Consider the following 57,671-nt stretch of genomic DNA (forward strand, 5'->3'; position numbering starts at 1 on the left):
CCGATCGCCCAGACCGGCTCGTACGCGACGACGACCTGGGTGACCTGCTCGGCGGTGAGCCCCTTCAGGGCGCCGTCGAGCTGGTCGCAGCAGTGCGGCACGTGCCGCAGCTGCTCGCGGATCTCCAGGCCCTCACCGATGCAGAGGATCGGGGTCAGCCCGTTGGCCAGCGCGGCGGCCACCTTCGCGTTGACGATCGCGTCGTCCTCGTAGTGGTACTGCCGCCGCTCCGAGTGCCCGACCGTGACGTAGGTGCAGCCCAGCTTGGCCAGCATCGCCCCGGAGATGTCCCCGGTGTACGCGCCGGACTGGTACGGCGAGAGGTCCTGCCCGCCGTAGCCGATGAGCAGCTTGTCGCCGTCCACCGCGGTCTGCACGGTGCGCAGGTCGGTGAAGGGCGGCAGGACCACCGTCTCGACGGCGGTGAGCTGCTGCTCGGTGAGGCTCGCGGCCAGCTTCTGCACCAGCAGGTTGGCCTCGAGGTGGTTGAGGTTCATCTTCCAGTTGCCGGCCATCAGCGGCCGGCGGGTCACGCTCGCCATCAGTTCTCCAGGGCCGCGATGCCGGGGAGGGTCTTGCCCTCCAGGTACTCCAGGGAGGCGCCGCCACCGGTGGAGATGTGCCCGAACGACGACTCGTCCAGCCCGAGGGCCCGGACGGCCGCCGCCGAGTCACCGCCACCGACCACGGTGAACGCGTCGGTCTTGGTGATCGCCTCGGCCACACCCCGGGTGCCGTTCGCGAAGGCCGGCATCTCGAACACGCCCATCGGGCCGTTCCAGAAGACCGTCTTCGCCTGCGACAGCGCGGCGGTGAAGCCGGCCACCGTCTCCGGGCCGATGTCCAGGCCGAGCCGGTGGCTGGGGATGCCGTCGGCGGGCACCGTGTCGTGCGCGGCGTCCGGGGCGAAGGCGTCCGCGGCCACCACGTCGACCGGGAGCAGGATCTTGCCGTCGGCGCGGGCCAGGAGGTTGCCGCAGGTCTCGACCATCTCCTCCTCCAGCAGCGAGGTGCCCACCTCGTGGCCCTGGGCCTTGAGGAAGGTGAAGCACATCCCGCCGCCGATGAGCAGCCGGTCGACCTTCGGCAGCAGCGCCTCGATGACCGCCAGCTTGTCGGAGACCTTGGAACCGCCGAGCACCACCACGTACGGGCGCTCCGGCTCCCCGGTCAGCCGGGACAGCACCTCCACCTCGCGCAGCACCAGCCGGCCCGCGACGTGCGGCAGCCGGGCCGGTACGTCGTGGACACTGGCGTGCTTGCGGTGCACCGCGCCGAACGCGTCGTCCACGTACGCCTCGCCGAACGCGGCGAGCTGGTCGGCGAAGGCCCCCCGCTCGGTGTCGTCCTTGCTGGTCTCCCCCTTGTTGAAGCGGAGGTTCTCCAGCAGGGCGACCTGACCGTCGGCCAGCGCGTCCACCGTGGCGCGGGCGGACTCGCCGACGGTGTCGGTGGCGAAGTGCACCGGCGCGTCCAGCAGCTCACCGAGCCGCCCGGCGACCGGGCGGAGGCTGTACTGCGGATCCGGGGCGCCCTTCGGGCGGCCCAGGTGCGAACAGACCACGACCTTCGCCCCGGCCTGCACGAGCGCGCCCAGGGTGGGCAGGACGGCCCGGATCCGGCCGTCGTCGGTGATCTCCCCGGTCTGCTTGTCGAGCGGGACGTTCAGGTCGGCGCGCACCAGCACGCGCCGACCCGACACCCCCTCGGCGAGCAGGTCGTCGAGGTTGCGGATGCTCACAGCGAGGAACCCACCAGCTTGACCAGGTCGACGAGCCGGTTGGAGTAACCCCACTCGTTGTCGTACCAGCCGACGACCTTGACCTGGTTGCCGATGACCTTGGTCAGCGGCGCGTCGAAGATGCACGACGCCGGGTCGGTGACGATGTCCGACGAGACGATCGGGTCCTCGTTGTAGACCAGGATGCCCTTGAGCGGACCGTCCGCGGCGGCCTTGATCGCGGCGTTGACCTCGTCCACGCTGGTCTCCCGGCCGACCTCGACGGTCAGGTCGGTGGCCGAGCCGGTCGGGATCGGCACCCGCAGCGCGTAACCGTCCAGCTTGCCCTTGAGCACCGGCAGCACCAGCCCGATCGCCTTGGCGGCGCCGGTCGAGGTGGGGACGATGTTCAGCGCGGCGGCGCGGGCCCGACGCAGGTCCTTGTGCGGCGCGTCCTGGAGGTTCTGGTCCTGGGTGTACGCGTGGATCGTGGTCATCAGGCCCTTCTCGATGCCGAAGGTGTCCTGCAGGACCTTCGCCATCGGAGCCAGGCAGTTCGTGGTGCACGAGGCGTTCGAGATGATCGTGTGCTTGGCCGGGTCGTACTGGTCGTGGTTGACGCCCATGACGACCGTGACGTCCTCGTTCTTCGCCGGGGCGGAGATGATGACCTTCTTGGCCCCGCCGTCGACGTGCGCCTTGGCCTTGGTGCCGTCGGTGAAGAAACCGGTGGACTCGATGACGACGTCCGCGCCGACCTCGCCCCACGCCAGCTTCGCCGGGTCCTTTTCGGCGAACGCCTTGATGGTCTTGCCACCGACGGTGATCTCGTCGGCGGTGGCCTTGACCTCGTGCGGCAGACGACCGAGGATGCTGTCGTACTTGAGCAGGTGGGCGAGCGTCGCGTTGTCGGTCAGGTCGTTCACGGCGACGACCTCGATGTCGGCGCCGGACGCCAGCACGGCCCGGAAGAAGTTACGGCCGATGCGGCCGAAGCCGTTGATGCCAACCCGGATGGTCACAGGTCCCATCTCCTCGCGTTCTGGTCCGCCGACGTCAGAACGGGCCGGCGGAGGTGTGTGCGCCGGCCGGTGAGCCGGCCGTTGACGATTCGTCTCGGCCACCCCGCCACGGTCTGGGAGGACCTGACCGCCCGAGGCGGCGTGCACGGCGAGGAGTGCCTGTGCCGGCCCCCTTGCCGTACTTCACGACCCTATCCGAGCGTGCCCCACCATCATGCGGCGGGTGGTGACCCCGTCGGGTCGACGGCACGGCACGCCCCACCCACCCGACCCGTGGCACGTCTCCCCCGCCGGCCCGTGCCCCGCACGCGCCCGCGGGATGGCGACCCACCGTCCTATCAGACCACGAGCATGTCCGGCGTGACGGCCGCTTCGGTATCCGGGATGCCCAGGTCACGGGCGCGTTTGTCGGCGAGCGCCAGCAGCCGGCGGATCCGACCGGCGATCGCGTCCTTGGTCAACGGCGGGTCGGCCAACGCGCCCAACTCCTCCAGCGACGCCTGCCGGTGCTCCAGCCGCAGCTGACCGGCCGAGGTGAGGTGGTTCGGGGCGTCGTCGGCGAGGATCTCCAGCGCCCGGGTGACCCGGGCGGCGGCGGCCACCGCGGCCCGCGCCGAGCGACGCAGGTTGGCGTCGTCGAAGTTCGCCAGCCGGTTGGCGGTGGCCCGCACCTCGCGCCGTACCCGACGCTCCTCCCAGGCCAGCACGCTGGAGTGCGCGCCGATCCGGGTGAGCAGCGCGGCGATCGCGTCACCGTCCTTGACCACCACCCGGTCCACCCCGCGCACCTCCCGGTTCTTGGCGGTGATGCCGATCCGACGGGCCGCGCCGACCAGGGCCAACGCCGACTCGGGGCCGGGGCAGGTGATCTCCAGCGCGCTGGAGCGGCCCGGTTCGGTCAGCGAGCCGTGCGCCATGAACGCGCCCCGCCAGGCCGACACCGCGCAGCAGACGTTCGCCGCGACCACGTGCGGCGGCAGGCCGCGCACCGGTCGGCCCCGGACGTCGAGCAGGCCGGTCTGCCGGGCCAACGCCTCACCGTCCTTGACCACCCGGACGATGAAGTGGCTGCCCTTGCGCAGCCCGCCCGAGGCGAGCACGTGGATCTCGCTGGGGTAGCCGTACACCTCGGCGATCTCCCGGCGCAGCCGGCGGGCCACCGCCCCGGTATCCAGTTCCGCCTCCACCACCACCCGACCGGAGACGATGTGCAGCCCACCGGCGAAGCGCAGCAGGGCGGCCATCTCCGCCCGCCGGCAGCAGGGCTTGGGCACGTCGACCCGGCTCAGCTCGTCCTTGACCGCAGCCGTCATCGCCATTGTGCGCCCCCTCACGGACCGGTACCGGCGTGTCGCCGGTGATTACGTACGTGCTTAACGATCGGCGCCCAGGACAGGCACCAGTGCGGCAGCCAGGGCGGCCGGATCGTGACGGGGCGTACCGTCGTCGACGGCGACCGGGGCGAGGACCAACCGGGCACCCAGCGATTCTGCCGCACGCCCGACGGGTTCCGGGTCACCCACCGCCTTGGAGTCGGCCACCACGTAGTCCACGGTGAGTTGCGGAAGGTACCACCGCAGTGCGGCCAGATGGTCGGCCACCGAGAGACCCAGGGTCTCCTGCTCGGCGGCCAGGTTGAGGGTGACCAGCCGACGGGCCGGGCTGGTCACGATCGCCTCGGCCAGCCCCGGCACCAGCAGGTGCGGCAGCACGCTGGTGTACCAGCTGCCCGGCCCGAAGATCAGCCAGTCCGCCCCGTCGACGGCGGCCACCGCCTCCGGGCAGGCCACCGGGGTGTCCGGGGTGAGCCGCAGCGCCTCCACCGTGCCGGTGGTCACCGCCACCTGGTGCTGACCACGCACGGTGCGCAGCTCGTCGGGGTGGGCCGGGTCGACCCCGCGTACCTGCGCCTCGATGTCCACCGGCTGGGCGGACATCGGCAGCACCCGGCCGACCGCGCCGAGCATCGCCCCGGCGTGCGCCAGCGCGGCGACCGGATCGCCGAGCTGCTCCATCAGGCCGCAGAGCACCAGGTTGCCCACCGCGTGCCCGGCCAGCCCGTCCCGGGGTCCGCCGCTGAACCGGTGCTGGAACAGCCCGGCGCTGCGCCGGGTCGCCGGATGGTCGCCGGCCAGCGCGACCAGCGCCTGCCGCAGGTCACCCGGGGGCAGGCCGCCGCGTTCGGCCCGCAGCCGGCCGCTGGAACCGCCGTCGTCGCCGACGGTGACCACGGCGGTGATGTCCAGGTCCAGTTCCCCGGCGCAGTGCCGCAGTGCCCGCAGCGAGGCGGACAGGCCGTGCCCGCCGCCGAAGGCGACCACCGACGTGGCCGTCATTCCCGCCCCAGGTCCCGGTGCTGCGCGTTGGCGGCCAGCCCCGACTGGCGCAGCCGCTCGGCCAACTCCTCGGCGATCGCCACGCTGCGGTGCTTGCCGCCGGTGCAGCCGACGGCCACCGTCAGGTAGCGCTTGCCCTCCCGCTCGAACCCGGCGGTGGTGGCGTTGACCAGATCGGCGTACGAGGCGACGAAGGTGTCCGCGCCCTCCTGCCCCAGCACGTACGCGCTGACCGCCGGCTCCCGGCCGGTGTGCTCCCGCAGCTCCGGCACCCAGTACGGATTCGGCAGGAACCGGGCGTCGAGCACGAAATCGGCGTCCGGCGGCAGGCCGTACTTGAAGCCGAAGGAGAGCACGGTGAGCCGCAGCCGCCGGGCATCCTCGCCGCCGAACAGCTCCTCGACCCGGCGGCGGAGCTGGTTGACGTTGAGGTGGCTGGTGTCGATGATCACATCGGCCTGGTCCCGCGCCTCCTCCAGCAGGGCGCGCTCGACGGCGATACCGTCGGCCAGTCGCCCCTCGCCCTGCAACGGATGCGACCGGCGGACACTCTCGAACCGCCTGATCAGCACCTCGTCGTCGGCGTCGACGAAGACCACCCGGGGCGAGAAGCCGCGGTCCTTCAGCTCCCGGATCGCCCCGGCCAGGTCGGTGGAGAAGGCCCGCGACCGCACGTCCAGCACCATCGCGGTACGCCGGGCCGCGCCGCCGGCCTTCATCGCCAGCTCGGCCATGTCCAGCATCAGCGCCTGCGGCAGGTTGTCCACCACGTAGTAGCCGACGTTCTCCAGCGCGCGGGCCACCGTGCTGCGGCCACCGCCGGACAGGCCGGTCACCACCACCAGCGTGGTGTCCGACTCCGCCGTGCCGCCCTCGACGTACCCGCCGGCTGTCCGCGCCTCGCTCACCGCTGTTACCCCCGAGTACGTCGCGCCGCGCCCCGGTGGACCGGCCGCGTATGGTCAGTCGACGACTCTATCCCGGCGGGCGGCGTCGATCCCCGCACGGCCGGTGGCGGGTCGCCCGGCGGCGTGTTCCGGCAGGCGGGTCCTGCCGGACGACGGGACCGTGCCCCGCGACGGACCGGATGCCCCACGTCGGACCGGATGCCCGGCGACGGCATCGGGCACCCGCCGACGGAACGTGCCAGGCACGGGACCGGTGCCCGGCGGACCGCACCGGGCGCCGACGGGTCCGCGCCCCGCGACGGGGGTCGGGTGCTGACGGACGGCACCGACCGCCCGCCCACGGGACCGGGTCCGGCGACGGGACCGGGACCGGCGCTCGCCACCCGACTCCCCCGATCGCCGCAGGTCTACGGGGGCGGGCCGCGCCAGGAATCCGAACAGCATCCAGAGCATCGTTCGACACTGAGTGGTATGCCTACCTGTCATATTCATGACGCACAGGCATACGACTCCATGGGGAGATGGTCCCCGCCCGACGCCGATGACGGCGGCCGGCACGGGCCCGGCACGACGAGGCGGCCGGCACGGCACAAGGCCGGCACGACACAAAGCCGGCACGACCCAAGGCCGGCACGACACAAAGCCGGCACGGCACAAAGCCGGCACGACGAGGCGGTCGAGACAGCGGGAGCTGCCCGGACGGGTGCCACCGCCCGACGACACCGAGGATGGCAGCCGGTAGCGACGGCACGACGGCACGACGGCACGACGGAGAAGCGTCACCGTCCGGCCACGAGGAGGCAACCGGTACGCCCGGTGGCGGCACGGTCGTTCTAGCTGCCGTCCATGTCGGCGGTGGTGTGGGGGGCGGCCTGGCTGGCCTGTGCCCGCAGCCTGCTCTCCCACGCCGGATCCGTGGCCGCCCACTCGGCGACCAGCGCCGCCAGCCTGCGGGCCGGCAGCGCACGCGCCAGGTCGGCCAGCTCGGCGATCCGGGGATCGACCTCCGCCCACGACGGCGGGGTGGCCGCCGAGGACCACGGGAAGCCGTCGGCCAGGGCGGCGGCGGTGAGGGCCACCGCGTGCGGACACAGGTCGGCACCGGCGGCGCAGTCACACTCGACGGTGAAGCCGTCCGCGGTGACCCCCACCCAGACCTCGTACGGGGGTTGTCCCACCTCGCGGACCAGCCCGCACGCCCCGCCGCCGAGCGGGTGGACCTCCGCCGGCTCGCCGGCGACCGTCAGCCTGTCCGCCGCTACGCAGACGTCGGCTCCGGCCGCCTCCCGGAGCGCCTCGATGTCGATGCTCACCGCCATCGGGACATCCAACCGCACCGGATCGATCCCGGTAACGTCAGGGGCGGTGCGCCGTCCCCACCACGTCAGCCGCCGGACCGCGCGGCCCACGACGGGCGACGCGACAGCCCCGGGTGAGGGCGGCCGGACGAGCGCCACGAATGCGGGAAGCTCGACCGGCGGCAGGGACAGAACAGCGGCGGGGCACCACAGCAGCGGAGGCCGGGGCAGAGCGGACCGGCAGCAGGGGGCGTCGTGGAGGGCGTTGTCGGGGCGGGCCCGTAGACTCCCCGGATGGCCTCCCTCACCGAGCTGCGCGCCTCCGACGCCCTCGACGTGCTCCGCCGGGTCTTCGGCTACGACGCCTTCCGGGGCTTCCAGCAGGAGGTCATCGACCACGTGGTGGCCGGCGGGGACGCCCTGGTGCTGATGCCCACCGGTGGTGGCAAGTCGCTGTGCTACCAGGTCCCCGCCCTGGTCCGCGACGGCGTCGCGGTGGTGGTCTCCCCGCTGATCGCCCTCATGCAGGATCAGGTCGACGCGCTGACGGCGGTCGGCGTCCGCGCCGGCTTCCTCAACTCCACCCAGGACTACGCCGCCCGGCGCGCTGTCGAGCAGGCGTTCGTCGCCGGTGAGCTGGATCTGCTCTACCTGGCCCCCGAAGCGTTGGGCACCCGGGGCGTGCAGCAGTTGCTCGACCGGGGCCGGATCGGTCTGTTCGCCATCGACGAGGCGCACTGCGTGTCCCAGTGGGGGCACGACTTCCGCCCCGACTACCTCGCCCTGTCGATGCTGCACGAGCGGTGGCCGGCGGTGCCCCGGATCGCGTTGACCGCGACCGCCACCAGCGCCACCCGGGCCGAGATCGCCACCCGGCTCCAGCTCACCGGGGCGAAGCACTTCGTGGCGAGCTTCGACCGGCCCAACATCCAGTACCGGATCGTGCCCAAGAAGGAGCCGCGCAAGCAGTTGCTGACCCTGCTGCGCGACGAGCACCCGGGCGACGCCGGTATCGTCTACTGCCTGTCCCGGGCCTCGGTGGACAAGACGGCCGAGTTCCTGGTCGTCAACGGGATCGCCGCGCTGCCGTACCACGCCGGCCTGGACGCGGGCACCCGCGCCGCCAACCAGCAGCGGTTCCTGCGCGAGGACGGCCTGGTCATGGTGGCCACGATCGCCTTCGGGATGGGCATCGACAAGCCGGACGTCCGGTTCGTGGCCCACCTCGACCTGCCCAAGTCGGTGGAGGGCTACTACCAGGAGACCGGCCGGGCCGGCCGGGACGGGCTGCCGTCGACCGCCTGGCTCGCCTACGGCCTCCAGGACGTGGTGCAGCAACGCAAGATGATCGAGACGTCGGACGGCGACCTGGCCCACCGGCGTAACCTCGCCACCCACCTGGACGCCATGCTGGCGCTCTGCGAGACGGTCCGCTGCCGCCGGGTGCAGCTGCTCGAGTACTTCGGCCAGTCCGGCACCACCGACTGTGGCAACTGCGACACCTGCCTGACCCCGCCGGAGACCTGGGACGGCACGGTGGCCGCGCAGAAGCTGCTCTCCACCGTCTACCGGCTCGACCGGGAACGCAACCAGCGCTTCGGCGCCGGGCACTGCGTCGACATCCTGCTCGGCAAGCAGAACGACAAGATCAGCCAGTACGGCCACGACGCGTTGAGCACCTTCGGCATCGGCACCGAGCTGCGCGAGGCGGAGTGGCGCGGGGTGGTCCGCCAGCTGCTCGCCGAGGGGCTGTTGGCGGTCGAGGGCGACTACGGCACGCTGGCGCTCACCGAGGCCAGCACGGAGGTGCTGGCCCGCCGCCGCACGGTGACCATGCGCCGGGAGCCGGAGAAGGTCGCCCCGACCCGGTCGGCGAAGCCACGCGGCGCGGCCACCGTGGTCGCCGAGCTGTCCCCGGCGGCCGGGTCGCTGTTCGAGCGGTTGCGGGCGTGGCGGGGGACCACCGCCAAGGAACAGGGCGTGCCGGCGTACGTGATCTTCCACGACGCGACGTTGCGGCAGATCGCCACCGACGCCCCCGCCTCGCTGGCCGAGCTGTCGAGGATCAGCGGTGTCGGTGAGAACAAGCTGGCCAAGTACGGCGAGTCCATCCTCGCCGTCCTCGCCGACCAGCCCTGACCAAACCCCACCCTGCGACCCCGCTTCCCGCCCAGCCCAAGCCCCGCCTCGCCCCGCCCCGCCTCGCGTCGCCCAGCCCCGCCTCGCCCAGCCCCGCCCCGCCTCGCCCCGCCCAGTCCCGCCTCGCGTCGCCCCGCCTCGCGTCGCCCAGCCCCGCCCTGCCCAGTCCCGCCTCGCCCCGCCTAGTCCCGCCCCGCCCAGTCCCGCCTCGCCCCGCCCAGCCCCGCCTCGCCGGCCCTACGTCTCACCTCGGCACGATGATCCTCTACGTCTGAGCGACTCGACGCGCCGGGAATCGTGCCGCCCAGACGTAGAGGATCATGGCGGCTCCGGGATCTCGAACCCGACGCCGCCTGAGTGTGGTCAGGCCACCGTCGCGCCCCATGCTCGTTGCTTCACTCAGCGGGCCGGGCCAATCCAGGCCGAACAGAAGCCAGGCCGAACAGAAGCCCGGCAGGGCAGCAGCCAGGCCGAACAGAAGCCAGGCAGGGCAGAAGCCAGGCAGGGCGGAGGGTCAGTCAGCAGGGGCCGGGGCGGGGGCGGTGTCGCCGTCGAGGGCGGCGAGGATCGCCTCGGCGGTACGGCGGCCCACCCCGGGCACCTCGACGATCTCCTCCACGGTGGCCGCGGAAAGCCGCTTGAGCGAGCCGAAGTGTTGCAGCAGCGCCTTGCGGCGCACCTCGCCCAGCCCGGGGACGGCGTCCAGGGCCGATTCGGTCATCCGCTTGGAGCGGCGCTGCCGGTGGAAGGTGATGGCGAACCGGTGCGCCTCGTCGCGGACCCGTTGCAGCAGGTAGAGCCCTTCGGAGGTGCGCGGCAGGATGACCGGGTACTCGTCGTCGGGGAGCCAGACCTCCTCCAGCCGCTTGGCCAGCCCGCACAGCGCCACGTCGTCGATGCCCAGCTCGGCCAGCGCCTGGGCGGCCGCCGCCACCTGCGGGGCCCCGCCGTCGACCACCACCAGCTGCGGTGGGTACGCGAACCTGCGCGGCCGACCGGTGGTGGGGTCGATGCCAGGGCGGTCCGGGTCGGCGGCGGTCTCCTCGCCCAGCTCGCCGGTCTCGGCGCGGGCGTCGAGGTAGCGGGCGAAGCGGCGACGCAGCACCTCGGACATCGCCGACAGGTCGTCGGTGGCGCCCCGGACGATGAACCGGCGGTACTCGCTCTTGCGGGGCAGCCCGTCCTCGAAGACGACCATGCTGGCCACCACGTCGGTGCCCTGGATCTGGGAGACGTCGAAGCACTCGATGCGCAGCGGCGAGGTGCGCATGCCGAGCGCCTCGCTGATCTCGTCGAGCGCCTTGCCCCGGGTGGTGAGGTCGCCGGCCCGCTTGAGCTTGTGCCGGGCCAGCGCGTCCTTCGCGTTACGCCCCACCGTCTCCAGCAGGGTCTTCTTGTCGCCGCGCTGGGGCACCCGCAGCGACACCCGGCTGCCCCGGCGGGCGCTGAGCCAGTCGGCGAGCGCCTCGGCGTCGCCCGGCAGCTCGGGCACCAGCAGCTCCCGGGGGACGTCCGCCTCGCCCTGCTCACCGCCGTAGACCTGGGTGCAGAAGTGGTGCACCAGGTCGCCGGTGGTCAGCTCCTCGGTCTTCTCCACCACCCAGCCGCGCTGGCCGCGTACCCGGCCGTCGCGGACGTGGAAGACCTGCACGGCGGCTTCGAGGGGGTCGTCGGCGAAGGCGACCACGTCGGCGTCGGTGCCGTCGCCGAGCACCACCGTCTGCTTCTCCATGGCCCGCCGCAGGGCGGCCACGTCGTCGCGGAGCCGGGCCGCCCGCTCGAACTCCAACTGCTCGCTGGCCTCGGTCATCTCGCGTTCGAGCCGACGCACCATGGTGTCGGTGCGGCCGGCCATGAACTCGCAGAAGTTGTCGACGATCGCCCGGTGCGCGTCGGCGGAGACGGTGCCCACGCAGGGTGCGGAGCACTTGCCGATGTAGCCGAGCAGGCAGGGTCGGCCGACCTGCCCGGCCCGCTTGAACACCCCGGCGGAACAGGTGCGGGCGGGGAAGACCCGCAGCAGCAGGTCGAGCGTCTCGCGGATCGCCCAGGCGTGCGAGTACGGTCCGAAGTACCGCACGCCCTTACGCTTCGCGCCCCGCATGACCTGCAGCCGCGGGTATTCCTCGTCGAGGGTGACCGCGAGGTACGGGTACGACTTGTCGTCGCGGTACCGGACGTTGAACCGGGGGTCGTACTGCTTGATCCAGGTGAACTCCTGCTGGAGGGCGTCGACCTCGGTGGCGACGGTCATCCAGTCGACCGACTCGGCGGTGGTGACCATCTGCCGGGTCCGCTCGTGCAGACCCAGCAGATCGCCGAAGTAGGAGTTGAGTCGGGCGCGCAGGTTCTTGGCCTTGCCGACGTAGATCACCCGCCCGGTGCCGTCTCGGAACCGGTAGACCCCGGGGGACTCGGGGATCGTGCCGGACGCGGGGCGGTAGGTCGAGGGATCAGCCACGGCACCGAGACTAACCGTTACCGCTGACACTCCAGATCACGCCGAGCTGGTCGACCTCGCTACCGCTGCGGCCGAAGAATCCGGCCAGCCGACCGCCCTCGGGCGCGGTGAGGGTGACCGCCGCCGCGGTGGGCGTACCGGCGGTCAGGCTGCGGCCCTGGTCGGTGGTGAGCCGGGCCGAGAAGATCCGGGTCCGGCCGTCCTTCTGGCCCTGGGTGAGGGTGACCTGGGTGATCCGTTCGCCGGGAGCCAGGGTGAGGCTGCTCTCCGTCCCGCCGGTGCCGCCGTGGCGCAGTTGGCCGCCGTCGGCGAGGTCCACCCCGACGGCGTCGAGGCGGGAGCCGCCGCGCAGGGTGACCCGGGTGACCGCCGGGCCGACCCGGTCGGCGTCGGTGAACGGCGTGCCGTGCGGGCCGCCCCAAGTGTCGCTGGCCCGCAGGTCGGGGGCGAGGGTCCAGTCGAACCAGGCGGCGTGCGGGTAGTGGTCGGACAGCGGACCGCCGGTCGGGGTGAGGAACCGGGCGTGCTCGTTGTGGTAGCGGTCCAGGTTGAGCCGGACCAGCCGGTTGCCCCGGTAGAGGATCTTGTCGACCACCTCGCAGGCGTCCGTCACGTTGGCCTCGTCGCAGACCAGCGCCGGGTCGCCGGCGGCCGGCGGCTGGCCGGCCCGTTCCTGCTGCACCCAGACGTCGGTGAGGCCGTTGGCCGCCACCAGGTCACGGATGTTGTCGCCGGTACGGGTGTAGCGGACGTTCAGGTCACCCATCAGCACCACCGCGTTGCCGGCCGAGTTGGCGGTGACGTACGCGGAGAGCTGGCTGATGTTGGAGCGCCGGGCGGCCAGGTCGGCGTCGGTGCTGCCGGCGTTGGGGTGGGCGTTGTAGAAATCGACGTAGACGCCCTCGGCCAGCCGGATGCGGCTGGCGGTGAAGCCCTTCGGGGTGAGGCAGTCGGTGCCGTTGCAGGAGTTCCACTTCACCCGGGCGAAGTCGCTGTACGGGTAGTTCGACAGCGTGTTGAGGCCGCTGCCGAACGGCACGCCCCCGCTGGTCGGGGTCCGGTACGGGTGCCGGTCGGTGGCGTACAGGTCGGCGTGGTAGTTGAAGTCCTCCTGGACGTGCACGATGTCGTACCCGCCGAGCCGTTCGCCGATCGGCCGGGTGTTGGTCGCCGGGTCGCCGCCGGAGATGATGTCCGGCAGGCCGGCGACGTTGTAGGTGAGCACGGAGAAGGCGCCCGAGGTGGGGGCGGCAACGGTCCCGGCGGGGGCGGGGGCGGCCGACGCGGCGGCCGGCCCGGACGGGGTGAGCGCGACCGCGAGCAGCGTCGCGGACGCGAGCAGACGGACGACCTTCATCGACGATCCAATCTGAGCGGGGGATCGAAGGCTATCCACGCGCACCGACCGGCTCGGTAGCACCCGGCGAAGATCCGGCAGCCGCGCGATGGACGTCTTCCGATATCGACCAACGGAGATTACCATCCGGTAACCGAATGTTATTCATATAAAGATCCCCATCCTCATCGGAGGATCACCATGCCCCGTCCCCCCACCGTCCGCCGTCTGCTCGCCGGTCTGACCGCCGGCATCAGCGTCGCCGCCCTGCTCACCGCGACGCCCACCACCCCGGCCGAGGCCGCCGCGCCGCGCACCGCGTTCGCCCCCGAGGACTACTGCCTCGGCGAGTGCGGCGACATCCTGCCGCCCGGCCAGAACGGCAACGCCACCCTGGTCGAGGTGCTCGGCAACCAGACCCTCGGCACCCTGCCCCGGCACTCCGCCGACCAGCTCGGCCGCTACGCCGACCTGGTCTACGGCTACGCCGGGCTGCGCGAGGAACAGATCGGCTCGTTCTTCAACGACGCCTCCTTCGGCGTCCCGCAGGGGCAGGTCGAACGCGACTACTCGCCCCGCGCCGACGTCCGCATCCTGCGGGACCGGGCGACCGGCGTCCCGCACGTCACCGGCACCACCCGGGGCGGCACCATGTACGGCGCGGGGTACGCCGGGGCCGAGGACCGGCTGTTCACCATGGACCTGCTGCGGCACGTCGGCCGGGGCACCCTCACCTCGTTCGCCGGCGGCGCCCCCGGCAACCGGGCGCTGGAGCAGAGCGTCTGGCGCAACTCGCCGTACACCGAGGCGGACCTCCAGGCCCAGGTCGAGGCGCTGCGCACCAAGGGTCCGCGCGGCCAGCAGCTCTACGCCGACGTGCAGGAGTACATCGCCGGCATCAACGCCTACATCGGCGTCTGCATGGGCGCCCGCAACTGCCCCGGCGAGTACGTGCTCACCGGCCGCCTGGACGCGGTCACCAACGCCGGTGGCCCGGAGCCGTTCCAGCTCACCGACCTGATCGCCATCGCCGGCGTGGTGGGCGGGCTGTTCGGCGGCGGGGGTGGCACCGAGATGCAGTCCGCGCTGGTCCGCATCGCCGCCCGCGCGAAGTACGGCACCACCGAGGGCGACAAGGTGTGGACGGCGTTCCGCAACCAGAACGACCCGGAGACCGTGCTGACCCTGCACGACGGGCAGAGCTTCCCGTACGGCGACGCCTCCCCGGACGCGGCGAGCGTGGTGCTGCCCGACGCCGGCTCGGCCCGGGTCGAGCCGATCTTCACCGACCCGACCGGCTCCGCCGGCAGCACCGCCGCCCCGGCCCGTACCACCGGCACCAGCGCGTCCGGTGAGCTGGCCGCCGCGCTGTCCGGGCTGACCATCAGCCCGGCACACCGGGGGATGTCCAACGCGGCGGTGGTCTCGGCCGAGAACTCCGCCACCGGGCACCCGGTCGCGGTCTTCGGCCCGCAGACCGGCTACTTCTCCCCGCAACTGCTGATGGTGCAGGAGTTGCAGGGCCCGGGGATCAGCGCCCGGGGGGCCGCGTTCGCCGGTCTCAACCTCTACGTGCTGCTCGGCCGGGGCCAGGACTACGCGTGGAGCGCCACCTCGTCGATCCACGACATCACCGACAGCTACGCGGTGCCGCTGTGCACCACCGACGGCAGCACCCCGACCCTGGCCGCCGACCACTACCTCTACCGGGGACAGTGCCTGGCGATGGAGCAGCTCGCCCACGTCAACAAGTGGACGCCGACCCTCGCCGACGGCACCGCCAAGGGGTCGTACAAGCTGGTGGCCTGGCGGACGAAGCTCGGCCTGGTCGCCTGGCGGGGCACGGTGGGCGGCAGACCGCACGCGTTCACCCAGCTCCGCTCCACCTACCGGCACGAGGCCGACTCGGCGATCGGCTTCCAGATGTTCAACGATCCGGAGCAGATGGGCTCGGCCGACGCCTTCGTCGCCTCGGCCAACAACGTCGAGTACGCCTTCAACTGGTTCTACGTCAACTCCACCGAGTCGGCGTACTTCAACTCCGGGCTGAACCCGGTGCGGGCCGCCGGGTCAAACCCGAACCTGCCGATGAAGGCCGAGCCCGCCTACGAGTGGCAGGGCTTCGACCCGGCGACGAACACCGCCAGCTACGCCCCGCTGGCCGCCCACCCCCGGTCGGTCGACCAGGACTACTACGTCAGCTGGAACAACAAGCAGGCCAAGGACTTCGGCGGCGCGGACGGCAACTACAGCTTCGGCGCGGTGCACCGGGCCGACCTGCTGGACCGCCCGCTCAAGGCGGGCCTGGCGGCTGGCCGGAAGTTCGACCGGGGCTCGCTGACCGCGCTGGTCGAGCAGGCTGGCGTGACCGACCTGCGCGGGGCCGAGGTGCTCGACGAGCTGATCCGGGTGCTGGAGAGCCAGCCCGTCACCGACGCCACGCTGGCCACCGAGATCAGCCGGCTCAGGGCGTGGCGGCAGGACGGCGCGCTGCGGGTGGAGACGGCGAAGGGGTCGAAGGTCTACCGGCACGCCGACGCGATCCGCACCTTCGACGCCTGGTGGCCGCTGCTGGTCCGGGGGATGTTCCGCGACCAGCTCGGCCCGGACCTCTACCAGTCGCTGATCAACGCGATCCAGATCAACGAATCCCCCTCCGGGCACCAGCAGGGCGACAGGTCCAACCTGCCGACCTCGGCCAACGAGGCCCAGGCGCACAAGGGCTCGTCCTTCCAGTACGGCTGGTGGGGCTACGTCGACAAGGACCTGCGCGCGGTGCTCGGCGACCCGGTGCGCGGCGGGTTGGGCCGGGGCTACTGCGGGGCCGGGAACCTGGCCGGTTGCCGGCAGGTGCTGCTGGACACGTTGCGCACGGCGGCCGCCACCCCGGCGGCGCAGGTGTACCCCGGCGACGCGAGCTGTGCCGCCGGTGACCAGTGGTGCGCGGACGCGATCATCCAGTCGCCGCTGGGCGGGATCAAGCACGCCACCATCGCCTGGCAGAACCGGCCCACCTTCCAGCAGGTGGTCTCGTTCCCGTCCCGGCGGGGCGACGACCTGACCAACCTGGCCGCCGGTCGGCCGGTCAGCGCGTCCGGCAGCGAGCTGTTCTTCGGGGCGGCCAAGGCCGTCGACTCCGACCTGGGCACCCGCTGGGCGAGCAGCTGGGCGGACGACCAGTGGCTCACCGTCGACCTCGGGTCGGCCCGTCAGGTGGGCCGGGTGACCCTGGCCTGGGAGTCGGCGTACGCCCGGTCGTACCGGATCGAGGTGTCGAACGACGGGTCGACGTGGCGGACGGTCTGGTCGACCACGGCCGGCGACGGCGGCACCGACGTGGCGGCCTTCCCCACCACGACCGCCCGGTACGTCCGGATGCACGGGGTGACCCGGGCCACCTCGTACGGCTATTCCCTCTGGGAGATGGCGGTGTACGCGCACTGAGCCCGACGGTGCGGTCGGCGCGGCGGGTCACCCCCGCCGCGCCGGCCGGCACCGGTCAGGCCAGCACGATCTGGTCGCCCTCGACCTTGATCTGCTTGGCGGCCAGCGGGGTGGTCGCCGGGCCGCTCTTCGCCGCGCCGTCGGTGATGGCGAACGTGCTGTTGTGGCAGGTGCAGTTGATCGTCCCGCCGTCGACGTTCGACACCGGGCAGCCCTGGTGGGTGCAGATCGGGTCGAACGCCTTGAACTGCCCCGCCGTCGGCTGGGTGATCACCACTCCCTGCGCGGCGTAGACCTGGCCGCCACCGACCGGGATGTCCGCGGTCTTGGCGACGACCGTGCCCGGCCCACCACCGGCGTTGCTCGCGGCCGGCGCACCGCTGCTGGCCGTGCTGGTCGGTTCGTCACCGGAATCGTCGCCGCAGGCGGTCAGGAGCACCGACGCCCCCACCGCACCCGCCCCGGCCAGCAGGGCGCGTCGGGTCTGCTTCCCGACCCCGGTCAGCGCCTGATCGTCGTTCATCTCCGGCCCTTCTCTCCACTGCCGTTATGAAAATCGTCGGCCCTCGCGGCCGCACCTGAGCACACGCACCGGTGTCCCGGCGGTTCACCCCCGCCCGCCGGCACCCGTCGGACGGCTGACGATAGCGGACGGCTGCACGGCCCGGGGACCGGCAATCCGATCCCCGGGGCCGGGCCGCCGTCGACTCAGCGCGCCCCGGCCGGCACCTTGCGGGTACGCGCCTTCGGTGGCGTGCCGTTGGCCCTGGCCGCCCGGGTCGACGCCGCCTTGGCGCCCCGGGCCTCCCCGTCGAGCTTGAGCACCGACCGCAGGAACTGGCCGGTGTGGCTCTCGGCGACCTCGGCGACCTCCTCCGGGGTGCCGGTGGCCAGCACGGTACCGCCCCGGTGACCGCCCTCCGGACCCATGTCGATCAGCCAGTCGGCCGTCTTGATCACGTCGAGGTTGTGCTCGATGGTGATCACCGTGTTGCCCTTGTCAACCAGGCCCTCCAGCACCATCAGCAGCTTGCGGATGTCCTCGAAGTGCAGGCCGGTGGTGGGCTCGTCGAGCACGTAGACCGTCCGGCCGGTGGACCGCTTCTGCAACTCGGCGGCCAGCTTGACCCGCTGCGCCTCACCGCCGGAGAGCGTCGGCGCGGACTGGCCCAGCCGTACGTAGCCCAGACCCACGTCGTTGAGCGTCCGCAGGTGCCGGTGGATCGCCGGGATGGCGGAGAAGAACTCGGTCGCCTCCTCGATCGGCATCTCCAGCACGTCGGAGACGGTCTTGCCCTTGTAGTGCACCTCCAGGGTCTCCCGGTTGTACCGGGCGCCCTTGCACACCTCGCACGGGACGTAGACGTCCGGTAGGAAGTTCATCTCGATCTTGATGGTGCCGTCGCCGGAACACGCCTCGCAGCGGCCACCCTTGACGTTGAACGAGAACCGGCCCGGCCCGTACCCCCGGACCTTGGCCTCGGTGGTCTCGGCGAACAGCTTGCGGACGTGGTCCCAGACCCCGGTGTAGGTGGCCGGGTTGGAACGCGGAGTCCGGCCGATCGGCGACTGGTCGACACCGACCACCTTGTCGACGTACTCCAGCCCGGAGACCCGGGTGTGCCGGCCGGGCACCAGCCGGGCACCGTTGATCTGGTTGGCCAGCACCGCGTACAGGATGTCGTTGACCAGCGTCGACTTGCCCGAGCCGGAGACGCCGGTGACCGCGATGAGCTGGCCGAGCGGGAACGGCACGGTCAGGTTGCGCAGGTTGTGCTCGCGCGCCCCGTGCACCACCAGCTCCCGCTCCGGCGTCTGCGGCCGACGTCGCTTCGGCGTAGGGATCTCCCGCCGACCCGACAGGTACGCCCCGGTCACCGAATCGGGATTGTCCAGCAGCGCCGGCACCGAGCCGCTGTGCACGATCCGGCCGCCGTGCTCGCCCGCGCCGGGGCCGATGTCGACGATCCAGTCGGCGACCCGGATGGTGTCCTCGTCGTGCTCGACCACGATCAGCGTGTTGCCCAGGCCGCGCAGCCGCAGCAGGGTCTCGATCAGCCGGTGGTTGTCCCGCTGGTGCAGGCCGATGGACGGCTCGTCGAGCACGTAGAGCACGCCGACCAGGCCGGACCCGATCTGGGTGGCCAGCCGGATACGCTGCGCCTCGCCACCGGACAGGGTGCCGGCCGCCCGGTCCAGGGAGAGGTAGTCCAGGCCGACATCGAGCAGGAACCGCAACCGGGCGTTGATCTCCTTGAGCACCCGCTCGGCGATCATCTTCTGCCGGTCGGTCAGCGCGATGCCGGCGAGCAGGTCGGCCGCCTCGCCGACCGACAGGTTGCAGACCTCGGCGATGCTCTTGCCGGCGATGGTGACCGCCAGCACCTCCGGCTTGAGCCGGGTGCCGCCGCAGGCCGCGCAGGGCACGTCGCGCATGTAGCCCTCGTACTTGTCCCGCGACCACTCGCTCTCGGTGTCGGTGTGCCGGCGCTCGATCCACTGCACCACACCCTCGAAGCCGGTGTAGTAGGACCGTTCCCGGCCGAACTTGTTGCGGTAACGCACATGCACCTGGTCGTCGGAGCCGTGCAGGATCGTCTTCTGCGCCCGCGACGGCAGCGCCCGCCAGGGGGTGTCGACGTCGAAGTGCTGGCTCTCGCCCAGCGCCTCCAGCAGCCGCAGGAAGTACTCCAGGTTGTGCCCGGTGGACCAGGGCTGCAACGCGCCCTCGCGCAGGGTGCGCTCGGGGTCGGGGACGACCAGCTCCGGGTCGACCTCCTTCTTGGTGCCCAGGCCGGTGCACTCCGGGCAGGCACCGTAGGGCGCGTTGAACGAGAAGACCCGGGGTTCCAGGTCCTCGATCGCCAACGGGTGGTCGTTCGGGCAGGCCAGGTGCTCGGAGTAGCGGCGCTCCCGGGCCGGGTCGTCCTCGGGCAGGTCGACGAAGTCGAGCAGCACCAGGCCGTCGGAGAGACCGAGCGCGGCCTCCACCGAGTCGGTCAGCCGCTGCTTGGCGCCGGGCTTGACGCTGAGCCGGTCGATCACCACCTCGATGGTGTGCTTCTCCTGCTTCTTGAGCTTCGGCGGCTCGGTCAACGGATGCACCACCCCGTCGACCCGGGCGCGGGCGTAGCCCTTGGCCTGGAGTTCGGCGAAGAGGTCGACGTACTCGCCCTTGCGGCCCCGGACCACCGGGGCGAGCACCATGAACCTGGTCCCCTCGGCCATCGCCAGGACCCGGTCGACGATCTGCTGCGGGCTCTGCCGGGAGATCCGCTCGCCGCAGACCGGGCAGTGCGGTTCGCCGATCCGGGCGAAGAGCAGCCGCAGGTAGTCGTAGACCTCGGTGATGGTGCCGACGGTGGAACGCGGGTTGCGCGAGGTCGACTTCTGGTCGATGGAGACGGCCGGGCTCAACCCCTCGATGAAGTCGACGTCCGGCTTGTCCATCTGGCCGAGGAACTGCCGCGCGTACGACGACAGCGACTCCACGTAACGGCGCTGCCCCTCGGCGAAGATGGTGTCGAAGGCCAGGCTCGACTTGCCGGAGCCGGAGAGCCCGGTGAAGACGATGAGCGCGTCCCGGGGCAGGTCGAGACTGACGTCACGCAGGTTGTGCTCGCGCGCGCCACGGATGATCAGACGGTCGGCCACGGTGCGGATGCTCCCGGAAGAGAAATATGAGGCGGATCTGTCCGCTCCGAGGGAAATCTGAGCGGTTTTGCGGGCGCAGAAGGAACGCCTGGGCAACTCTAGCCCCGGGGTACGACAACTTCTCTCGCCCGCATGTTCCGCCCGCTCGCCCCGGTCGGTCACCCCACCGCCCACCGCCCGCCCGACCCGATCGGCACCGCCCGCCCGACCCGATCGGCACCGCTTGACCCGACCCGCCCCCGCCAGCCCCGGGTGCCGACCCGCCCCGAGCCGGATCGGTACCGGGGGCGGGACCGGGACCGGTCAGAATCCGCCCGGCCGCGGTGGCGTCACCGGGCGGGAGGGCCGTCGCCGGCCACCCCGCCACCCACCCCGCCGCTCGGCGGCCAGCCTGCTCTGCCGGCGACCACTCTCGAACGCCACCTCCCGCTGGAGGCGACGCCAGCTCTCCCAGCGCCGGGCCGGCAGTTCCCCGCTCTCCAGCGCCTCGCGCACCGCGCAGGCCGGCTCGGCGGTGTGCCCGCAGTCGGCGTACCGGCAGCCCGCCGCCAGCTCGGCGATGTCCAGGAACGCCCGGTCCAGCCCGGCGTGCCCGTCCAGCAGGCCCACCGCCCGGACCCCGGGGGTGTCCAGCACCGCACCGCCGCCGGGCACCGGGACCAGCGCCCGCCAGGTGGTGGTGTGCCGGCCCTTGCCGTCGGAACGCCGGATCGCCTGGGTCGCCATCACGTCCGCGCCCACCAGGGCGTTGACCAGGCTCGACTTGCCCGCCCCGGAGGGACCGAGCAGGGCCAGCGTCAGACCCGGCGCGACCAGTGGACGCAGCGGCTCCAGGCCGGTGCCCCGCTCGGCGCTGACCGGCAGCACCGGCACCCCGGGCGCCACCGCGGCGAGCTGCCGGGCCACCGCCGGCGGGTCGGCGGCCAGGTCGACCTTGGTGAGCACCACCAGCGGCCGGGCGCCCGACTCGTGGGCCAGGGAGAGCAGCCGCTCGATCCGGGCGGCGTCCGGCTCCGGGTGCACCGGCTCGACCACCGCGGCGGTGTCGAGGTTGGCGGCGAGCACCTGCCCGCTGGCGTCCTTGCCGGCCGTCCGGCGGACCAGGGCGGTCCGCCGGGGCAGCACCGCGTCGACGGTCACCGGGCCGTCCGGCCACCTGGCCAGCAGCACCCAGTCGCCGGCGCACGGCAGGGCGGTCAGGTCCCGGGCCGCGGCGGCCAGCACCGCCGGCCCCAGGCTGGCCCGGACCGGGCCGTCCGCGCCGAGCACGGTGCACACCCCCCGGTCGACCCGGGCCACCCGGCCGGGCCGCCGGTCCGGACGCCGTCGCGCGTACGCCGCCCGCTCCGCGTCCAGGCCGAGCGCGGTCAGATCGATGGTCATGTCATCCTCATCAGGGTCGGAGCTGGTCGTGGCGCAACACCCGTACTGCGACCGGCATGGTCACCACCCCCGTCCGTCGTCCTGTCACCGCGTCGGGACCGACGGTAGGCCCCGCACCGACGTGCCGAAAGCGAATTCCCCGCTCGGCGCGACCCGGCCCGGACCGTTAGGGTCGGTGCGTGACAACGGATCCACTGCTGTTGAGCGGTGAGGTGGACACCGCGACCGCCCGTCTGCTGGACACCGCCGCCGGCCTCGACGCGACCGCCGTCGCGGCCCCCTGCCTGCTGCCCGGCTGGTCCCGTGGCCACGTGCTGACCCACCTGGCCCGCAACGCCGACGGGTTCGTCAACCTGCTCACCGCCGCGCGCACCGGCGAGGACATCCCGATGTACGCCAGCGTCGAGGCCCGCAACGCCGACATCGCCGCCGGTGCCGGTCGGCCCCCCGCCGAGCAGCTGGCCGACCTGCGGCGCAGCGCCGAGCGGCTCGCCGCGGCGGTGGCGGCCATGCCGGTCGAGGCGTGGAGCGCCACCGTGCGGACCCGGCACGGCCCCTGGCAGGCCGCCCTGGTGGTCTGGGCCCGGCTGCGCGAGGTGGAGGTGCACCACGTCGACCTGGCCACCGGCTACCGGCCGGCGGACTGGCCGCCCGTGGTCGCCCAGCACCTGCTGCACGAGGTGGCCGGTGGGCTCGCCGACCGGCCGGACGCGCCGGCGCTGGTGCTACGGCCCACCGACGGCAACCGGCCGGAGCTGGTGGTGGGCGACCCTACCGACGCCCCGCGGGTCACCGGGACCGCCGCCGGCCTGGCCGCCTGGTTGATCGGCCGCAGCAGCGGCGACGAGTTGACCGTCACCCCGGACGGTCCGCTGCCGACCCCACCGGAATGGATATAGACCCTCATGAGCTACACCGGAGACGTCACCCCCGGCGGCCCGCCCGCCGTCCGGGAGCTGGACCGACTCACCGTCACCAAGCTGTCGGTCGGCCCGATGGACAACAACGCCTACCTGTTGCGCTGCCGCGACACCGGCGAGCAGGTGCTGATCGACGCTGCGAACGAGGCGGGCCGGCTGCTCGACCTGGCCGGTGACGCCCGCCTCACCTCGGTGGTCACCACCCACCGGCACATGGACCACTGGGTGGCGCTGGAGGAGGTCGTCGCCACGACCGGGGCGCGCGCCCTGGTGCACGCCGACGACGCCGACGGCCTGCCGATCCCGGCGCAGACCCTGACCGACGGCGACACCGTGGCGGTGGGCGGGCAGGAACTGGAGGTGATCCACGTCAAGGGGCACACCCCCGGCTCGATCGCGCTGCTCTACCGCGACCCGGCCGGCACGCCGCACCTGTTCACCGGGGATTCGCTCTTTCCCGGCGGGGTGGGCAACACCGACCGGGATCCGGAGCGGTTCGGCCAGCTCATCGACGACGTGGAGCACAAGCTGTTCGGCCGGCTGCCCGACGAGACCTGGTTCTATCCGGGGCACGGCGCGGACAGCACCCTCGGCGCGGAGCGGGCCTCGTTGCCGCAGTGGCGGGTCCGCGGCTGGTGACCGCGCGGCGTCGACCGGCCGGGCCACCCGACGCCGGACCGACGCCGGCGGCCATGGGCGCACCGACGGTCGGGCTGACACGCGTTCAGCGGGGTCGCAGCACCTGCACCCGGCGGACCGGTGAGTCGACCGACGGCTCGGTGGTCGGCACCGGATAACTGGCCACCGGCTCCAGCGCCTCCACCGGCAGGTGCCCCCGGTCCGGATCGCCGACCAGCACCTGCGCCCCGCCCTCGGCGGCCCGCCGCAGGTACGGCAGCACCCGCCCGGCCAGTTCCCGGTCGTAGAGCACGTCCCCGGCGACCAGCAGGTCGAACTGCCCTCCGGCGTCGTCGAGCAGGTCCCCCTGGTGGGCGAGCACCCGTACCCGGTTGGCCCGCGCGTTGACGGTCACCGCCGCCACCGCGTACGGGTCCACGTCGTTGGCGACGACCTGGGCGGCGCCGGCCAGCGCGGCGGCGATGGCGACCAGTCCGGAGCCGGCGGCCAGGTCGAGCACCCGACGACCGGCGGCCAGGTCGGGGTGGTCCAGCAGGTGACGGGCGAGCGCCTGGCCACCGGCCCAGGCCGAGGCCCAGAACGGCGGCGGCAGGGGACGACCGGCGGCGGCCTCCATCCGGGCCCACCAGACGATGGCGTCCTCGGCGAGATGCAGCCGCACCTCGGGCACGAACGGTGTGGACACCAGCCGGAGCCGGTCCAACCCGTCGCCCGGCGCGTCGATCTCCCGTTCCAGGGCGGTCAACGCGGCGGCGCTCGGTCCGGTCACCGGTCGAGTGTGCCGGAGCCGGCTATCCGGCGGAGGGCGTTTCGCCGTCCGCCGCGAGTTTCCGCTGAATCTTGCGGCACTTCAGCAGGCAAAAATCGGATCGGCCGGTTACTGTCGGGGCAGTACAGGGCGATCGTCCGCCGTAGCGGCGGGATCACCCGTTGTAAACAGGGAGAGATGCATGGCAACCGGCACGGTCAAGTGGTTCAACTCGGAAAAGGGCTTCGGCTTCATCGAGCAGGACGGCGGAGGCCCCGACGTCTTCGTTCACTACTCGGCGATCGCCACCAGCGGCTACCGGGAACTGCAGGAGGCCCAGAAGGTCGAGTTCGATGTGACCCAGGGGCAGAAGGGTCCGCAGGCGGAGAACGTCCGCCCGCTGTAGGTCCGTGCCGGTGGCGGCGGCCCGGGGCCGCCGCCACCGAGCGCTTTCCGGCGGCCACCGGCCGCCCCGCGACACCTCCGGCGGCCACCGGCCGCCCCGCGACATCTCCGGCGGCCACCGGCCGCCCCGCGACATCTCCGGCGGCTACCACCCGCCCCTGCGACGCCTCCGGCGTCCACCACCCGCCCCGCGACGCCTCCGGCGTCCACCACCCGCGGGCCAGGCCGAGCTGACGTCACCGCCGTCGCCGCCGCCACGGGTGTGGTCCCGCCGGGCACGGCGGTCCTGCCACCCCGCCCGGCATTCCACCGCGCCGGACGTCCCCCCGTACCCGCCGCGCCGGACACCCGGCCCGGCAGCGGTCGACCGTGGCACCCCTTCCGCAGGAGGCGGCCCGGAAGGGGTGCCACGGGGTCCTACCCTCACGCGACCAGGCGCTTGGCCAGTTCGTCGGCGACCTGTCGGGCGATGGTGGGCGGGATGGCGGCGGCGATCTTCTCCGGGGTCAGCCCGGCCAGCACCCCGGTGACGATGGCCGACTCGTCGGTGAAGTCCTTGTTGGCCAGTGCGGTCAGCGCGGTCTGCACCGAGGCCAACTGGGCGCCCAGCGACTTCAGACTCGGGTGCGGGACGACGAAGTCGGGGTTGGTGTGGTCCTCCCCCATCGCCATCCGGGTGTAGATCTGCCCCACCGGGTTGCGGCCGTCCAGGACGGTCAGGTTCTTGTGGACGGTCTCCAGCCAGGCGTGCTCTTCGGGTGTCATGTCGGTGTCCTCCAGGAGTCCGATGCCGGTCAGGTAGCGCCGGAACAGCGGGGTCTGGTCCCGTCCGGCCTTGGTGCAGTCGCGGAAGAAGCTGAAGTGGGTGTGCCACAGGTGCGAGTCGTCGCCGGAGCTGCGCTTGCCGAGCCGGTCCCAGCGCCGCACGACCTTGCCGTCCGGGCTGTAGATGATCTCCCGAAGGTCACGGCTGTCCGCCGTGTTCGCCCGGCACTGGGCGACGCACCAGGTGGAGAACGACTGGAGATTGTGGGTGGCACCCCCGGACCGGACGCTGAACGTGCCGACGTCCAGCGCTGAGGCGTGCAGGGTGAGGCCGGCGGAGTCCCGGGGCGACTCGACCACGGAGTAGTCGTTGGGGACCACCCGGTCCGAGCCGGTGTGGTAGCCGCCCCGGTGGGCCGGATCCCCGACGATCCCCACGGCGGCGGGGTCGAGACCTCGGATGGTGTCGAGCAGGAGTCGGCGGACCGCCAGCAGATTGGCCGGAGCCGTCGTCATGACGTCCCCCTTTCCGCAGCCGGGACCGGGGGTGCCGGCTGCTTCGGCATCAGGCCAGGGCCGGGGAATCGTCGTCACTCCACGTAGGCAGCGCCCGCCGGGAGAGCGGAGCCGGCCACTGGTGCACGTCATCGAGCGTTGCCCGGAACGATATCCACAACTACCTAAAAAACCCCAGCTCAGGAGGCTTGTCTTCAGATAGGTCCAAGCGGGGAGGTAGCGGGGACCACGGGCAGCACCAGCCGGGACGAATGCGATGGATCATGCAGGATCTGCCGAAGCCCAGCGCGGAGCGTGACCGCCGCACCGAGCGGTTCGCCGGTGCCGGGGTTACGCGCGTACCGGGGGTGGGCACCGCCGGAGACCTGCACCCGCAGCCGGTGGCCGGGGGCGAAGCGGTGCGCCGCCGGCCACAGCGCCACCGGCACCCGGGTCACCCCGTCCGGGTCGACCGGGAACCGGCCGGGAGCGACCCGGACCAGACCGTCGCAGACGTTCCAGGACCGGCCGCGCCGGTCCACGTCGCAGAGCCGCACGAAGACGTCCAGGTACGCCAGGTCGCTGCGGACGTGGATCTCGGCGTGGACCGGACCGAGCACCTCCACCGGGGCAGTCAGCACCGCGCTGGTGTAGACGAGCACGTCCGGCCGGGCCTCGACGGGACGGTTGTCGACCGGGCCGGCGCGCTGGGCGACCAGCAGCGGGCCGCCCAGCGACGGGGTCGGGTCGGCCGGGTCGTACCGGATGGTGTCCGGGGTCGACGGTGCCGGCGGCTGCGGAGCGAGCCGGCCCCCGGCGTGCAGGTGCCAGGAGGTCCCGGTTGCCGGCGGCGGCCAGTCGGGCAGGTCGCGCCAGCCGCCACCCTCCCCGCCGACGTGCACCCGCACCGGGGCGCGCGGTGACGCCGGTCGACCGTGCAGATGGGCGTCGAGCCAGCCCAGCCCCTCCCGCAGCGCCTCCGCCAGCAGCCCGGGGCTGCCGTGTGTCCACGGGCCGACGGTGAGCCGGGTGGGCACGCCCGCCGCCCGCAGCGCGGCGTGGTCGGCGAGCTGGGCGGGGAGGAAGATGTCCTGCCAGCCGCTGACCATCGTCACCGGGGCGCGCACCTCGGCGATCCGCGCGCCGAAGACCCGGGTCCGCCAGTAGTCGGCGTCCGGGGTGTGGTGGCGCAGCCACTCCTGGAAGAAGGGCACGGTCACCCCGGTCGCCACCCGGTCGGCCTCGGCCAGCGGCAGGTGGGCCAGGGCGGCGGCCAGCCGGGGCTGCCCGCGCTTGAGTTCCCACTGCCGGGCCAGCCACGGCACGGTCTGCGCCTGGAGCAGCTCGGCCCAGGTCAGCACGGTGTCCAGGGCGAAGGACTCCCCCGCGTACGTCGAGTCGCGGGTGCCCGAGGCGGTGACCACCGCGACCATCGCGGCCAGTTCCTCCCCCGCGTCGGCGGCCAGCGCCCACTGGACGAAGCCCTGGTAGCTGGCCCCGAACATGCCGAACCGGCCGGTGTACCAGGGTTGCCGGCGCAGCCAGTCGACGGTGTCCAGGCCGTCGTCGCGCTCGTGCACCAGCGGATCGAACAGCCCGTCGGAGCCGTCGGTGCCCCGGCAGGACTGGATGACCAGGTGGAAGCCGCGCCCGGCGACCAGTCGGCCGAGCAGCCGCATCGGCCCACCCCGGCCGTACGGGGTGCGGATCAGCACGGTCGGCGCTCCGGGCAGCCGGGGAGCGTAGTGGTCGGTGCGCAGCCGCGACCCGTCGCGCACCCGGACCACGATGCCCCGGGTGACGTCGACCCGGTGGGTGGGTGCGGCCGGCAGCCGCAGCGCGGCGGCGGCGAGTCGGGCCAGCACGTCAGTCCGCCGCGCGGCGGGACGGCTCGGGGCGGGCGGCCCGCACGACGTCACGGTGCTCCCGCATCGAGGCGACCATGGTGGCCAGGAACCGGTGCACGACGGCCAGTTCGTCGTCGGTGAACCGGGCCATCACCTCGTCGGTACGCCGCCCGAGCGGGCCGAAGAAGCTCATCGCCAGGGCAGCCCCCTGGTCGGCGTAGTGCAGGAACACCTTGCGCCGGTCGGCGGTGTCCCGGTCGCGACGGATGTGCCCGGCACGTTCCAGCCGGTCGATCAGCGCGGTCACCGACCCGGAGGAGAGGTTGAGCTGTTCGCCGAGCCGGCCGGGGGTGATCGGCTCGCCGAGCAGTTCGGCCTCCATCACGGCGATCAGCGCCTGTAGGTCGGTCGGGTTGAGCCCGTGCAGGTTGGCGAACGCGTGCCCGATGTGTTGTGCGTCGGCCGAGTAACGCCGCAGGTCGTTGGTGATGTCGGCCACCATCCGTCCGCGCGGATCGTCCCGCCGTCGGTACATCTCGTGCGCTGCCACTCCCGCCGCTGCCCCCTGTCGATGCGCCCGGTTGCAGCATAGAGCAGCTCCGGATAATCTCGCCCATCAAGATACTCGACGAACGGGTTATCTCTCCGTCCGCGTTCCCACCGACCAAGAGGGCAGCCGATGTCTCTGTTCACCCGCGTCGCCCGCAGCCGGCTCGCCGCCTGGCTCACCGTGGTCGCCGCGATCGTCGTCGGCGCCGTCGTCTTCGGGCTCCCCAGGCCCGACAACCCCGCCCCCGTCTCCAGCACCGGCCTGTCCGCGCAGTGGCAGTCGACCCAGGTGGAACGCCTCCAGGACCAGCTACCGCAACGCGACGTCCAGCCGGCGATCGTCGTGGTCAGCCGGAACGACGGCGCCGCGCTGACCGACGCCGACCGGGCCGCCGTCACCGACCGGGCCGCCGCGCTGGGCCGGCTCGCCGTCGGCGGCCAGGTCAGCCCGGCCCAGGTCTCCCCGGACGGCACCGTCGCGCTGCTCGCCGTCCCGCTGGACACCGCCGGCGGCCAGCAGGCCGTCGCCGACGAGGTGGCCCAGGTACGCGCCGCGCTCACCGGCCTGCCTGACGGGATCACCGCCGCGGTCACCGGGGCACCCGCGTTCACCGCCGACCTGACCAAGGTCTTCGAGGGCGCCGACGTCACCCTGCTCGCGGTCACCGCCGGCGTGGTCGCCCTGCTGCTGCTGATCACCTACCGCAGCCCGTTCCTGTGGATCGTGCCGCTGATCGTGGTCGCCGCCACCGAACAGCTCACCCTGCGGGCCGTCGACACCATCGTCCCGGCCGTCGGCATCAACCTCCAGGAGGGCGCGGTCACCGGCATCGCCAGCGTGCTGGTCTTCGGTGCCGCCACCGACTACGCCCTGCTGCTCATCGCCCGCTACCGGGAGGAGCTGCGCCGCGACGAGGACCGGTTCGCCGCGATGCGCGCCGCCCTGCGCCGTACCGCCGAACCGATCCTGGCCAGCGGCGGCACCGTCGTGCTCGGCGTACTCACGCTGCTGCTGTCCGAGCAGGAAACCAACCGGGCGCTCGCCGTGGCCTGCGCCACCGGGGTGGTGTTCGCCATGCTCTCGGCACTGTTCGTGCTCCCCGCCGTGCTGGTCGTCTTCGGCCGGGGGCTGTTCTGGCCGTTCGTGCCGAAGGTCGGCGGCGCGGCCCGGGAGGGCCGGCTGTGGGGCCGGCTCGGCGCGGCCGTGGTCCGCCGCCCGGTGCCCGTCGCCGTGCTCGCCACCCTGCTGCTCGCCGGCCTCGCCCTCGGCGGGCTGGGCATTCGCACCGGCCTGTCCGAGACCGAGCAGTTCCGGGTCGAGCCGGAGGCGGTCGCCGGGGCCGAGACCCTGGCCCGCGCCTTCCCCGCCGGCACCACCCAGCCGGTGGCCGTCCTCACCAACCCGGCCGCCGCCGCAGCGGTCACCCGGGCCGCCGCCGCCGTGCCCGGGGTCGCCACCGCCCGACCCGGACCGGCCGGTGGCAGCGTCGCCCAGGTCGACGTGGTGCTGACCGACGAACCGGGCACCCCGGCGTCCGACCGGGCCGTCGAGGCGCTACGCGACGCCGTCGCCGCCGTGCCCGACTCGGCTCCACCCGCCGCCGAGGGCGCCGACCCCGCCGACGGGGCGCTCGTCGGGGGCACCGTCGCCGCGACGTACGACTCCGACGAGGCCAACACCCGCGACCTGTGGCTGATCCTGCCGATCATCCTGGTGCTCGTCCTCGCCGTGCTGGTGGTGCTGCTGCGCGGCCTGCTCGCCCCGCTGCTGCTGGTACTCACCGTGATCGCGTCCTTCTTCGCCAGCCTCGGCGCGGCCTGGCTGCTCTTCGACCACGTGCTGGGCTTCCCCGCGCTGGACAGCGGGGTGCTCCTGCTGGCCTTCGTGTTCCTCGTCGCGCTCGGGGTGGACTACAACATCTTCCTGGTCACCCGGGCCCGGGAGGACGCCCGCCTCGCCGGCACCCGGGACGGGATGCTGTCCGCCCTGCGGGTCACCGGCGGGGTGATCACCAGCGCGGGCGTCCTGCTCGCCGCGGTCTTCGCCGTCCTCGGGGTGCTGCCGCTGATCCTGCTGACCCAGATCGGGATCATCGTGTGCCTCGGTGTGCTGCTCGACACGCTGCTGGTCCGCACGGTGCTGGTGCCGGCGCTGGCGTTCGTGCTCGGTGACCGGTTCTGGTGGCCGGGCCGGGTCCACGGCGACGCCTCCCGCCCCTGACCAGCCCTTCAACCGTCACCCTGACCCAGCCCTCGCCCCTTGCCCCGCCCCTGACCCAGCCCCTTGCCCCGCCCCTTGTCCCGCCCTTCAACCGTCACCCTGACCCAGCCCTCGCCCCTTGCCCCGCCCCATCCCGGGGCACCCGCGAGCAAGATCACGCTCGATCCTGGTTGTAGTTGCCTCCGCAGCATCGAACACCACCACAACCTTGTTCGAGGGCGAACATGGGCGGGCCGGGGCGGGGGCACGGGGCGGGCCGGAGTGGGGGGAGAGTCAGGGCTGAGGTGCGGGGATGTGTCCCCGGTCACGGCCCGGCCGGTCGGCGGGAGCAGTGCCGGGACGGGCCTTCCCGGGCCCGCGTACGCTAGGAGACCGACCAGCAGGGTCGACTCCCCCGGCACCGTCAGCGCGACGGTCACCGCGGCCCCGTCCGCGATGACCGTCGCGGCTGGCAGGTGCCCGCCGGCCCACCGGGCCGACGGGACGCCGGTGGGATCGGCAGACCCGCAGCTGGCACGGCCGGAACAGCAGTTCCGGCAGAGATCCGGGCGGTGAGGGGACGACCCCGACGCCTGCCCCGGCAACCGCAGACAGGAGTATGGAGGGTATGCAGCTTCGCACCGACCTCCGCAATGTCGCCATCATCGCCCACGTCGACCACGGCAAAACGACCCTGGTCGACGCCATGTTGCGGCAGGCCGGCGCCTACGGGGCCCGTGGTGAGAACACCGAGCGCGTCATGGACTCGATGGATCTCGAACGGGAAAAGGGCATCACCATCCTGGCCAAGAACACCGGCGTGCGGTACCTGCCGGCGGACGGCTCCGACCCGGTCACCATCAACATCATCGACACCCCCGGTCACGCCGACTTCGGTGGCGAGGTCGAGCGGGGCCTGACCATGGTCGACGGCGTGGTGCTGCTGGTCGACGCCAGCGAGGGCCCGCTGCCGCAGACCCGGTTCGTGCTCCGCAAGGCGCTCAAGGCCCGAATGCCGATCATCCTGGTGATCAACAAGGTGGACCGCCCCGACGCCCGGATCAAGGAGGTCGTGGACGACACCTACGAACTCTTCCTCGACCTGGACGCCGACGAGGAGCAGATCGACTTCCCGATCGTCTACGCCTGCGCCCGCGACGGCATCGCCTCGCTGACCCAGCCCGCCGACGGCTCGGTGCCGGCCGACAGCAGCAGCCTGGAGCCGCTGTTCCGTACCCTGCTGGACACCATCCCGCCGCCCTCCTACGACGAGGACGCCCCGCTCCAGGCGCACGTCACCAACCTGGACGCCTCGCCGTTCCTCGGCCGGTTGGCGCTGTGCCGGGTGCGCCAGGGCACCATCACCAAGGGCCAGACGGTGGCCTGGTGCCGCACCGACGGCAGCACCCAGCGGGTCCGGATCTCCGAGCTGCTGATGACCGAGGGCCTGGAGCGCAAGCCCGCCGAGTCGGCCGGGCCGGGCGACATCATCGCCGTCGCCGGCATCCCCGAGATCATGATCGGCGAGACCCTGGCCGACGCGGAGAACCCGGTCCCGCTGCCGCTGATCACCGTGGACGAGCCGGCCATCTCGATGACCATCGGTACCAACACCTCGCCGCTGGTCGGCCGGGTCAAGGGCGCCAAGGTCACCGCCCGGATGGTCAAGGACCGGCTCGACAAGGAGCTGATCGGCAACGTGTCGCTGCGGGTGCTGCCCACCGAGCGGCCGGACGCCTGGGAGGTGCAGGGTCGTGGTGAGCTGGCCCTGGCCATCCTGGTCGAGCAGATGCGGCGCGAGTCCTACGAGCTGACCGTCGGCAAGCCGCAGGTGGTCACCAGGGAGATCGACGGCAAGACCTGCGAGCCGGTCGAGCGGCTCACCATCGACGCGCCGGAGGAGTACCTGGGTGCGATCACCCAGCTGCTGGCCACCCGCAAGGGCCGGATGGAGCAGCTGGTCAACCACGGCACCGGCTGGATCCGGATGGAGTGGCTGGTGCCGGCACGCGGCCTGATCGGGTTCCGCACCGAGTTCCTCACCGACACCCGGGGCACCGGCATCCTGCACCACGTCTTCGAGTCGTACGAGCCGTGGTTCGGTGAGCTGCGGACCCGCAACAACGGCTCGCTGGTGGCCGACCGCTCCGGCGTGGTCACCCCGTTCGCCATGATCAACCTCCAGGAGCGCGGCCAGCTCTTCGTCGAGCCGACCACCGAGGTGTACGAGGGCATGATCGTCGGGGAGAACTCCCGCTCCGACGACATGGACGTCAACATCACCAAGGAGAAGAAGCTCACCAACATGCGGGCCTCGACCTCCGACGAGACCGAGAAGCTGATCCCGCCGCGCAAGCTCTCCCTGGAGCAGGCGCTGGAGTTCTGCCGCGAGGACGAGTGCGTCGAGGTGACTCCGGTCGCCGTCCGGATCCGCAAGGTGGTGCTGGACCAGACCCAGCGGGGCCGGATGGCCGCCCGCCGCAAGCACGCCAGCTGACCCGTCCCGCTTCACCCACAGCTCCACTCCGCCTCACCTGGAGCCCCGGTCCGCCGCACCCGGACCGGGGCTCCGCCCGTCCCCACCCCGGGGCTCCGCCGGCCGCCCGTCCCCGGGAGCGCAGCCGGCCGCCCGGCATCCTCCCGGGAGCGCAACCGACCGCAAGGCGGAGTCCCAGGAGCGCAACCGATCGCAAGGCGGAGTCCCAGGAGCGCAACCGACCGCAAGGCGGAGTCCCGGGGGCGGCTGGGCCGTCCCGGCGGGTCGGATTCGGCTAGCGTCACGGGCATGACCTGGGATGACCTCGACGCCCGGCTGGACCGGGTGCCCGGCACCGTCTCGGCGTACCTGGGTCGGCTCGACGCGCCGCCCACCTGGACCCGCACCCCCGACGCCACCCACTACGCGGCCAGCACCATGAAGGTCGCGGTGCTGCTGGCCCTGCACCGGGCCGCCGAGGCCGGCACCCTCGCCCTGGACCGCCCGGTCCCGGTGGTCAACGAGTTCACCTCGGCCCGGCCGGGCGCACCCCGGTTCTCCTGCGCCCGGCACTACGACAACGACGACGCGGTCTGGGAACGGCTGGGCGGGCGGGCCACCCCGCGGTGGCTCGCCGACCGCATGATCACCCGGTCCAGCAACCTCGCCACCAACCTGCTCCTCGACCGGGTCGGGCTGCCGGCCGTGGCGCGGGCGTGGCAGCTCGCCGGGGCCCGGCACAGCGTCACCGGCCGGGGCATCGAGGACGCCGCCGCCCGGGAGGCCGGCGTCACCAACCTGGTCACCTGCGCCGACCTGGCGGCACTGCTCGGTGGGCTGGCCGTCGGCGTGCACCGGGCCGGTCCGCTGGCCTCCCCGGCGGGCTGCGCCGCCATGATGGACGTGCTGCTGGACCAGCGGCACCGCGAGGACCTCGCCGCCGGGCTGCCCGCCGGCACCCGGATCGCCCACAAGAACGGTTGGGTACGCGGCGTGCGGCACGGCGTCGGCGTGGTCCTGCCCGACGACGCCCCGGCGTACGTGATCGCGGTGTGCACCACCACCGACCTCGCCGCCTCCCCCGATCCCGACCTCGACGACGCCTGCCGACTGGTCGCCGAGATCTCGGCGACGGCCTGGGCCGCCCGGCACGACCTGACCGGCTGACCCTGCCCGCACCGCCCAGGCCCGCACAGACCCGCACCGCCCAGACCCGCCCCGGCCCGCACCAACCCCGCCCCGCAGCGCCCGGCCAGCACCACCTCGGCCAGCGCGGGCCGGACCGCCACGGCCCGGCCCGCGCGTCGACACCGCACCGGCCGGACCCGGGGCGCGCGACCGGCGTCAGTCCAACAGGTGTGTGCACAGGGCGGCGCGCACCGCGGCGGTCACCCCCAGCCCCTCGGCCAGGTAGGCGTCGAACGACCCGTACACCCGACGCACCTCGTCGTACCCGGCGTCCAGGTACTCGGGTCGGACCTCCAGCACCGCCCGCGCCGTCTCCGCATCCAACTCGGGCCGCTGCCGCAGCATCGCCGCCGTCATCGCCGCGCGTAGCTGCACCGTCAGCTCGTTGTGCCGCAGGTAGTCCGCCCGTACCGTCTCCTCGTCGACGCCGAGGGCGGTGAGCAGCACCACCGCCAGCCACCCGGTGCGGTCCTTGCCGGCCGAACAGTGGAACAGCAGCGGCAGGTTCGCCGGGTCGGCCGCCAACCGGACCGCACGGGCGAAACCCTCGCGGGCCGCCGCCCCGGTGACGAACCAACGGTAGACCGTCGCCATCGCCGCCGCCGCGCCCCGCCGGGCCACCTCGTCGTACCCGGCGAGGTCGTGGCCGTGCAGCACGGCCGAGAGGTACGTGAACTCCGGACGTGCCGGGTCGAGCACCGGCAGCCGGACCAGGAAGGGGTCGCCGACCAGCCGGTTCGGCGGGGCCAGCGCGGTCTCGGAGTCGTCGCGCAGGTCGACGACGCAGGCCGGGGCGAGCCGGCCCAGCACCGTGAGGTCGTCCTCGGTGAGCCGACCCAGCGCCGACGTGCGGATCAGCCGGCCGACCCGCACCCGCCGCCCGTCGATGGTGGGCAGTCCGCCCAGGTCACGGGCGTTCGGTGCGCCCACCAGCTCCCAGTCCCGCGCGTTCATCGGCCTCCCTCTCCGGCGCTGTCGTGCGTATAGGGTGCCGCACATGACGATCGCCGCGGTACGCACCCACCGGCTGTCCGCGCCGCTGCACACCCCCTTCGTCACCGCGCTGCGCCGGACCACGACGGTGCGGACCCTGGTGGTGGAGGTGACCGACACCGACGGACGGTCCGGCTACGGCGAGGCGCCGCAGGTGTGGCAGGTCACCGGGGCGTCGGTGGCCGGGGCGGAGGCGTGCGTCCGCGACCTGCTCGCCCCGGCGGTGGTCGGCCGGGACGCCGACGACGTGCTGGCCCGCTGCGCGGAGATGGAGGCGACGGTGGCCGGCAACGAGGCGGCCCGGTCCGCGTTGGACGTCGCCCTGCACGACCTGGCGGCACGGCGGCTCGGCGTACCGCTGGTGCGGTTTCTCGGGGGTGGGACGCTGCGGCTCCCGACGGACGTCACGCTGGCCGCCGGGGACGCTGGGCAGCTCGCGGCGGCCGCCCGGCAGCGGCGGGCCGAGGGGTTCGACGTGCTGAAGCTGAAGGTCGGCACGGATGCGGCCGGGGACCTGGAACGGGTCCGCGCGGTCCGGGAGGCCGTCGGCCCGCAGGTCCGGATCCGGTTGGACGCCAACCAGGGGTGGACGCCGCGCGAGGCGGTCCGGGTGATCCGGGGCGTGCAGGACGCCGGGCTCGACGTGGAACTGGTCGAGCAGCCGGTGGCCCGCTGGGACCTCGACGGCATGGCCTGGGTCGGCGACCGGGTGGACGTGCCGATCCTGGCCGACGAGGCGGTGTTCGGGGTGCGGGACCTGGTCGAGGTGATCCGCCGTCGGGCCGCCGACCTGGTCAACGTCAAGCTCGCCAAGTGCGGTGGCCTGCGACCCGCGCGGACCCTGCTGGAACTCGCCCGCGCGCACGGGATGGGCACCCTGGTCGGGTCCATGATGGAGAGTGAGGTCGGGGTCGGCGCGGCGGCCAGCCTGGCCGCCGCCTACCGGACCAGCGCGGTGTCCGACCTGGACGCCGCCTGGTGGCTGGCCTCGTCGCCGGTGCACGGCGGGCTGCGGTACGAGGGCGCCACGGTGGTGCTGCCGGACGTCCCGGGGCTCGGCATCAGCGCGGTAACCGAAACAAAAGTTCAGGACCGGATGTGATGGCGGCAAATTTCTTCTCTATCGTCCGGTAGGCACCGACACGTGAGCCGGAGGTCGACGTGGAGTTGGAGCCGGGTCGTGAGGCCCTGGTACGGGTAGCGGTCGCCACCCTCTGGACGGATCCGGGGGCCACCCGGCCGGTCGACCGGCCGGCGTTGGCGGTGCCGTCGGCCACCGACCGCTGGATCACCGGCATGGACGCCGCCCAGCGGGTCGGCGACTGTGTGCTCAGCCAGCTGCTGCTCGGCGAGCGGGTGCTGGTCACCGCGGTGCTCCCCGGCGGCTGGGCCGAGGTGGTGGCGGTGGAACAGGCCGCCCCCCGCCGCGACCCGCGTGGCTACCCCGGGTGGCTGCCCACCGTGCAGCTCGCCCCGGCCCCGCCGACCCGCGACCGGAGCACACCGGACGGCGATCCGCCCGCACCGCTGGTCGTGGACGCGGTGAGTACCGACCTACGCACCGCACCGGGCGGCCCGGTGGCCCTGCCCGGGGTCGTCCTCGGCACCCGGCTCGTCCCCCTGGGTCCGGCCGTCGGCGGGTGGCGGCCGGTCCGGGTGCCCGGTCGCCCCGACCCGCTGTGGGTGCCCGAGGCGCACGTCGCCGGCCTCCCGGCCGTCGCGCCGTCGGCCGGCGACGTGTTGGCCGTCGCCGCCCGGCTCCGGGACGTCGCGTACGTCTGGGGCGGGCTCTCCGGGCACGGGATCGACTGTTCCGGCCTGGTCCACCTGGCCTGGCGGCGCTTCGGCGTGCCGCTGCCCCGGGACGCCGACGACCAGGCGGCGGCCACCACACCCGTGCCGGCCGGCGAGGAACGCCCCGGCGACCTCTACTTCTTCGCCCGACCCGGGCGGAGCATCCACCACGTGGGTCTGGTGACCGCCGGCAGCGGACCCCGGATGCTGCACGCCTGCTACCGGCAGCAGCGGGTGCTGGCCGAGTCACTGCCGCCCGACCGGATCGCCACCCTGGTCGGCGCGCACCGGGTCTGACCGGGCAGGGGCGTCGCCGGACCCGGCGACGCCCCTGCCGGGCCACGGTCAGCGGTGGACGTCGACCAGCTCGCGGCGTCGGTCCCGGGCCGACTTGACCAGGCTGGCCACCGTCGCCACGGCGAGACACCCGACGATGACCGTCAACGACAGCCAGATCGGGATGTGCGGCGCCCAGCCGATCGGCTCGCCGTCGTTGAGGAACGGCAGGTTGTTGTCGGCCAGCGCCTCCAGCACCAGCTTCACGCCGATGAAGCCGAGCACCACCGCGAGCCCGTAGCTCAGGTAGACCAGCCGGTCGAGCAGCCCACCGACCAGGAAGTAGAGCTGCCGCAGGCCCATCAGCGCGAACACGTTCGCGGTGAAGACCAGGTAGGGCTCCTGGGTGATCCCGAAGATCGCCGGGATCGAGTCCAGCGCGAAGATCAGGTCGGTGGTGCCGATCGCGATCATCACCACCAGCATCGGCGTGAACAACCGCCGGCCGGCCTGGTAGGTGGTGAGCTTCGCGCCGTCGTAGTCCCGCGAGATCGGCAGCGCCTTACGGCTCCACCGGATCAGCACGTTCTCCTTGAACTCGTCCTCCTCCGGCTCACCCTGGCGGGCCAGGTTGATCGCCGTGTAGATCAGGAACGCGCCGAAGATGTAGAACACCCAGGAGAACTGGGCGAGCAGCGCAGCTCCGGCGGCGATGAAGCCGCCCCGCATGACCAGGGCCAGCACGATGCCGACGAGCAGCACCTTCTGCTGGTATTTCCGGGGCACCCCGAATCGGGCCATGATGATCACGAAGACGAAGAGGTTGTCCACCGAGAGGCTGTACTCGGTCAACCAGCCGGTGTAGAACTGGCCGGCCACGTTGCCGCCCGAGGTGACCCACAGCCCGGCACCGAAGAGCAGCGCCAGACCGACGTAGAAGCTGACCCAGAGGCTCGACTCGCGGACGCTGGGCTCGTGCGGCCGGCGACCGATGATGAAGAGGTCGACGAGGAGCACTGCCGTGAGTGCGACGAGGGTTCCCGCCCACACCATTCCGGACACGTTCAATCCATTCCTCCGGCAGACACGCGGCGTCGGGCACACCGTACGCCGCGTGACGGCGGGGTGGGCGACGACGCACACACTGGTGACTGTCGGAGGTCTCTTCCGCCGGTGACCCGCGAACGGGCCGCCGACCGGCGGAGCCGGGTCGATCGCCGGGGGTGACGCTCGACCGTGCTGACGACTCCGTCGCGGGGGAATACTCCCCTCCTCGGCCGCCATTGTTCACCATCGGGGGCCACGGGCGCATCTCCTGCGGCGGGCATTGCCTACCGCGTCACGTTCCGACATCCGTCTTCCACCGTCGTCACCCGCTCCCCACCTGGACCGTCCGTCCCTTTTCCCGCCACCTGCGTCATCCGACCTTGCTGAACTCCCGGCACTGGTTGCCCGGCGCGCACCCCGCAGGCCGTCCTAGGAGACTAGGGATAACCGGGGGCCGACCTTCCGACCCGGCGGCCTCCCCGCGTCGCCACCCGGCTGTCGACGGCGACGGGTTTACCGCCCGGCGTGCCGACGACCGCCGGGCCATCGGTGGCACGCCCCGCCGTCGGTGACGCCCGCGCCGCCCGTTCGGGACGCGTTCGCGCCCCCGGTCGACGCGGCGGCCCGGTCGACGCGGCGGCCCGGTCGACGCGGCGGCCCGGTCGACGCGGCGGCCCGGTCGACGCGGCGGCCCGGTCGACGCGGCGGCCCGGTCGACGCGGCGGCCCGGTCGACGCGGCGGCCCGGTCCGCGCCCCGTGGGCTCCGGCGCCCCCGGCCGCCGGTGCGGCGATCGCCCCCGGTACCGCGGCGGGGCGGGGTGACGTGGCAGGCTGTCGGACATGGTGCTTGAGGTCGCGCTCATCGACGTACAACCCGGTAACGAGGATGCTTTCGCCGCCGCCTACGCGCAGGCGCACGCCATCATCGTCGCCGTCCAGGGCTGCCGCTCGGTCCGGATGACCCGGGGTATCGAAAGCCCCTCGCGGTTCGTCCTGCTGGTCGAGTGGGACTCGGTGCAGGCCCACGAGCAGAACTTCCGGGGCACCGAGGCGTTCGGCAGGTGGCGGGCGCTGATCGGCCCGTACTTCGCCACCCCGCCCCGGGTCGAGCACTTCGTCGACGTACCGGCCTGAGAAACTGATCCACCCTGGTCGATCCCGACTCGACCGGATCTGTCGTACCCCCGGGTTACCGTGCGGCGCACGCGAGGCACACCGGCCCCGACGCGTTCGGGGGTGCCGGGTCCGGTGGTCCACGCTGGTGGCCACCCCTGCCGACATCGCACCCGCCGCGCGTCGCGCGGTGCGTCGACCCGCGACCGGCCGCCGGAGCCGGGCCTGACAGGGAAGCGCGACCCGCGACCGGCCGCCGGAGCCGGGCCTGACAGGGAAGCGCGACCCGCCACCGGGCACGCGGGTCGGGCCTGACGGTCCGCGTGGCGACCCCGGCACGGGGCGGTGACGGATAATCCGTGGCGGCCGGACCGGCCGGTCCGGTTGACTGGCCCGCATGGCTGGACGGGTGTTCCTGGTGACCGGGGTGAGCCGACGGATCGGCATCGGCGCGGCGATCGCCCGCACCCTCGCCGCCGACGGGCACCGCCTGCTCCTCACCGGCCTGCCCGGCTACGACGACAACCAGCCCTACGGCGGCGACCCGGACGGCGTACCGGCGCTCCTGGCCGAGTTGGGCGAAGCCGCCGACCACGTCACCGCCGACCTGCTCGACCCCGCCGCCCCGGTCGCCCTGGTCGCCGAGGCGGTACGTCGGCACGGCCGGCTCGACGCGGTGGTGGCGGCGCACGCCCACTCCCACCCGACCGGCCTGGGCGAGCTGGAGGTGGACCAGATCGACCGGCACCTGCTGGTGAACGTACGGGCCACCCTGCTGCTGGCCGACGCGTTCAGCGCCGCGTTCACCGCCGGGGCGGGAGGTCGACTGGTGTTCTTCTCCAGCGGCCAGCGACTCGGCCCGATGCCGACCGAGTTGGCCTACGCGGCCAGCAAGGCCGGCGTGGAGAACCTCACCGCCCAGCTCGCGCCCCTGCTCATGCCCCGCGGCATCACCGTCAACTGCCTCAATCCCGGGCCGACCGACACCGGCTACGCCGCACCGGACGTCCACGACGCCGTGGCGGCACGCTTCCCGACCGGGCACTGGGGAACGCCCGAGGACGCGGCGCGGCTGGTCCGGTTCCTCTGTTCGCCGGAGGCGGACTGGATCACCGGTCAGGTCATCGACTCCGAGGGTGGGTTCAACCGCTACGGGTGAGCCCCGGCACGGTCGTCCGCCTGCCGGCCTCCGGATTCCCGGACGCGACGTCACCGGCCTCCTCGTCGGCGGCCCGCTCCTCCCGGGCGGCCTCGTCGTCGGCCGACAGGTCGACGGCCGGGCCGGCGGGCGGACCGGCCGCGAGGTCGGCGGCCCGGCGACAGAACAGCTCCACCGTCTCCGCCGGGCTCAGCGCGGCGGCGGAGAGCCAGCCGGTCATCCGGTCGTACCGACTGACGTCCACGTCGGAGGCCAGCCGGACGTCGGTGGTCATCGCCTCCAGCATCACCGTGCGCGGGTCGGCCGGGTCGGGGAACGAGTAGCACGAGAAGGCGGTCAACGGGTGTGCCCCGCCGGGCGGGACCGCCGTACCGGGCACCACCCGGATCGTCACGTGCGGCAGTTCGGCCATCGCCAGCAACTGGTCCACCTGCTCGCGCCAGACGTCGGCGGGCAGGTCGGCGGGGTCGCAGGCCCGCTCGTCGAGCAGGGCGGTGTACCGCGGCGGATCGGGCCGGCGCAACACCGCCTGCCGGGTGAGCCTGGCCCGCAGATCGGCCTCGACGTCGATGTCCGGATGCAGCAGCCGGCCGGCCGTGATCCGCAGCCGGGCGTAGCCGGGCGCCTGGAGCAGGCCGGGCAGCACCGCCGGCTGGTACTCCACGATGCTCGCCGCACCCGCCTCCAGCTCGGCGTAGGTGCGTTGCCGCTCGCTCATCTCGCCGAGCGCCTTCCACCAGCCGCGACCGGTCGCCGCGTCCCGGGCGATGACGATCAGCGCCTCACGCTGCGGTGACGGGACCTCGTAGACGTCCAGCAGGTCGAGCACGTCGGCCAGGTCGGGCCGGCTCTGCCCCAGCTCGATGCGGGACAGCTTCGATGTGGAGGCCCAGCCCAACCGGGTACACACCTGTTCCAGCGTCAGCGCCTCCCGTCTGCGCAACTGGCGCAGCTCGGCGCCGAGCCGTGCACGTCGAATGACAGGACTCGATGACAATGGCATCCCGGCCTCCCCACGAGGGAGGGTACGCAGGATCATCACCCAGGGCAACTCCTCGCTCGCACGCTGCAATGTGCATCCGAGTCGGATTCGCATCCCGTCCGTTGCCAGGCGGTTCGACCGTAGCCTCCACCCGGCAGCGTACGCCCGGCCGACGCCGTGCCCTCACTTCACCCCGGCGGCGTCCATTCCCCGCAGTTCCTTCTTCAGGTCGGCCACCTCGTCGCGGATCCGGGCGGCCAGCTCGAACTGCAGCTCCCGGGCGGCGGCGAGCATCTGATCGTTGAGTTCCTGGATCAGTTGCGCCAGGTCGGCACGGGCCATCCCTTCCCGCGACGGGGTGTCCGCGGCGCCCCGACCACGGCTACGGGTCTCCTTGACCGGCGCCTTGCCCCGGGAGAGCTGGCGGGCCGCCCCGCCGACCCGGGCGTTCTCGGTGTCCTCCGCCTCGCGGTAGATGTCGTCGAGGATGTCGTGGATCTTCTTACGCAGCGGCTCGGGACTGATCCCGTGCGCCTCGTTGTGCGCGATCTGCTTGGCCCGTCGGCGGTTGGTCTCGTCGATCGCCGCCGCCATCGACGGGGTGATCTTGTCGGCGTACATGTGCACCTGGCCGGAGACGTTACGGGCGGCCCGGCCGATGGTCTGGATCAGCGACCGGCCGCTGCGCAGGAAGCCCTCCTTGTCGGCGTCCAGGATCGCCACCAGGGAGACCTCCGGCAGGTCGAGGCCCTCCCGGAGCAGGTTGATGCCGACCAGCACGTCGTAGTCGCCCTTACGCAGCTCACGCAGCAGCTCCACCCGGCGCAGGGTGTCGACCTCGGAGTGCAGGTAGCGCACCCGGATGCCGTTCTCCAGCAGGTAGTCGGACAGGTCCTCGGCCATCTTCTTGGTCAGCGTGGTGACCAGCACCCGCTCGTCCCGCTCGGTACGCAGCTTGATCTCGTGCATCAGGTCGTCGATCTGACCCCGGGTCGGCTTGATCACGACCTCCGGATCGATCAGACCGGTCGGCCGGATGACCTGCTCGACGAACTCGCCCTGGGCCTGCTCCATCTCCCACGGCCCCGGAGTGGCCGACAGGAAGACCAGCTGCCCGACCCGCTCCAGGAACTCGTCGAAGCGCAGCGGGCGGTTGTCGGCGGCGCTGGGCAGCCGGAAACCGTGGTCGATCAGCATCCGCTTACGTGACGCGTCACCCTCGAACATGCCACCGATCTGCGGGATGGTGACGTGCGACTCGTCGACCACGGTGAGGAAGTCGTCCGGGAAGTAGTCGAGCAGACAGTGCGGCGGGCTGCCGGGCAACCGGCCGTCGATGTGCATGGAGTAGTTCTCGATGCCGGAGCAGAACCCGACCTGGCGCATCATCTCCAGGTCGTAGGTGGTCCGCATGCGCAGCCGCTGGGCCTCCAGCAGCTTGCCCTGCCGTTCCAGCTCGGCCAGCCGCTCGGCCAGCTCGGCCTCGATGTCCCGGGTCGCCCGCTCCATCCGCTCCGGCCCGGCGGCGTAGTGGGTGGCCGGGAAAATCAGCAGGTGGTCGACCTCCTTGACGACGTCACCGGTGAGCGGGTTGAGGTAGTAGAGCTTCTCCACCTCGTCGCCGAACAGCTCGATCCGGACCGCCAGCTCCTCGTACGCCGGGATGATCTCCAGGGTGTCGCCCCGGACCCGGAAGGTGCCCCGCTGGAAGGCCATGTCGTTGCGGGTGTACTGGATGTCGACCAGCCGGCGCAGGAGCTGGTCGCGGTCCAGTTCCTGCCCGACGGTGATCCGCACGGCCCGGTCGAGGTACTCCTCGGGGGTGCCCAGGCCGTAGATGGCCGACACGGTGGCCACCACGATCGTGTCCCGCCGGGTGAGCAGCGACATGGTCGCCTTGTGCCGCAGCCGCTCGACCTCCTCGTTGATCGAGGAGTCCTTCTCGATGTAGGTGTCGGTCTGCGGGATGTAGGCCTCGGGCTGGTAGTAGTCGTAGTAGGAGACGAAGTACTCCACCGAGTTGTGCGGGAGCAGCTCGCTGAACTCCTTGGCGAGCTGGGCGCAGAGCGTCTTGTTGGGGGCGAGCACCAGGGTCGGCCGTTGCAGCCGCTCGACCAGCCACGCCGTGGTGGCGCTCTTGCCGGTGCCGGTGGCGCCGAGCAGCACGGTGTGACGGTCGCCACGCCGCACTCGACGCTCAAGGTCGTCGATGGCTGCCGGCTGGTCGCCGGCCGGCTGGAAATCGCTGACGACCTGGAAACGACCATCGAGCCGGGGAATGTCGAGCGCCATGGTTCCCACGGTACGCCGCGGGTCCGACACTTCACCGCGACCTTCGTCAAGCCTGTGATCAGCTTCGATATTGCCATTGTGGCCCACATCCGGGAGGGCTAGCCTGGACACCGTAGGCCGCTCGCGGCGGCCGACCGCGGCGGAGGCCGGGCCCTCGACAGGCTCCCACCGCCCGGCACCCTGGGGTCGCAGCACCCGGACATCACCGGCGTGCGCATCCCGGCGTGGTCGCGCCCTCGGCGCAGACCGGCCGCCGCGAGCGCCCCTGCCGTCCCCGGCGCACCCCGGTCGCCCCCTAGACCGCCCCGCAGACCCCCACCGCTCAGTCCGGCCGCCGCGAGCGCGTCCACCGCCGCCACGAGCCCGCTCACGCCCCACCACGACACGCCCCCGCCCGGCGGACCACCTGGCGGCTACGGGCTCCACCCGACGGCCACGTGTCACCCCGACGGCCGCCGGCTCCGCCCCGGCAGCCGCGCGTCACCCCGACGGCCGTCGGCGTCACCCGGCTGCCGACCGGCCCGTTCATCCACACGTGGAGACCTCGCCCGACCGGCCGCGACGTACCCCGGGGACCGGTGCCCCACCCGCCGGCCCGGGCCGACGACGACCCGGCGGACACCACCGGTCGCCCGGCCGACGGGCCGCCGTGCCCGCGGTGGCGAGCACCGACGACAGCGCCTCCGGGCGGCGACGGGTCACCCTGGTCGCGCTGGGGGTGGTCGCCGTCGCCTCCGCCGTCGCCCTGGTGGCCGGTCTGCTCAGCTGGACGCCGGCCCCGACGGAGCCGGGCCGCGCGCTGACCGGCGACGAGGCCGAGCGGCTGGCCGCCGCCCGGGTCAGCACCTACCGGGACGTCCGGGCCGGGGTACGGGTGGCTCTCGGCACCGGCGCCGGCCGCACCGACCTGGTCGGCTGGGTCGACTGGTCCCGTCCGTTGGCCTACCTCGGTGTCGGCGGTCCCGGGGCGGGACAGGACCGGGGTCTGGTGCAGGCCACCCCGACGGTGGTGGTGCACCGCCCCGACCCCACCGCGATCGTCACCCCGGCCCGGCCACCGCTGGTGCCGCCCGGCGACCGGTGGCGGCTACGGAACCTGCCGACCGACCGGGGCCTGGCCGGGGCGCTCGCCGTGCTGTTCGGGCTCGCTACCGACCGGACCGAGGCCGTGGAACCGCTGCGGGCCGGCGGTGGACGCTGGCTCGGCCGGGACACCGTCGGTGGCGAACAGGTGGACGTCCTCCGGGCGGCCCGACGGCCCACCGGCCGGACCCACGGCACACCGGCCGCTCCGGCCACCGCGCGCCCGACGGGCGGTGCGGAGGACCCCCGCTGGTGGGTGGACCGGGACGCCCGGCTGCGTCGCTGGGCGGGCCGGCTGGCCGACGGACTCCCGATCACCGTGGAACTGGACCGCACCGACCGGCCGACGCTGTGGCCGGTCGACGCGCTCGGTGGCCGGTCCGGGCTGCCCCGGGCACCCACCGACGAGGAGACCGCCCGGCTGGGCCGGCTGGCCGCCCGGCTACGCGCCGGAGCCGGGGCCGCCGTCACCGTCGCGGCCCCGCTCGGTGGCGCGACCAACCTGCGGGCCACCGGCTGGCTGAGCTGGTCCGCCGAGGTCGCCTACCTCTCGGTGGCCGAGCTGGACACCCTCGGCCGTCGTACGCTGCTCCGCCGTGACCGGGCCGGCTTCACCCGGGCGGACGTACCGGTGGGGCCGGGCGCCGCGACCCCCGGTCCGCCGCTGCCGCCCCCGCCCGACGTCGGTTGGCGGCGGGCCGGGCGACCGACCGACGAGCTGGACGTGCTGGTCGACGCCGCGCTCCGGGCCGGCGGGCCGCCCCCGCCGGCCGACGCGACGGTACGGTTCCGGGGCGACCGGCGGGCCGGTCACCCGGTGGACGTGTTCGAGGTACGCCACCGGGGCCTGCGCACGCGGTACTGGCTGGACCGTTCCGGATTCCCGCGACGGCTGGAACTGCGCACCACCGGTGGGGCCTGGGCGCAACTGGACCTGGAACCCGGCGCACTGCCGGCCGGCGTCGTCCCGCCCCGCCCGAAGCCACCCCGCCCGAAGCCACCCCGGTCCGCGTCCCCGCCGGGGAAGGCCGGCGGGCCGGTCCGGTCGACATGAGCGTCCGGTCAGCCCGGACGACGATCGGGAGCCGGCGCGGTCGACGCGTGCCCGGTGAGTGGGTGAGCGGTCCGGTCAGGGACGCCAGCCGGTCTGCGCGGCCCACGACTCGGCCCGCAGGTACTCCTCGTCGAACCACGGGTCGGCGGCGGTGTCGGCCTCGGCGCCGGCCGGTGCCGAGGCCGCCAACTCCCGTTTCACCAGCAGGTAGGCGGCCCGTCGGTCGGGATCGGCGCGCAGGTGGTCACGCATCAGCAGGGCGTGCCGCCAACCGGGCGAACCGGCCACCCGCAGATGCACCTGGACCGCCCGGCCCGGGTCCGCGCTACCGTGCAACCGCTTCTCCCAGCCGTCGTCACCCGTCCCGCCCTCGTCGCCCGCCCGTCCTGTGCCGACCGCCGTCCGGGGGCAGTCCCACCACCGGCCGGGTACCCTCGGGAAACCGGCGTCGGCGAGCCGGTGGGCCAGCGGGCCGTCCGCCTCGGCCAGCGACGGCACGGTCACCTGCACGTCGAGGACGTCCCGGCCGGCCAGGCCGGGGACGGCGGTCGAGCCGACGTGGTCGAGCCGCAGGTCGGCCGGGGCCAGCGCGTGCCGGATCCGGGCGGCGAGCCGGGCGTACTGCTGCGGCCAGGTCGGATCCGGCTCGGGCCGCACCACCACCGGCTCCCCGGCCACCCGGTGCTCCCGCACGTTGCGCTCGTAGGGCAGCAGCCGGCCCCGCCACAGGGCATCCACCGCGGCGTGCAGTTCGTCGAGGCCACCGTCGTTGTCGAGCAGCACGTCGGCGGCGGCGGCGCGACGGGCGTCGTCGGCCTGGGCCGCGATCCGCCGCTCGGCCTCCGCACGGGACATCCCCCGGTCCCGCGCCAGCCGTTCGAGCCGGGTCGTCACGGCCGTCCGCACCACCACCACCAGGTGGTACGTCGGCGCGAGTCCCACCTCCACCAGCAGCGGTACGTCGTTGACCACCACCGCGTCGGGGGGTGCCGCGGCGAACAGCTCCGCCGACCGGGTCCGTACCCGGGGGTGGGTGATCTCCTCCAGCCGGCGACGGGCGGCCTCGTCGGCGAAGACCAGCGCGCCCAACGCGGCCCGGTCCAGCGTCCCGTCGGCGGCCAGCACCCGGTCGGAGAAGGCGGCGACGACGGCGGCCAACCCTTCGCTACCCGGCGCGACCACCTCGCGGGCGATCCGGTCGGCGTCGACGATCACCGCGCCCAGCGCGGCCAGTCGGGCCGCCACCGCGCTCTTACCGGACCCGATGCCCCCGGTCAGTCCCACCCTCAGCACCGACCCAGTCAACCGGATCGGCCGCCGCCCCACCACACCGGCCCCGTCCGGCGCACCGACCGGGCCGGGTCGCCCGGCGGGGAGCCGCCCGCAGCGCATGCCAGGGTGCTCCCCGGTGCTCCCCGTCCGGGAACGCGACGACGGGAAGAGCCCCACCCGCGACCCGGGGAACCGGATCGGGGCGGGGCTCTTCCCGTCGTCAGTGACCGCTCCCCGCCCGGTACGACGTCAGGCGTCGCACCGGGTCGGCGGAAGCGTCCAGGTCACTTGCCGCCGGCGAGCTTCTCCCGCAGCGCGGCGAGCGCCTCGTCGGTGGCCAGGGTGCCGGCCGGCTCCTCGGCCTGCCGGCTCGGGGCCGACGAGCTGGTCGAGGTGGTGGTGCCACCGGTGGCGACCGGCGGGGCCGGGTTGGCAGCGGCCTCGGCGTCGGCGGCCCGGGAGGTCTGCACCTGCTTGGTGTGGGCCTCCCAGCGCTGACGCGCCTCGGCGTACTGGTTCTCCCAGGTCTCGCGCTGCTTGTCGTACCCCTCGAGCCACTCGCCCGTCTCCGGGTCGAAGCCCTCCGGGTAGATGTAGTTGCCCTCGTTGTCGTACGTCGCGGCCATGCCGTAGAGGGTCGGGTCGAAGTGCTCCTCGCCCTCGACGAAGCCCTCGTTGGCCTGCTTGAGCGACAGCGAGATCCGGCGACGCTCCAGGTCGATGTCGATGACCTTGACCATCACCTCGGAGCCCACCTGGACGACCTGCTCCGGGATCTCCACGTGGCGCTCGGCCAGCTCGGAGATGTGGACCAGGCCCTCGATGCCGTCGTCCACCCGGACGAACGCACCGAACGGGACCAGCTTGGTGACCTTACCCGGCACGATCTGCTGGATCGCGTGGGTGCGGGCGAACTGCCGCCACGGGTCCTCCTGGGTCGCCTTCAGCGACAGCGAGACCCGCTCGCGGTCCAGGTCGACGTCCAGGACCTCGACCTCGACCTCCTGGCCCACCTCGACGACCTCGGACGGGTGGTCGATGTGCTTCCAGGACAGCTCGGAGACGTGCACCAGGCCGTCCACGCCGCCCAGGTCGACGAACGCGCCGAAGTTGACGATCGAGGAGACGACGCCCTTGCGGACCTGCCCCTTCTGGAGCTTGTTGAGGAACTCGGTACGCACCTCGGACTGCGTCTGCTCCAGCCAGGCCCGGCGGGACAGGACCACGTTGTTGCGGTTCTTGTCCAGCTCGATGATCTTGGCTTCGAGCTCGCGGCCGACGTACGGCTGCAGGTCACGCACCCGCCGCATCTCGACCAGGGAGGCGGGCAGGAAGCCGCGCAGCCCGATGTCGAGGATGAGGCCACCCTTGACCACCTCGATGACCGAACCGCGGACGACGCCGTCCTCGTCCTTGATCTTCTCGATCGTGCCCCAGGCCCGCTCGTACTGCGCCCGCTTCTTGGAGAGGATCAGACGACCCTCCTTGTCCTCCTTCTGGAGGACCAGGGCCTCGATGTGGTCACCGACCGAGACGACCTCGGCGGGGTCCACGTCGTGCTTGATCGACAACTCCCGCGAGGGGATGACGCCCTCGGTCTTGTAGCCGATGTCGAGCAGGACCTCGTCCCGATCGACCTTGACGACGGTGCCTTCGACAATGTCGCCGTCATTGAAGTACTTGATGGTCTCGTCGATCGCGGCGAGGAAAGCCTCCTCGGAACCGAGATCGTCGTGGGTGACCCGGGTGGCGCTCGAGGGGGCCTCGATGCTGCTCGTCATGTGGGCGGTTGCTCCGGTCGGATGGGTTGTCACAGCAGGCGTGGTGTCGCAGTGACCCGTTCGCGCCAGCGGATCCGCCACCGGGCACACCGAACGATCGCCAAGAGAAGACCATTGGTGCTCCGACGACCGCGCACCTGCTCCCTGCCGAGGTACACGATCCACGAGCGCATCGTCTAGCCTACCCGCTGCATTACCACAGCGTGCAAGCCCTCCCGGGTCCTCGCGACCTCGTCAGCTGCGAAAGCGGAGATTTCGGTCGGAAAACACCTCCGCTGTCTCATCCGTCACATCCACCCCACGGGACCGACAGCGTACGGCCGTCCGGCACGCCGCGCACACCGGGGTCCGTCGGGTGCCGCCCGACCAGGGCCTAGCGTGAGCGGGTGAACGACGACGAGCAGGTGGGCGACGACGAGCGGGTGCTCCGCCGCCGGGTGGGCGCCACCGAGACACGACGGGCCAACCGCGGCTGGTGGGACCACGACGCCGACGACTACCAGGCCGAGCACGGCGCGTTCCTGGGCGAGGTGGACTTCCGCTGGTGCCCGGAGGGGTTGCGGGAGGCCGACGTGCGGCTGCTCGGCGAGGTGACCGGACGGCGGGTCCTGGAGGTCGGCTGCGGGGCCGCGGCCTGCGCCCGCTGGCTGGCCACCCAGGGCGCGTACCCGGTCGCCTTCGACCTCTCCGCCGGCATGCTGCGGCACGCCGCCCGGGCCGCCCGGGCCAGCGGGGTGCCCGTTCCGCTGGTGCAGGCCGACGCGCTGGCCCTGCCCTTCGCCGGGGCGTCCTTCGACATCGCCTGCACCGCCTTCGGGGCGATCCCGTTCGTCGACGACTCGGCCACCCTGATGGCCGAGGTGCACCGGGTGCTGCGCCCCGGCGGGCGGTGGGTCTTCTCGGTGACCCACCCGATGCGCTGGGTCTTCCTCGACGACCCGGGCGAGGGCGGGCTGACCGCCGTGCACTCGTACTTCGACCGCTCGCCCTACGTGGAGCAGGACGCCCGGGGGGTGGCCAGCTACGTGGAGCAGCACCGGACCCTCGGTGACCGGATCCGCGAGCTGGTGGGCGCGGGTTTCCGGCTGCTCGACCTGGTGGAGCCGGAGTGGCCGGCGGGACACCGGGAGAGCTGGGGACAGTGGAGCCCGCTGCGCGGTCGGCTCTTCCCCGGCACCGCGATCTTCGTCGCCGAGAAGCCGGCGACCGGCTGACCGGGACCGGTCGTTTCGGTGGACCGCCGTCGGGTACGCGGCCGGCATGGCCGTGCAGAGGTCCCGCATCCCGCACGACGCCCCGGGGCGTCGCCGGCGGACCGGAGGTGGTGCGCCGTGAGCCGGGCCGACGATCCGCAGCAGACCTACCGGGAGTTCACCGAGGCGGTGAACATGAGACCCGGCGAACTCTCCGCCTGGTTGCAGACCGAGGAGTCCAAGCAGGTGGGGTGGCACTCGGGGGGACGCGCCGGGGGCGGCGAGTCGGTCGGGCACGCGTCCGGCCGGCGGATCGTCGACCTGCTGCGCCGTAAGCGGGCCGAACTCTCCGCCGCCGACTACCGGCACATGCGCACGGTGATCGGGTACGTGCACCGGCACCTGGCGCAGCGGCCCGGCGGTGACGTCCGGGAGACGAGGTGGCGCTGGTCGCTGATGAACTGGGGCCACGACCCGCTGCGCTGACCGGCGGGCGGTGCCGCCGACGCCGGCCGGGGACACCGGGCCGAACCGACGGCGCGGAACGAACCGCCGCGTGGACCGGTACGGCGGGCGACCGGGGCGACGGCGTCAGGCGGTGGCGGCGGTGAAGTCGACGTCCCTGGTCCCGACGGTGCCGGCTGTGCGCCCCGGGGCCGACTGGTGGGACCAGTAGAGGTTGGTGTGCGCGACGACCTGCTCCGGCGGCGGGGCACCCCAGGCCGTCATGTCCTCGGTGGTGTGGGCGTCGCTGACCAGGATGGTGTCGTAGCCCCGGACGAACGCGCCGTGCAGGGTCGACCGGATGCACACGTCGGTCTGCGCCCCGGCCAGGACGAGCCGGCCGACCCTCAGCCCGGCCAGCACCGACTCCAGCGTGGTGTCCTCGAAGGAGTCGCCGTAACGTTTCTCGACCCTCGACTCGGCCTGCCCCGGCAGCAGCTCGGGGACGATCCGCCAGTCGTCGCCACCCGGGACGAGCTGGGCGTCGACGTGCTGCACCCAGACGACCGGCACTCCTTCGCGCCGGGCCCGCTCCACCAGCGCGGCGACATTGGCGACCATCTCGTCCCGGCGGAACGCCCCCGCCACCACGCCGTTCTGCACGTCGACGACGAGCAGTGCGGTGTGCGGTCGGTCGGCGAGTGTGGTCATCTCTCCCCCTGGTGACGGTCGGCCCGGCCGGGACACCCCCGGGCGGCGGGCTAGTGGTCGGCGCTGTTCCAGTCCCGGCCCTCGCCGACGGACACCTCCAGGGGCACCGACAGCGGGTACGCCGTGCCCATCTCCTGCCGCACCAGCGCCTCCAACGCCTCCCGCTCGCCGGGGGCGACCTCGAAGACCAGCTCGTCGTGGACCTGGAGCAGCATGCGCGACCGCAGCCCGGCAGCACCCAGGGCGGTGTCGACGTGCAGCATGGCGACCTTGATGATGTCCGCCGCGGAACCCTGGATGGGCGCGTTGAGCGCCATCCGCTCGGCCATCTCCCGCCGCTGCCGGTTGTCGCTGACCAGGTCGGGCAGGTAGCGGCGGCGACCCAGGATGGTGGAGGTGTAGCCGTCCTGGCGGGCCCGTGCCACCACCTCGTGCAGGTAGTCGCGTACCCCGCCGAACCCGGCGAAGTAGTTCTCCATCAGCCCCCGGGCCTCGTCGGGAGTGATGCCGAGCTGCTGGGACAGGCCGAAGGCGCTCAACCCGTACGCCAGCCCGTAGTTCATGGCTTTGATCTTGCGGCGCTGGTCGGCGGTGACCTCGCCGACCGGGACCTCGAAGACCGACGACGCCGTGGCGGCGTGGAAGTCGTGGCCGGAGTTGAACGCCTCGATCAGTGCCTCGTCCAACGACAGGTGCGCCATGAGCCGCATCTCGATCTGGCTGTAGTCGGCGGTGAGCAGCGTCTGGTAGCCCTCCCCCACCACGAAGGCCCGCCGGATGCGCCGGCCCTCCTCGGTGCGGATCGGGATGTTCTGGAGGTTGGGCTCGGTGGAGGAGAGCCGGCCGGTGGCCGCGACGGTCTGGTTGAAGGTGGTGTGGATCCGACCGTCGTCGGAGACCGACTTGAGCAGCCCGTCGACCGTCGACTTGAGCTTGGCCACGTCCCGGTGGCGCAGCAGGTGCGCCAGGACCGGGTGCGGGTTCTGGGCGTGGAGCCACTGGAGCGCGTCGGCGTCGGTGGTGTAGCCGGTCTTGATCTTCTTGGTCTTGGGCAGGCCCAGCTCGGTGAAGAGGATCTCCTGCAACTGCTTGGGCGAGCCCAGGTTGAACTCCCGGCCGACCGCGGCGTACGCGCCCTGCGCGGCGGCCTTCACCTCGGCGGCGAAGTGCGCCTCCAGCTCGGACAGGTAGTCGGTGTCGGCGGCGATGCCGGTGGTCTCCAGGCCGGCGAGCACCCGCATCAGCGGCAGCTCCACCTCGGCCATCAACCGGGCGGACTGCTCACCGTCGCGGGACAGCTCGGCGTCGATCGCGTCGGCCAGGTCGAGGGTGGCCCGCGCCTGGAGCATGAGGTTCTGCTCGGCCACCCCCTCGTCACCCAACCCGTCGAGGGTGAGCTGGCCGGTCTCGGGGGCGTCGACCCGCAGCTCACGGTGCAGGTAGCGCAGGGCGAGGTCGGTCAGGTCGTAGGACCGCTGGTCGGGGCGGGCCAGGTAGGCGGCGATCTGGGTGTCCCGGGCGATGCCGGCCAGCGACCAGCCGTGCGCGGCGAACGCCAGCAGCGCCGGCTTGCTGTCGTGCAGCACCTTGGGCCGCCCGGCGTCGCCCAGCCAGTCGGCCAGCGCCGTCTCGTCGACGGGCTCCAGACCGGCCGGGTCGACCCATGCCGCGGCACCGTCCGCGGTGGCCAGGGCCAGGCCGGTCACCGAGGCGGTGTGCCGCCGGTTGGGGCCGGTGTCCAGCTTGGCGGCCAGCCCGATCGCGCTGCCGGCCGGGGCGTGCGCGGCCAGCCACCCGGCCAGCGCGCCGGGCGCGGTGAGCACCTCGCCGGCCAGGTCGAAGCCGGCCTCGGCCTCCGGCTCCACCGCCTCCAGGTACTGGTAGAGCCGGTCCCGCAGGATCCGGAACTGGAGGGTGTCGAAGACCTGGTGCACGGCCTCGCGGTCCCAGCCCTGCCAGCGGGCGTCCTCGGGGCGGATCGGCAGCTCCAGGTCGGAGACCAGGCAGTTGATCTCGTAGTTGCGGATCACGTCGGCGAGCCGCTCACGCAGGCTCTCGCCGGCCTTGCCCTTGATCTCGTCGGCCCGTGCGACCACGCCCTCGACCCCGCCGTAGGTGTTGATCCACTTGGCGGCCGTCTTCGGGCCGACGCCGGGGATGCCGGGGAGGTTGTCGCTGGTCTCACCGACCAGGGCGGCCAGGTCGCGGTAGCGCTGCGGGCCGACGCCGTACTTCGCCTCGATCGCCGCCGGGTCCATCCGGGCCAGGTCGGAGACGCCCTTGCGGGGGTAGAGCACCGTCACCTGGTCGCCGACGAGCTGGAAGGCGTCCCGGTCGCCGGTGCTGATCAACACCTGCATGCCCTGGTCGCGGGCCTGGCAGGCGAGGGTGGCGATGACGTCGTCGGCCTCGTAGCCCTCCCGCTCGACGACCGGGACGCGCAGCGCGTCGAGGACCTCCTTGACCAGGCTGACCTGGCCCTTGAAATCGGCCGGGGTCTCGCTGCGGCCGGCCTTGTACTCCGCGTACTTCTCGGTGCGGAAGGAGCGGCGGGAGACGTCGAAGGCGACCACGATGTGGGTGGGCTGCTCGTCACGGAGCACGTTGATCAGCATCGAGGTGAAGCCGTAGACCGCGTTGGTCGGCTGCCCGGTCGTGGTGGAGAAGTTCTCCACCGGCAGGGCGAAGAACGCCCGGTATGCCAGGGAGTGTCCGTCGACGAGGAGCAGGCGCGGCGTCGTAGCTGTCACGGCAGCGACTCTAGTCCGTACCCCCGACAACCCCGCCGCTCGGCACGGCCCGTGCCGTCGGCCGGACCACGGAGCCGGCCGGACCACGGAGCCGGCTGCCGTCCGCCCCGCGGGGGACGGACGGCAGCCGGGATGGAACGGGTTCAGGCGACGCCGAGGTACGCCTCCTTGACCGCCGGATCGTGCAGCAGCTCCTGGCCGGAGCCCTCCTTCACGATCCGCCCGGTCTCCAGCACGTAGCCCCGGTGGGCGCGGGAGAGCGCCTGCTGGGCGTTCTGCTCCACCAGCAGGATCGTGGTGCCCTGCTCGTTGATCCGGGTGATGATCTCGAAGATCTGCTGGATCAGTTTCGGCGCCAGCCCCATCGACGGCTCGTCGAGCAGCAGCAGCCGGGGCCGGGCCATCAGCGCCCGCCCCACGGCCAGCATCTGCTGCTCGCCGCCGGAGAGGGTGCCGCCGGCCTGCTTGCGCCGTTCGGCCAGCCGGGGGAACAGGTCCAGCACCATGGCCAGGTCCTTGGCGATCTCCGGCCGGTCACGCCGGGTGTACGCCCCCATCTCCAGGTTCTCCAGCACCGTCATGCCCGGGAACACGCCCCGGCCCTCCGGTGCCTGCCCGATCCCCCGGGTGACCCGCAGGTCGGCGCGCATCCGGGTGACGTCGGTGCCGTCGAAGACGATCGAGCCCTGGGCCACCGGGCGCAGTCCGGAGATCGCCCGCATCGTGGTGGTCTTGCCCGCGCCGTTGGCGCCGATGAGCGCGACCACCTCGCCCTCGTTGACCACCAGGCTGATCCCGTGCAGGGCCTGGATGCGCCCGTAGAGCAGGGTCAGGTCCTTGATCTCAAGCAGCATCGGTCGGCACCCCCAGGTACGCGGCGATCACCTTCGGGTCGTCCCGGACCTCGGCCGGCAGACCCTCGGCGATCTTCTTGCCGAACTCCAGCACGACGATCCGGTCGGTCACGCCCATCACCAGCCGCATGTCGTGCTCGATCAGCAGCACGGTGATGCCCCGGTCACGGATCATGCGGATCAGGCCGTTCAGTTCCTCCTTCTCCGCCGGGGTGAAGCCGGCGGCCGGCTCGTCCAGGCAGAGCAGGGCGGGGTCGGTCGCGAGAGCCCGGGCGATCTCCAGCCGGCGCTGCTCACCGTAGGACAGGTTGCGGGACAGGTCGTTCGCGCGCCGTTCGATGCCCACGAACCGCAGCAGCTCGTACGCCTTCTCCCGGCCCTCCCGCTCCTCCCGCCAGTGCCGCGGCAGCCGGAGCATGGCCGCGATGACGCTGGTCTTGTGGTGGACGTCCGTGCCCACCATCACGTTCTCCAGCGCCGTCATCTCGGGGAAGAGCCGGATGTTCTGGAACGTCCGGGCGATGCCGGCCTTGGTGATCCAGGACCGGCGCTTGCCGTTGGTGCGCTGCCCCTTGAACCGGATCTCACCCTCGGTGGGCCGGTAGACGCCGGTCATCGCGTTGAAGCAGGTCGTCTTGCCGGCGCCGTTGGGACCGATCAGGCCGAGGATCTCACCCTGGTAGAGAGTGAAGTTGACCTTGTCGAGGGCGACCACGCCACCGAAGCGCAGGGTGACGTCGTCGACCTCCAGCAGCGGTTCCCGCCCGGCGGCGTCCCGGCCGGCCGGGGTGGCCGCCGTCGGGGCACCGGAACCGGGCTCCGGCGGCACGCCGACGGTGCTGCGGCCGTCGGCGACGACGTCGCGGTCGCTGCTGGCGTCGCGCTCGCTTCTCATCTGCGGATCACTCACTGGGCACCTTCTCCTGCGGAACCGCCTCCTGGCGCCGGTCGGCGAACTCCGCCGCCCGCCGCCGGTTGGGCACGATACCCTGCGGTCGGAAGATCATCATCACGATGATGACCAGGCCGAAGATCAGGATCCGGTACTCCGCCGCGTCGAACTCCACCCCGACCAGGTCGCCGACGCCACGCAGCCACTCCGGCAGGTACCAGGTGATCGCGCCGCCGACGATGGCGCCCTTGATGTTGCCGGCGCCACCCAGGATGACCGCGGCGAGCACCAGGATGGAGCTCTCCAGCACGAACTGGTCAGAGTTGATGAACGTCTGCTTGCCGGCGAAGACCGCGCCGGTCAGGCCGGCCACCGCCGCCCCGATCGCGAACGCCCACAGCTTGTACTTGAACGTCGGCACGCCCATCACCTCGGCCGCGTCCTCGTCCTCACGGGTCGCCACCCAGGCCCGGCCGACCCGGCTGTTGGCCAGGTTCCGGACCAGCACGATGACCAGGAGGATCAGCGTCAGCAGCAGCCAGTAGTAGGGGCGGGAGTCCACCACGCCGAACAGCGGCTTGCCGTCCGAGCCGGTGCCCGGCGGGTGCGGGATCGCCGGGATCCCCCGCTGGCCCTGGAGCACGCCCTCGTTGCGGGCGGCGTAGAGCCGGATCATCTCGGCGAAGCCGAGCGTCACGATGGCCAGGTAGTCGCCCCGCAGCCGCAGCGTCGGGCCGCCGAGGATGACACCGGAGATCATCGCGACCATCACCGCGATCGGCACCGCCGCCAGCCACGGCCAGTTCGTCCCCAGCCGGCTCTCCGGCGAGGTCAACAACGCCACCGTGTACGCGCCGAGCGCGTAGAAGCCGAAGTAGCCGAGGTCGAGCAGGCCGGCGAAACCGACCACCACGTTCAGGCCCACGGCCAGCAGCACGAAGACCGCGGTGTCGAACAGCACGCCCGCGAAGTCCGAGCGGGTGGTGTAGAACGCGAAGTACTCGTTCCCGATCGGGAAGCCGAGGTACTCGTAGAACCACTTGTTGGGCAGGATGTAGAGCAGGACGACCAGGGCCGCGATCCCGGCCCAGCGGATCTGCTTCGGCATGGCCGCCCAGCGCCCCTTGACGCCGGTGAGCCGACCCTTGTCCACGGTGGCGGTCATGCGCGCGCCCTCCCGAGAGATTCGCCGAGCAGGCCGGTGGGCCGGAACATCAGCAGCACGATGAGCAGCACGAAGCCGGTGAAGTCCTTCCAGTCTCCACCGAACAGGCCCGCGGCGTAGTTCTCCGCCACCCCGAGCAGCAGGCCGCCGAGCAGCGCGCCGCGGAGGTTGCCGATGCCGCCGAGCACCGCGGCGGCGAACGCCTTGAGCCCGATCAGGAAGCCCACGTTGAACTTCGTGTAGCCGTACCGGACGTTCCACAGCAGTGCCGCGACGCCGGCCATCAGGCCGCCGAGCACGAACACCAGCAGGATCACCCGGTTCTTGTTCACGCCCATCAGGGCGGCGGTGTCCGCGTCCTGGGCCACCGCCCGGATGCCGCGGCCGAGCCGGCTGCGGTTCACGAACTGGTCCAGGCCGATCATCATCACCAGCGTCACCCCGAGGATGAGCAGCTGGATGTTGGTCACGCTGGCGCCGAAGACGGTGAACACCGTCTCGGAGGGCAGCAGCGTCGGCATACCGAACGGTGCCCGGCGGGTGCCGATGCCGAACGACTCGGCGAGTACGAACGACGCGCCGATCGCGGTGATGAGGAAGGCCAGCGGGGGCGCGTTGCGCCGCCGCAGCGGCCGGTAGGCGACCAGTTCCACGGTCACGGCGGTCGCCGCGGAGGCGACCCCCGCCACGATCAGGCCGGCGACCAGCGCGAGCACCAGTGGCCCGATGGCCGGCGAGGCGGAGTTCTGGTCGTAGCCGAGGGCCTCCCAGGTCCACAGGGCGGTGAAGGTGCCGACCATGAAGACTTCGGAGTGGGCGAAGTTGATCAGGCGCAGAACGCCGTAGACCAGGGTGTATCCGAGGGCCACCAGGGCGTAGATC

At 72.8% G+C, this 57,671-nt stretch carries 42 protein-coding genes and 1 pseudogene (2 of these 43 cut by a window edge); 15 read left to right on the top strand and 28 right to left on the bottom strand.

The genetic code is table 11. The annotated features are described in order from the left end of the window. The 7 genes from tpiA to O7612_RS21045 all read right to left on the bottom strand — a co-directional run. A protein-coding gene (gene tpiA, locus O7612_RS21015) for a triose-phosphate isomerase (protein WP_067304376.1) crosses the window boundary here: on the bottom strand, positions 1–542 show its 5' portion. It extends 250 nt beyond the left edge of the window; the window shows 542 of its 792 coding nt (coding positions 1–542); the start codon lies at positions 540–542; the stop codon falls past the left edge of the window. Then, positions 542–1,741 (bottom strand): phosphoglycerate kinase, encoded by a 1,200-nt coding sequence (locus tag O7612_RS21020; RefSeq protein WP_145920868.1) that lies wholly within the window; start codon positions 1,739–1,741, stop codon positions 542–544. The genes tpiA and O7612_RS21020 overlap by 1 nt, the downstream gene beginning before the upstream one ends. Then, entirely contained in the window at positions 1,738–2,742 is a 1,005-nt protein-coding gene (gene gap / locus O7612_RS21025; protein ID WP_282266786.1) for a type I glyceraldehyde-3-phosphate dehydrogenase, read from the bottom strand. Before gap ends, O7612_RS21020 begins: the two co-directional genes overlap by 4 nt. A gap of 338 nt (positions 2,743–3,080) precedes the next feature. After that, complete coding sequence (whiA, locus tag O7612_RS21030) at positions 3,081–4,061, bottom strand: DNA-binding protein WhiA (protein ID WP_067304387.1); 981 nt, start codon at positions 4,059–4,061, stop codon at positions 3,081–3,083. A 54-nt stretch (positions 4,062–4,115) separates the two neighbouring features. Next, positions 4,116–5,078: a uridine diphosphate-N-acetylglucosamine-binding protein YvcK gene (gene yvcK, locus O7612_RS21035; protein WP_282266788.1), complete on the bottom strand. Its 963-nt coding sequence runs from the start codon at positions 5,076–5,078 to the stop codon at positions 4,116–4,118. Further along, the gene (gene rapZ, locus O7612_RS21040; protein ID WP_067304394.1) at positions 5,075–5,986 is read right to left on the bottom strand and encodes an RNase adapter RapZ; all 912 of its coding nucleotides are present in this window, start codon (positions 5,984–5,986) and stop codon (positions 5,075–5,077) included. The genes yvcK and rapZ overlap by 4 nt, the downstream gene beginning before the upstream one ends. A gap of 833 nt (positions 5,987–6,819) precedes the next feature. Further along, positions 6,820–7,305 carry a hypothetical protein gene (locus O7612_RS21045; RefSeq protein WP_282266792.1) on the bottom strand — a complete coding sequence of 162 codons (486 nt, stop codon included), beginning with the start codon at positions 7,303–7,305 and terminating at the stop codon, positions 6,820–6,822. Between the two features lie 273 nt (positions 7,306–7,578). On the opposite strand from O7612_RS21045, the gene recQ reads away from it, so the two are divergent. Continuing rightward, on the top strand, positions 7,579–9,423 hold the full coding sequence (recQ, locus tag O7612_RS21050) for a DNA helicase RecQ (RefSeq protein WP_282266794.1): 1,845 nt from the start codon (positions 7,579–7,581) through the stop codon (positions 9,421–9,423). Between the two features lie 514 nt (positions 9,424–9,937). On the opposite strand, the gene uvrC is transcribed toward recQ, so the two are convergent. After that, positions 9,938–11,884 (bottom strand): excinuclease ABC subunit UvrC, encoded by a 1,947-nt coding sequence (uvrC, locus tag O7612_RS21055; protein WP_282266796.1) that lies wholly within the window; start codon positions 11,882–11,884, stop codon positions 9,938–9,940. Between the two features lie 10 nt (positions 11,885–11,894). After that, complete coding sequence (locus O7612_RS21060) at positions 11,895–13,241, bottom strand: jacalin-like lectin (protein WP_282266797.1); 1,347 nt, start codon at positions 13,239–13,241, stop codon at positions 11,895–11,897. 180 nt (positions 13,242–13,421) lie between these two features. Here O7612_RS21060 and O7612_RS21065 point away from each other — a divergent pair, with 180 nt between their 5' ends. Continuing rightward, complete coding sequence (locus O7612_RS21065; RefSeq protein ID WP_282266798.1) at positions 13,422–16,664, top strand: penicillin acylase family protein; 3,243 nt, start codon at positions 13,422–13,424, stop codon at positions 16,662–16,664. Positions 16,665–16,719: 55 nt separating this feature from the next. Here O7612_RS21065 and O7612_RS21070 read toward each other — a convergent pair whose 3' ends face one another. The 3 genes from O7612_RS21070 to rsgA form a co-directional block, all read right to left on the bottom strand. Then, positions 16,720–17,187 carry a Rieske (2Fe-2S) protein gene (locus O7612_RS21070; protein WP_282266800.1) on the bottom strand — a complete coding sequence of 156 codons (468 nt, stop codon included), beginning with the start codon at positions 17,185–17,187 and terminating at the stop codon, positions 16,720–16,722. 185 nt (positions 17,188–17,372) lie between these two features. Continuing rightward, positions 17,373–20,318, bottom strand: coding sequence for an excinuclease ABC subunit UvrA (gene uvrA / locus O7612_RS21075; RefSeq protein ID WP_282266802.1), 2,946 nt, complete (start codon positions 20,316–20,318; stop codon positions 17,373–17,375). Positions 20,319–20,621: 303 nt separating this feature from the next. Beyond that, positions 20,622–21,701 (bottom strand): ribosome small subunit-dependent GTPase A, encoded by a 1,080-nt coding sequence (gene rsgA, locus O7612_RS21080; protein WP_282266804.1) that lies wholly within the window; start codon positions 21,699–21,701, stop codon positions 20,622–20,624. Positions 21,702–21,880: 179 nt separating this feature from the next. On the opposite strand from rsgA, the gene O7612_RS21085 reads away from it, so the two are divergent. Together O7612_RS21085 and O7612_RS21090 are read left to right on the top strand one after the other, a co-directional pair. Next, a complete protein-coding gene (locus O7612_RS21085) occupies positions 21,881–22,600 on the top strand; it encodes a maleylpyruvate isomerase family mycothiol-dependent enzyme (protein ID WP_282266805.1) in 720 nt (239 codons plus the stop codon). A gap of 6 nt (positions 22,601–22,606) precedes the next feature. Then, positions 22,607–23,260: an MBL fold metallo-hydrolase gene (locus O7612_RS21090; RefSeq protein WP_282266807.1), complete on the top strand. Its 654-nt coding sequence runs from the start codon at positions 22,607–22,609 to the stop codon at positions 23,258–23,260. Between the two features lie 85 nt (positions 23,261–23,345). Here the strand turns inward: O7612_RS21090 and O7612_RS21095 are convergent, their stop codons facing one another. Further along, positions 23,346–24,029 carry a 50S ribosomal protein L11 methyltransferase gene (locus O7612_RS21095; protein WP_282266809.1) on the bottom strand — a complete coding sequence of 228 codons (684 nt, stop codon included), beginning with the start codon at positions 24,027–24,029 and terminating at the stop codon, positions 23,346–23,348. 181 nt (positions 24,030–24,210) lie between these two features. On the opposite strand from O7612_RS21095, the gene O7612_RS21100 reads away from it, so the two are divergent. Then, positions 24,211–24,414, top strand: coding sequence for a cold-shock protein (locus O7612_RS21100; protein ID WP_067314937.1), 204 nt, complete (start codon positions 24,211–24,213; stop codon positions 24,412–24,414). A gap of 422 nt (positions 24,415–24,836) precedes the next feature. Here the strand turns inward: O7612_RS21100 and O7612_RS21105 are convergent, their stop codons facing one another. The 3 genes from O7612_RS21105 to O7612_RS21115 all read right to left on the bottom strand — a co-directional run bounded on the left by O7612_RS21105 (position 24,837) and on the right by O7612_RS21115 (position 28,055). After that, positions 24,837–25,694 (bottom strand): hypothetical protein, encoded by an 858-nt coding sequence (locus tag O7612_RS21105; RefSeq protein WP_282266811.1) that lies wholly within the window; start codon positions 25,692–25,694, stop codon positions 24,837–24,839. A gap of 194 nt (positions 25,695–25,888) precedes the next feature. Next, positions 25,889–27,538 carry a CocE/NonD family hydrolase gene (locus tag O7612_RS21110; RefSeq protein WP_282266813.1) on the bottom strand — a complete coding sequence of 550 codons (1,650 nt, stop codon included), beginning with the start codon at positions 27,536–27,538 and terminating at the stop codon, positions 25,889–25,891. Between the two features lies 1 nt (position 27,539). Further along, positions 27,540–28,055 carry a MarR family transcriptional regulator gene (locus O7612_RS21115; protein ID WP_282273984.1) on the bottom strand — a complete coding sequence of 172 codons (516 nt, stop codon included), beginning with the start codon at positions 28,053–28,055 and terminating at the stop codon, positions 27,540–27,542. A 144-nt stretch (positions 28,056–28,199) separates the two neighbouring features. Between O7612_RS21115 and O7612_RS21120 the strand changes: the two genes are divergently transcribed. The 3 genes from O7612_RS21120 to O7612_RS21130 all read left to right on the top strand — a co-directional run bounded on the left by O7612_RS21120 (position 28,200) and on the right by O7612_RS21130 (position 33,912). Then, positions 28,200–30,290 (top strand): efflux RND transporter permease subunit, encoded by a 2,091-nt coding sequence (locus O7612_RS21120; protein WP_282266815.1) that lies wholly within the window; start codon positions 28,200–28,202, stop codon positions 30,288–30,290. Positions 30,291–30,897: 607 nt separating this feature from the next. Beyond that, complete coding sequence (gene typA, locus O7612_RS21125) at positions 30,898–32,766, top strand: translational GTPase TypA (RefSeq protein WP_282266817.1); 1,869 nt, start codon at positions 30,898–30,900, stop codon at positions 32,764–32,766. 288 nt (positions 32,767–33,054) lie between these two features. Next, the gene (locus O7612_RS21130; protein WP_282266818.1) at positions 33,055–33,912 is read left to right on the top strand and encodes a serine hydrolase; all 858 of its coding nucleotides are present in this window, start codon (positions 33,055–33,057) and stop codon (positions 33,910–33,912) included. Between the two features lie 177 nt (positions 33,913–34,089). Here the strand turns inward: O7612_RS21130 and O7612_RS21135 are convergent, their stop codons facing one another. Then, positions 34,090–34,887 carry a tyrosine-protein phosphatase gene (locus O7612_RS21135; RefSeq protein ID WP_282266819.1) on the bottom strand — a complete coding sequence of 266 codons (798 nt, stop codon included), beginning with the start codon at positions 34,885–34,887 and terminating at the stop codon, positions 34,090–34,092. A gap of 43 nt (positions 34,888–34,930) precedes the next feature. Between O7612_RS21135 and O7612_RS21140 the strand changes: the two genes are divergently transcribed. Next, positions 34,931–36,028: a dipeptide epimerase gene (locus O7612_RS21140; protein WP_282266821.1), complete on the top strand. Its 1,098-nt coding sequence runs from the start codon at positions 34,931–34,933 to the stop codon at positions 36,026–36,028. Between the two features lie 59 nt (positions 36,029–36,087). Then, entirely contained in the window at positions 36,088–37,017 is a 930-nt protein-coding gene (locus O7612_RS21145; protein ID WP_282266822.1) for an NlpC/P60 family protein, read from the top strand. 48 nt (positions 37,018–37,065) lie between these two features. Here O7612_RS21145 and O7612_RS21150 read toward each other — a convergent pair whose 3' ends face one another. Further along, on the bottom strand, positions 37,066–38,064 hold the full coding sequence (locus tag O7612_RS21150; RefSeq protein WP_282266823.1) for a TerC family protein: 999 nt from the start codon (positions 38,062–38,064) through the stop codon (positions 37,066–37,068). Between the two features lie 820 nt (positions 38,065–38,884). On the opposite strand from O7612_RS21150, the gene O7612_RS21155 reads away from it, so the two are divergent. Both O7612_RS21155 and O7612_RS21160 read left to right on the top strand, forming a co-directional pair. Beyond that, positions 38,885–39,178 carry an antibiotic biosynthesis monooxygenase family protein gene (locus O7612_RS21155; RefSeq protein WP_282266824.1) on the top strand — a complete coding sequence of 98 codons (294 nt, stop codon included), beginning with the start codon at positions 38,885–38,887 and terminating at the stop codon, positions 39,176–39,178. A gap of 376 nt (positions 39,179–39,554) precedes the next feature. Beyond that, a complete protein-coding gene (locus tag O7612_RS21160) occupies positions 39,555–40,316 on the top strand; it encodes an SDR family oxidoreductase (protein ID WP_282266826.1) in 762 nt (253 codons plus the stop codon). 175 nt (positions 40,317–40,491) lie between these two features. Here O7612_RS21160 and O7612_RS21165 read toward each other — a convergent pair. Together O7612_RS21165 and uvrB are read right to left on the bottom strand one after the other, a co-directional pair. Continuing rightward, positions 40,492–41,319: pseudogene (locus O7612_RS21165) on the bottom strand (helix-turn-helix transcriptional regulator); the annotation flags it as partial. Positions 41,320–41,481: 162 nt separating this feature from the next. Continuing rightward, the gene (gene uvrB / locus O7612_RS21170; protein ID WP_282266830.1) at positions 41,482–43,590 is read right to left on the bottom strand and encodes an excinuclease ABC subunit UvrB; all 2,109 of its coding nucleotides are present in this window, start codon (positions 43,588–43,590) and stop codon (positions 41,482–41,484) included. Positions 43,591–44,248: 658 nt separating this feature from the next. Between uvrB and O7612_RS21175 the strand changes: the two genes are divergently transcribed. Next, entirely contained in the window at positions 44,249–45,727 is a 1,479-nt protein-coding gene (locus O7612_RS21175; protein ID WP_282266831.1) for a hypothetical protein, read from the top strand. A gap of 75 nt (positions 45,728–45,802) precedes the next feature. Here O7612_RS21175 and coaE read toward each other — a convergent pair whose 3' ends face one another. Further along, positions 45,803–47,020 (bottom strand): dephospho-CoA kinase, encoded by a 1,218-nt coding sequence (gene coaE / locus O7612_RS21180; RefSeq protein ID WP_282266832.1) that lies wholly within the window; start codon positions 47,018–47,020, stop codon positions 45,803–45,805. A 263-nt stretch (positions 47,021–47,283) separates the two neighbouring features. Next, positions 47,284–48,780 carry a 30S ribosomal protein S1 gene (rpsA, locus tag O7612_RS21185; protein WP_088643126.1) on the bottom strand — a complete coding sequence of 499 codons (1,497 nt, stop codon included), beginning with the start codon at positions 48,778–48,780 and terminating at the stop codon, positions 47,284–47,286. Between the two features lie 404 nt (positions 48,781–49,184). Between rpsA and O7612_RS21190 the strand changes: the two genes are divergently transcribed. Both O7612_RS21190 and O7612_RS21195 read left to right on the top strand, forming a co-directional pair. Continuing rightward, on the top strand, positions 49,185–49,994 hold the full coding sequence (locus O7612_RS21190; protein ID WP_282273985.1) for a class I SAM-dependent methyltransferase: 810 nt from the start codon (positions 49,185–49,187) through the stop codon (positions 49,992–49,994). 117 nt (positions 49,995–50,111) lie between these two features. Then, positions 50,112–50,459, top strand: a complete 348-nt coding sequence (locus O7612_RS21195; RefSeq protein ID WP_348774245.1) for a DUF3140 domain-containing protein — start codon at positions 50,112–50,114, stop codon at positions 50,457–50,459. 105 nt (positions 50,460–50,564) lie between these two features. Here O7612_RS21195 and O7612_RS21200 read toward each other — a convergent pair whose 3' ends face one another. The 6 genes from O7612_RS21200 to O7612_RS21225 all read right to left on the bottom strand — a co-directional run. Further along, a complete protein-coding gene (locus O7612_RS21200) occupies positions 50,565–51,128 on the bottom strand; it encodes a cysteine hydrolase family protein (protein ID WP_282266834.1) in 564 nt (187 codons plus the stop codon). A 50-nt stretch (positions 51,129–51,178) separates the two neighbouring features. Beyond that, on the bottom strand, positions 51,179–53,878 hold the full coding sequence (gene polA / locus O7612_RS21205) for a DNA polymerase I (RefSeq protein WP_282266836.1): 2,700 nt from the start codon (positions 53,876–53,878) through the stop codon (positions 51,179–51,181). A gap of 143 nt (positions 53,879–54,021) precedes the next feature. Beyond that, a complete protein-coding gene (locus O7612_RS21210) occupies positions 54,022–54,732 on the bottom strand; it encodes an ABC transporter ATP-binding protein (protein ID WP_282266838.1) in 711 nt (236 codons plus the stop codon). Further along, positions 54,722–55,627 carry an ABC transporter ATP-binding protein gene (locus O7612_RS21215; protein ID WP_282266840.1) on the bottom strand — a complete coding sequence of 302 codons (906 nt, stop codon included), beginning with the start codon at positions 55,625–55,627 and terminating at the stop codon, positions 54,722–54,724. Before O7612_RS21215 ends, O7612_RS21210 begins: the two co-directional genes overlap by 11 nt. Before the next feature lie 7 nt (positions 55,628–55,634). Next, on the bottom strand, positions 55,635–56,789 hold the full coding sequence (locus O7612_RS21220) for a branched-chain amino acid ABC transporter permease (protein ID WP_282266842.1): 1,155 nt from the start codon (positions 56,787–56,789) through the stop codon (positions 55,635–55,637). Then, a protein-coding gene (locus O7612_RS21225) for a branched-chain amino acid ABC transporter permease (RefSeq protein ID WP_282266844.1) crosses the window boundary here: on the bottom strand, positions 56,786–57,671 show its 3' portion. It continues 65 nt past the right edge of the window; only the last 886 of its 951 coding nucleotides appear in the window; the start codon falls outside the window, past its right edge; the stop codon is at positions 56,786–56,788. Before O7612_RS21225 ends, O7612_RS21220 begins: the two co-directional genes overlap by 4 nt.

This window comes from Micromonospora sp. WMMD987 (assembly GCF_029581435.1).
Lineage (GTDB): Bacteria > Actinomycetota > Actinomycetes > Mycobacteriales > Micromonosporaceae > Micromonospora > Micromonospora rifamycinica.

Excerpts from the sequence above, each read along its gene's own strand:
- O7612_RS21215 (WP_282266840.1), bottom strand. The coding sequence starts at position 55,627 with ATGAGAAGCGAGCGCGACGCCAGCAGCGACCGCGACGTCGTCGCCGAC.
- typA (WP_282266817.1), top strand. The coding sequence starts at position 30,898 with ATGCAGCTTCGCACCGACCTCCGCAATGTCGCCATCATCGCCCACGTC.
- O7612_RS21220 (WP_282266842.1), bottom strand. The coding sequence starts at position 56,789 with ATGACCGCCACCGTGGACAAGGGTCGGCTCACCGGCGTCAAGGGGCGC.
- O7612_RS21115 (WP_282273984.1), bottom strand. The coding sequence starts at position 28,055 with ATGTACCGACGGCGGGACGATCCGCGCGGACGGATGGTGGCCGACATC.
- O7612_RS21105 (WP_282266811.1), bottom strand. The coding sequence starts at position 25,694 with ATGACGACGGCTCCGGCCAATCTGCTGGCGGTCCGCCGACTCCTGCTC.
- O7612_RS21065 (WP_282266798.1), top strand. The coding sequence starts at position 13,422 with ATGCCCCGTCCCCCCACCGTCCGCCGTCTGCTCGCCGGTCTGACCGCC.
- O7612_RS21120 (WP_282266815.1), top strand. The coding sequence starts at position 28,200 with ATGTCTCTGTTCACCCGCGTCGCCCGCAGCCGGCTCGCCGCCTGGCTC.
- O7612_RS21090 (WP_282266807.1), top strand. The coding sequence starts at position 22,607 with ATGAGCTACACCGGAGACGTCACCCCCGGCGGCCCGCCCGCCGTCCGG.
- O7612_RS21060 (WP_282266797.1), bottom strand. The coding sequence starts at position 13,241 with ATGAAGGTCGTCCGTCTGCTCGCGTCCGCGACGCTGCTCGCGGTCGCG.
- O7612_RS21070 (WP_282266800.1), bottom strand. The coding sequence starts at position 17,187 with ATGAACGACGATCAGGCGCTGACCGGGGTCGGGAAGCAGACCCGACGC.
- O7612_RS21045 (WP_282266792.1), bottom strand. The coding sequence starts at position 7,305 with ATGGCGGTGAGCATCGACATCGAGGCGCTCCGGGAGGCGGCCGGAGCC.
- O7612_RS21140 (WP_282266821.1), top strand. The coding sequence starts at position 34,931 with ATGACGATCGCCGCGGTACGCACCCACCGGCTGTCCGCGCCGCTGCAC.
- O7612_RS21200 (WP_282266834.1), bottom strand. The coding sequence starts at position 51,128 with ATGACCACACTCGCCGACCGACCGCACACCGCACTGCTCGTCGTCGAC.
- rpsA (WP_088643126.1), bottom strand. The coding sequence starts at position 48,780 with ATGACGAGCAGCATCGAGGCCCCCTCGAGCGCCACCCGGGTCACCCAC.
- whiA (WP_067304387.1), bottom strand. The coding sequence starts at position 4,061 with ATGGCGATGACGGCTGCGGTCAAGGACGAGCTGAGCCGGGTCGACGTG.
- O7612_RS21130 (WP_282266818.1), top strand. The coding sequence starts at position 33,055 with ATGACCTGGGATGACCTCGACGCCCGGCTGGACCGGGTGCCCGGCACC.
- rsgA (WP_282266804.1), bottom strand. The coding sequence starts at position 21,701 with ATGACCATCGATCTGACCGCGCTCGGCCTGGACGCGGAGCGGGCGGCG.
- O7612_RS21155 (WP_282266824.1), top strand. The coding sequence starts at position 38,885 with ATGGTGCTTGAGGTCGCGCTCATCGACGTACAACCCGGTAACGAGGAT.
- O7612_RS21160 (WP_282266826.1), top strand. The coding sequence starts at position 39,555 with ATGGCTGGACGGGTGTTCCTGGTGACCGGGGTGAGCCGACGGATCGGC.
- uvrB (WP_282266830.1), bottom strand. The coding sequence starts at position 43,590 with ATGGCGCTCGACATTCCCCGGCTCGATGGTCGTTTCCAGGTCGTCAGC.
- recQ (WP_282266794.1), top strand. The coding sequence starts at position 7,579 with ATGGCCTCCCTCACCGAGCTGCGCGCCTCCGACGCCCTCGACGTGCTC.
- O7612_RS21210 (WP_282266838.1), bottom strand. The coding sequence starts at position 54,732 with ATGCTGCTTGAGATCAAGGACCTGACCCTGCTCTACGGGCGCATCCAG.
- O7612_RS21135 (WP_282266819.1), bottom strand. The coding sequence starts at position 34,887 with ATGAACGCGCGGGACTGGGAGCTGGTGGGCGCACCGAACGCCCGTGAC.
- yvcK (WP_282266788.1), bottom strand. The coding sequence starts at position 5,078 with ATGACGGCCACGTCGGTGGTCGCCTTCGGCGGCGGGCACGGCCTGTCC.
- O7612_RS21100 (WP_067314937.1), top strand. The coding sequence starts at position 24,211 with ATGGCAACCGGCACGGTCAAGTGGTTCAACTCGGAAAAGGGCTTCGGC.